The sequence below is a fragment of the Chromobacterium vaccinii genome (genome assembly GCF_000971335.1).
Classification (GTDB): Bacteria; Pseudomonadota; Gammaproteobacteria; order Burkholderiales; family Chromobacteriaceae; genus Chromobacterium; species Chromobacterium vaccinii.
This window is the reverse complement of sequence record NZ_JZJL01000022.1, coordinates 1-56,426: the sequence shown is the minus strand read 5'-3', so window position 1 is coordinate 56,426 and position 56,426 is coordinate 1. Positions and strand designations below refer to the sequence as shown.

Genomic DNA, 56,426 nt, shown 5'->3' with positions numbered 1-56,426 from the left:
GCCGATCCGGACATCGTGCCGCGGCTGGAGGAATATATGGACTCCATCCGCAAGAGCCTGGATTCCATCGGCGCGCGGCTGCGCGTGGTGGCGGACAATGTGCCGGTGGGCTGGGGCGAGCCGGTGTTCGACCGCCTGGATGCCGACATCGCTTACGCGATGATGAGCATCAACGCGGTCAAGGGCGTGGAGATCGGCGCCGGCTTCGGCTGCGTGACCCAGCGCGGCAGCGAGCATGGCGACGAGCTGACGCCGCAAGGCTTCGCCAGCAACCACGCCGGCGGCGTGCTGGGCGGCATCTCCACCGGCCAGCAGATCGATGTATCGATCGCGATCAAACCGACGTCGTCCATCGCCCAGCCGCGCCGCTCGATCAACAAGCAAGGCGAGGCGATAACGATGGAAACCCACGGCCGCCACGATCCCTGCGTCGGCATCCGCGCCACGCCGATCGCCGAGGCGATGCTGGCCTTGGTGCTGATCGACCATGCCTTGCGCCACCGCGCGCAATGCGGCGATGTGCGGGTGGAAACGCCGAGAATTGCGGGTCATATCGGCTAGAATGCACATATACCGGCCGGGCGGCTCGAGGCCAGTTCAACCCTGGGATGACACCATGCTGAAAAATCTGATAGATGGATTGGCCGGACGTCTGAAGAAGAACGCGCATGAGGAAGAGGCCCCGCATCAGGACGCGAGGCCGGAGCCGCCCGATATCATCATCCCCCCGCCGGAGGAGGAGGAGCCGGCCGATCTGCCCGCCACGCTCGGCTTTGTGTCCCACCAGCCGGTGATGGATCGCCAGCAGCGCGTGGTCGCCTATGATTTCTTCGTCCGCCAGGGCAAGCGCAACATCGAGGCCGGCAAACAGCAGGAGTTCGACCGGCTGCTGCTGGCCACGCTGCACAATATGGACATCTTCCGGCTGCTGGCCTACCGCCGCGCCTTCGTCCACATCGCGATGACCTCGCTCGACGACCCGCAGCTGCGCGGCATGCCGGCGGGCAGCGTGATCTTCGTGCTGGAGCCGCTGCCGGGCATGGAGGTGGCGGAGCACATGCTGCGCCAGCTGGACGAGCTGCAGAAGCTTGGCCTGCGCTTCGCGCTGGAGCCCGCCGCCTACGACCAGAACATGCTGAGTCCGGGATTGCAGGCCGATCTGTTCAGCCGGGTAGACTTCATGGTGCTGGATTTCGCCGGTCCGTCCACCCGGGTGCTGGCGCCCATCCTGGATCAGTTGCCCAAACGCTATCCGGGGGCGCGCTGGATGGCGCGCAACGTCGGCACCGCAGAGGACATGGACGTTTGCCTGCGCGGGCCGGGCAACAACCGGTTCGCCTTGTTCCACGGCCCCTTCGTCACCACCGCCCATGCGCTGGAGGGCGGCAAGGTGGACACCAACCAGACCCGCGTGCTGCAGATCATGCGCCTGCTGCGCACCAGCGCCGATCCCAAGGAAGTGGAAGCCCAATTCAAGCTGGATTCGGTGCTGCTGTTCAAGCTGCTGCGCTTCATCAATTCGCCGATACACGGCTTGTCGCGCAAGGTGCAGACAATAGAGGAAACTCTGCTGCTGCTGGGGCGGGAGACGCTGTTCAAATGGCTGTCCATGCTGCTGTTCACCTCGCGCAAGGAGGACGGCACCGCGATCTCGCTGATGGAGAAGTCGTTGATCCGCGCCCGCTTCATGGAGAAGCTGGGCGGCTATCGCGGCAACAAGCTGGAGGCCGAGCACCTGTTCCTGACCGGGATGTTCTCGCTGCTGGACGTGCTGCTCAACCAACCCTTTCCTGATGTGCTGGACCCGCTGGAGCTGCCGCTGACGGTGAGGGAGGCGGTGGTGGAGGGCAAGGGCATCTTCTCGCCGCACCTGTCGCTGGCGATGGCTTGCGAACAGGGCGACAACGCGCAGATCGAGGCGCTGGCCAGGGTGCTGGACTTCGATCTGGACCTGGCCAACCAGTATTACCTGGATTCGGTGGTGTGGGCTCAGGTGGTGCTGCGCGATAGCGAGGTGCACAACAACGTCGAGGCGGTTTAGCGCCGCCGGCCGCGCTTCGAGAGCGTTCGGACCGCTGGGCGCGGCAAGGCCAGGGGCTTCCTTCCTGGCATCGCGCGGCGGCTCTCGTCAGAACAGCATCAGCACGTCGTGCTCCGCCTGTTGGGAGAGATTTCCCCATATTTCCTTGATTTCCAGCAGCTTGGGCAGAGTGGCGTCGAAGACTTCAACCAGCCTGGGCTCGAAATGGACGCCGCTGCCCTGGCGCAGCGTGGCCAGCGCTTTTTCCATCGGCCAGGCATCCTTGTAGGGACGGCGCATCGTCAGCGCGTCGAACACGTCGGCCAGCGAAATGATGCGCGCCGATTCGGGAATGGCCTCTCCGGCCAGTCCGTCAGGATAGCCGCTGCCGTCCCATTTCTCATGGTGGTGCAACGCGATTTCCGCCGCCAGCCTGAATACCGGGGCTTCGCTGCGGATCAGGATGTCGTGGCCGATCCGGGTATGGGTTTTCATGACTTCCCACTCTTCCGGCGTCAACGGCCCGGGCTTGCGCAGAATGGCGTCCGGTATGCCCAGCTTGCCGGTGTCGTGCATGGGCGCTGCCAGTTCCAGCAGATGGCAGGAGGGCGCGTCCCAGCCGCCGGTCGAGGCCAGCATCGCGGAATACGCCGCCATCCGCCAGATGTGGACGCCGGTGTCGGTATCGTTGAAGTGGCCGGCCTGGCCCAGCATGTAGATCGCGTCGCGGTGGCTTTTCTCCAGCTGGGTGGCTTGAACCAGCGATAGATGGGTGCGAACCCGCGCCTGCACGATGGATGGCGAAACCGGCTTGACCAGATAGTCCACCGCGCCGGCGTCGAAACCGGCCGCCTCGTTGCCGATTTCCGCCAGCGAGGTGACGAATATCACCGGGGTGGCGGAGGATTGCGGATCTTTCTTGAGGCGGCGGCAGACCTCGTAGCCGTCCATGTCCGGCATCTGGATATCCAGCAGAACCAGCGAGGGCCGATGCTTGGCTGCGGCGGCCAGCGCTTCGGCGCCGTTGCGGGCGAAAACCAGGGGATATTGCGGCGCCAGCACCTGGCGCATCGCCGCCAGATTCTGCGGTTCGTCGTCGACAACGAGCAAGGGAGGGGAGGGCTGCATGTGTCACCGTTCCTGGGAAAGGCCCAGCGTTTCCGCCAGGGCTTGGGTGGCGGCCTCGCCGCCGCGGAAATCGAAGTTCTCCGCCGCGTCGCGCAGCGGCGCCACCTGCTTGTCCGGCAGCAAGGCGGCCAGCTGGTCCAGCACCGGCTCCACCGCGGCGGGATCGTCGCGGTTGAAGGCCTGCAGCGTTTGGAGAAGCAGCGGCTTCAACTGTTCGGCGTCGGCGGCGGGGGCGCTTGCGGTCTCGCCGGCCTGCGTCGCCGGCGCGTAGCGCGAAATGGAGTCCAGCGCCCGCGCCAGCGCGATGCGCAAGGCGTCCAGCGCCGGGCCGGGGTCGCTGCCGGCCAGCAGCCGGTTTTCCACGTCGGCGGCGCGCGCCGACACCTCGTCCAGCGCCAGGTTGCCGGCGGCGCCTTTCAGTTTGTGGGCCAGCGCCTGCGCGACAACCTTGCCGGCCAGGCGCATGGTTACGGCGCTGTCGCCGTAGTCGCGAGCGAACTTGCGCAGGTATTGCCGGTACACGTCGGCGTCGCGCCAGATCTGCAACCCGCGCGAGATCGCCAGCCCGGGCAGGTCCGATTGCAGCGTCGCCTGGCTGGCTGAGGACTCGCCCGTCGGTGCGGTGGTTTGGCGGCCGACCAGCCGGCGCAACTGGCCGATGGCGATTTCGACATCGAAGGGTTTGGCGATGTAGTCGCTCATGCCCGCTTCGCGCGCGGCGTCCTGCTGCGCCTGGAAGGCGCCGGCGGTCAGCGCCACCACCGGAATATGGGTCAGCGCCGGAGTGGCGCGTATCTGCCGCGTGGCTTCATAGCCGTCCATCACCGGCATCTGCACGTCCATCAGCACGATGTCCACCTCGTCGCCGTGCAGCAGCAGCCAGTCCAGCGCTTCCCGTCCATTGTTGGCCAGCGAGACCGTGGCGCCTTCGTCCTCGAAGATGCGCTGCGCCACTTCGCGGTTGATGTCGCTGTCGTCCACCACCAGCAGCCTCAAGCCATGCAGTCGGCCGGCATGCTGCGCCGGCGGCGGGATTTTCGGCGCGGCCTGCTGCGGCCGCAGCGCGCGGGCGACGGCGTTGTACAACCCTGACGGCGTTACCGGCTTGTTCAGCACCTCGGTCACCGTGTCGGCGGCGGGTTCGGCCTGCAGGATCTCGCGAGAATAGGCGGTGGCCATCAGGATGATGGGCATGTGTTTGCCGCGGCAGGCCAGGCGGATGGCCTGGGCTGCCTCCAGGCCGTCCATGCCCGGCATTTTCCAGTCAAGGATCACCACGTCGACCGCCTGGTTCCTGCCCAGCGCGGCGATCACCTGGTCCACCGCCAGCCGGCCGGAGTCGACGGCGAGCGTTTTCCAGCCGAGTTCATTGGCGGTGACGCCCAGCGTCTCGCGCGCGATGGGGTTGTCGTCGGCGATCAACACATTGAGATTGGCCATTTCCGGCGAGGAGAGCCTGACGCCCTGCTCGCGGGGAAGGCGCAGCGTGAACCAGAAAGTGCTGCCGAGGCCAGGCTCGCTGTCCAGGCCGATCTCGCCGCCCATCAGCGCCACCAGCCGCTGGCTGATGGCCAGCCCCAGGCCGGTGCCGCCGAAGCGGCGGGTGGTGGAGGCGTCGGCCTGGGTGAAGGGCCGGAACAGTTCGCGCTGTTTGGACTGGGCAATGCCGATGCCGGTGTCTTCCACCGCGAAGCGCAACCGTACTTGCTTCGGCCGGACCTCCAGCGGCTGGATGGTGACTTTGACGTGGCCCTGCTCGGTGAACTTGATCGCGTTGCTGGTCAGGTTGATCAGCACTTGCTCCAGCCTGAGCGCGTCGCCGCGAAGATAGTCGATGTCAGACGGAGGCGGCGCGATGATCAGTTCGACATCGCGGTTGCCGACATTGGTGCTCATGATGGTGGACAGGTTGTCCAGCACGTCGGCGAGACGGAACGGGGCCCGCTCGATCTCCAGATTGCCGGCCTCGATCTTGGAGAAGTCCAGGATGTCGTTGATGATGGCCTGCAGCGAGCGGCCGGCGACGCGGATCTTGTGCACCAGATCCAGCGCCTCGGCCGGCAGGCCGTGTTTCTCCAGCAGATAGGCGAGGCCGAGCACGGCATTCATCGGCGTGCGGATCTCGTGGCTCATATTGGACAGGAAGTTGGCTTTGGCCCGGCTGCCGGCCTCGGCGGTTTCCTTGGCCTCGCGCAGCGTGGTTTCGACATTGTGCTGGATGGTGATGTCGCGATTGATGCCGGTGACGCGATACGGCCGATTGTCGTCGTCGAACTCGACCAGCGCGCCGGCCTGGATGTGCCGGATCTGCCCGTCCGGCAACACGATGCGGAAGGCCGGGGCGTATGTGCCGCGGCCGGCGATAGCCTCCCGCAGCTGGTATTCGACGTCGTCGACGTCGTCGGGGTGGAGTCGGCTGCGCCAATGCAGGTAAGTCAGGCCGCCATGCCGCAACTCTGGCGGAAAGCTGTACATGTCGAACATCCGCGGATTCAACTCCAGCGAATCGTCCGCCAGCCACCAGGTCCAGATGCCGAGTTCGGCGACTTCGGCAGCCTTGCCCAACTGGTCGCGGGCGCTCATCAATTCGCGTTGGTACTGCTGCTGGGCGGAGATGTCCGCCGCCATGCCGAGAAAACCCTGCAGCTCGCCGTCGTCGTCGCGCAGCTCCGTCATCGCGATCGACACCGGTATGCGGCGGCCGTCGCTGGCGGTAACGGTCCATTCCTGCTGGCTGGACCGGCCGCCGCGGGAGCCGGATACCAGCGTTTCGAAAGCGCTTGCGGGCAGGGCGTGGCTTTGCTCGGCCTGCTGCCGGGAATGCCGTTCCAGCTCCGATGCGTCCAGCCAGTCGATGAGGCGGCGGCGCCCGACGACTTCGCTGGAGCTTTCGGCCAGCAGCGTCTCCGCCGCCGGATTGAACAGCGTGACCAGGCCGGACTGGTCGGTGGCGACGATGGCGTAACTGGCGTCATTGAAGATGGCCCGCTGCAATGCGGCGTAACGGCGGATTTCCTGCGTCCGCTGCTGCACCTCGGTTTCCAGCGAGGCGTTCATCTCGCGGATCTGCATGTGCAAGCGGTTGCGCTGGCGCTGGTACGCCCAGGCGAGCGCCGCCACCAGCAGGCCACCCAGCCACATCGCCAGCAAGGTGTCGCGGCGCGCGGTGGCAACGGCGTCTGCGATGATGGATTCGGGCAGCGCCTCGGTGATGACCAGATAACGTCCGTCGCGCTTCTGGGGCGCCAGCGCCAGCCGGCGCGTCACTGCGTAGACTTCCCCATGGGATGACTGCAGGTGTTGCAGGCCGTCGTGGCTGTCTGGAACATCAAGGGGCTGGAATTCGTCCTGCCAGCGCCAGCGTTTGCCTCGATCCTGGCCGAAGGTCTTTTCCGGATCCGGATGGTCGAGGAAGTCGCCATTCTGATTGGTGATGTAGACGCGGACATGTCTTTCGCCGCTGCCCACCCGCAGATAGGACATCAGATGGCGGGCGTCGACATTGATGGACAGCACGGCGAATGGCTTGCCGCCGCCGTTGTAGATAGGGGTCGCCAGCCTTAGCACCGGCAGCGGGGGGGCTTTTTCGTTCCGGCTGCGGTCCCGGCTGAGACGGATGTCGGACAGATAGACTTCACCGGCGGACAGGCGGATGGCCTGCTTGAAGTAGTCGGCGTCGTTCTTGTGCTGCATTTCCGACGCCGGCAGGCTGACCGGGCCATCGCGGTGATTGAGCACGTGCACCAGTTCGCGGGCGTTGTCCGCCAGGCCGATCAGTCTCAGCTGCAGCGTTTCCGGGGTGGTCGCGGCATAGGCCCGGAAGATGGCCGCCAGCCGCCGCCGCCACAACTCGCCGGAACTTTGCTCTTCGGCGTCGAAGTCGTGATTCAGGCTGGCGCGGGCCAGGCCCGTCACCGGCGGCGTGTCGGCCAGGAAGCGCACGCTTTGGCTGTAGCGTTCCAGGCTCTGGCTCAGGATTTCCAGCCTCAGTTGGGCGAGCGAGGCCAGCCGGTTGTGCATCGAGGTCAGCGCGCGCTCGCGCTCGTGCTCGCCGGCGATCCAGGTGACGGCCGCGGCCAGCAGGCCCCACAGCAGCAGACCGAGCAGCGCGATCCGCCTGTCGAAACCGAACAGTCTTTTTGACTGTGATTCTGTCATCACGGACTCCATTTCGGGTCCGCCCTCGAGGCGCGGACCGTCTCATCCATTCAAGTTAGTTCATCGCATTGCCTTTTGGCATGAGCGATGGCTCGAATTGAATGGCGTTTGGCCTTCAATCAAGACAAGTGGATGATTTCTAGTAGAAATACGGATGTGGTTTCAGTCCGCCGGTCAAGACTTCAGGACGAAAGGTTTGTCTTTGGACTACATATTCCTTCCGTCATTTCCTCATGGTTTGCGGGCCGGAAGGCGCTGGCCGCGTCCTTCGTCTAGGTACTCCGGGCGAGGGGCGGGCCGTGTCTGGGCCAGGCCTGGGAGCGTCTGGTCCATCCTGGGAAATAAAATGGAAGGCGGTAGCCATGAAATTTTATTTTTAATGACAATGGATATTTTGCGCAGCTTGAGCGGAGGGCTGGGGGAAGGATGGGATCTGCTGCCCAGTCTTTGATGGCGAAGGCGGATTCCGTTTGTTTTTCAAGAGATCCGGCGGATTTTCCGTGGCGCAGACGGCCAGTTCGGTTGCGAAGAAATGCCTCTTAATGGCTGTAAATTCATCAGCACGTTTGGGTCAAATGTAAGGTTTCCCATTATATTTTTTTCGCAATATCAAGATTATTATGGTTTTTTTGAATATTAGATTGTTTGCATGTTGATTTGCGTGATGTTATAGTGTTTGCAAAGTTCTTTGGCGCGCAAGGCGCCACTCAATCTTCGGGCTTGTCCCGTTCCCGCGTTTCACGCACCTCGTATCCGGCTCGGCCGGATGTCTTGAAAATCTACTGGCAGCTCTCTGGTTGTCGCGATCATTACAGGGGATCGCCGACGGTTTTGTCGTCGCTATCCGCCAAGGAGGACGCAGATGCACAAAAGAGCGTTTGGCAAGCGCAGCATGATCTGGCTGATCCTGGCCGCCCTGGCGGCGGCGGGACTGTATTACGGCCTTGGCCCGGCTGTGTGGGCGGAATACCGCGAAGACCTGGTCTATCTGGGCGGGCGGCATCTTTATCTGGTCGGCGCGTCGATGGCGCTGGCGCTGGCGGTGGGCTTGCCCAGCGGCATCCTGCTGAGCCGGCCGCGCTTGCGGCGCAGCGCCGAATCCTGGATGCAGATCTTCAATATCGGCAACACCCTGCCGCCGATGGCGGTGCTGGCGCTGGCCATGGTGGTGGTGGGCATCGGCGACGCGCCGGCCATCGCCGCCTTGTTCCTGGCATCCCTGCTGCCCATCGTGCGCAATGTCTACTCCGGCCTGGCCGGCCTGCCGCCGGCCTTGCTGGAGGCGGCCGACGCGCTGGGGATGACGCCGCGGCAGCGGTTGTGGCGCGTGGAACTGCCCAATGCCTTGCCGGTGATTCTCTCCGGCGTGCGGATCGCGCTGGCGCTGAACGTCGGCACCGCGCCGCTGGCCTTCCTGATCGGCGCCAGCAGCTACGGCGAGCTGATCTTCCCCGGCATCTATCTCAACAACCACACGGCTTTGCTGCTGGGCGCCGGCGGCACCGCGCTGATGGCGTTGGCGCTGGACCAGTCGGTGGCGCTGGTCGGCCGCCTGGCCGCCGCGCGCGGCGTGGCCTGAGCGGACTTGCAGGAAGGATTACCTATGAAAATGATTGCGTGTTTTCGACGCTGGCTGGCTTCTGCCTGTCTGGCGGGAGCGGCGATGGCGCTGTTGCCCGCGGCGGCCGCGGCCGCCGGCCTGACCCTGGGCAGCAAGAATTTCACCGAACAGCACCTGCTGTCCGAGTTGACCGCGCAGTATCTGAGCGGCAAGGGCTATGAGGTGGCCCAGAAGCCGGATCTCGCCACCGTGATCCTGCGCAACGCGATGGAGCATGGCCAGATCGACCTGGCGTGGGATTACACCGGCACCGGCCTGATCATCCACCATGGCATCCAGCAGAAATTGAGCAACGAGGAGGCTTACGCCATGGTCAAGCGCCTGGACGAGCCCAAGGGCCTGATCTGGCTGAACCCATCGGCGCTCAACAACACCTACGCGCTGGCGATGAAGCGCGATCGCGCCGAGGCGGAGGGCGTGCGCACGCTGTCGGACCTGGCGCGGGCGGTGAACCGGAACAATGGCGGCGACAAGCGCTGGCAGCTGGGTTTCGACATGGAATTCGCCGGCCGCCCGGACGGCCTCAAGCCGCTGCAGCAGCTGTACGGCATGGGGTTGAGCCGGCCGCAGATCCGGCAGATGGATTCCGGCTTGGTGTACAACGCCATCCGCGACGGCTTTGTCGATGCCGGCCTGGCCTATACCACCGACGGCAGGATCAAGGGCTTCGAATTGCTGGTGTTGCAGGATGACCTGAATTTCTTCCCGGCCTATGCGGCGACGCCGGTGGTGCGCAAGGAGGTTTTGGACCGCAATCCCGGCCTCGCCGACGAGCTGAACCGTCTGTCCGCCTTGCTGGACAACGATGCGATGTCGACGATGAACGCCGAGGTGGATATCCGGCATCGCCCGGTCCGAGAGGTGGCGGCCGAGTTCCTGCGCAGCCATGGCCTGGCGAAGGAGGGCGCGTGATGGAGACCCTGCTGGAAACCGGCCGCTACATGCTGGCCAACCTGCCCTATATCGGCGCGCTGGCCGGGCAGCATCTGACGCTGGTCGGCATCGCCGTCAGCCTCGCGGTGTTGCTGGGCGTGCCGCTGGGCGTTGCCATCGTGCGCTTCCCCGCCATCGCCAACGTGGTGTTGAGCCTGGCCACCGTGCTGCTGACCATTCCGGCGATCGCGCTGTTCGGCCTGATGATTCCGCTGTTTTCGCTGATCGGCCACGGCATCGGCGCGGTGCCCGCCGTCACCGCCGCTTTTCTTTATTCGCTGCTTCCCATCGTGCGCAACGCCCACGCTGCGCTGACGCAGCTGGAGCCCGGCGTGCGCGAGGCGGGCCGCGGCATCGGCCTGACTTTCTGGCAGCGCCTGCGCTGGGTGGAACTGCCGCTGGCGGTGCCGGTGATCTTCGGCGGCATCCGCACCGCGGTGGTGCTGAACATCGGCGTGATGGCGATCGCCGCCATCGTCGGCGCCGGCGGCCTGGGCACGCTGATCCTGCACGGCATCAGCCAGAGCGATATCCGCAAGCTGATCGCCGGCGCCCTCGCCGTAAGCCTGCTCGCCGTGGCCATGGACTGGCTGCTGCTGCGCGCCCAGCGCGCGCTGACACCGAAAGGAATCCGCTGATGATAGAACTGCAAAATCTCTGCAAGCAATTCACCCAAAAGAACGGCCAGGTGTTCAAGGCTGTGGACGATGTCAGCCTGAAAGTGGCCGAGGGCGAGATCTGCGTGCTGCTCGGCCCGTCCGGTTGCGGCAAGACCACTACGATGAAGATGATCAATCGCCTGATTGAGCCCACTTCCGGCAAAGTGCTGATAGGCGGCGAAGACACCGCCGGCATCGACACCGTGACGCTGCGCCGGCACATCGGCTATGTGATCCAGCAGATCGGACTGTTCCCCAATATGACCATCGAGGAAAACATCACCGTGGTGCCGCGCATGCTGGGCTGGGACAAGAAGCGCTGCCGCGAGCGCGCCCGCGAGCTGATGCATATGGTGGCGCTGGATCCGGCCCGCTTCCTGCAGCGCTATCCGCGCGAGATGTCGGGCGGCCAGCAGCAGCGCATCGGCGTGATCCGCGCGCTGGCGGCCGATGCGCCGGTATTGCTGATGGATGAGCCGTTCGGCGCGGTGGATCCGATCAACCGCGAGCAGATCCAGAACGAATTCCTGCAGATGCAGCGCCAGCTGGGCAAGACGGTGATGCTGGTCAGCCACGACATCGACGAGGCGATCAAGCTGGGCGACCGCATCGCGGTGTTCCGCCAGGGGCGGATGGTGCAGTGCGCCGGTGCGGACGAAGTGCTGGCGCGCCCGGCCGATGATTTCGTCGCCAGCTTCGTCGGCCACGACCGCACGCTGAAGCGGCTGCTGCTGGTGAAGGCCGGCGAGGTGGCCGAGCAGCGGGAGACGCTGACCGCCCGGCTTGATACCCCGCTGTCCGCGGCCTACGGCATGATGGACGACGCCGATCTGCTGCATCTGACCGTGGTGGATGCGTCCGGCGAGCCGCTGGGCTTCGTCAAGCGCCGCGACGCCAAGTCCGGCGGCGATGGCCGCTGCCGCGACAAGATCAATAGAATAGAAGTGACGGCTGGCGTCGGCGAGAACCTGCGCATCGTGCTGTCGCGCTTGTACGAGCACAACCTCACCTGGATGCCGGTGGTGGACGAGGTTGGCCGCTATTGCGGCGAGGTGTCGCAGGACTACATCGCCGATTACCTGCACTCGGGCCGCACTCGAAGAAAGGGCGTCGCGCTGGCGTGACGTTGTCGGGGATTGATCAAAAAAGGCGCGTATTCGCGCCTTTTTTGTTGCGCTGAGTCTGGGGTGGGGGCGTGTGGGTCTGGCGATTTGGGAGGGTAAGGGCATCCGGATGGCGGCAATCTGGAGCGGATCGTCGCGCATTTTTCGAAGGAAACAAAAAAGCCCTTGATTGCGCTCTACTGGCGGAGAGGGAGTCCGCCAGCCTGTTGTCTGATAATGTCGACGGCATGCTGACTGCCTGCTCAAGCAACTGCATGTTTTCTCCGCCGGCCAAAGCCCCTCCGCGGAGGCAATGCAAGCCATTATTCATGGACTTAATGGGGATGACTTGAACAACCTGGCAGTCTATCTGCAAAGCTTGTAGCGAACTGATGGACTATTTCCCCTGCGCCACATCACTATCTGAAGGTACCCACGCCAACACTGATCTTCGCTGGCGAGGAGCACGGCACTGGCTCCAGCCGTGACTGGGCAGCCAAAGGCACTCGACTACTGGGAGTGAAAGCGGTCATTGTCCGCAGCTTCGTGCGCATCCACCGCTCCAAGCTGGTGGGCATGGAGGTGTTGCCGGTCCCGACAGCGCGGCCGGCTTGAAAGGCGATGAAGTGTTCGATTTGAGCGGGCTGGAGCAGGGCATCCAGCTGCGGCAAGCGGTGACGTTGACGGCGCGGAGTCCGGATGGACGGACCCGGCAACTGCCGTTGCTGCTGCGCATCGACACCCCGGTGGAGATGGAGTATTACCGCCATGGTGGCATTCTGCCCAAATGTGTTGCGGCAGCTGCTGGGGGCAGTGAGCGTGTCTGCCTTGTCGCGGCATCGCGCCGCCCGCTGCTCGATGCCGCGCACTCAATGCCGCGACAGCGGCACGGCCAACAAGCGTTGATACTCTTTTCTCACGACGTCGTAGCATTCGCAAGTGCGCTTTTCCAGTCCGCCTCGATACACAATGGTGATATGGCCGCGCGCATAGTGGATCAGCTCAGGCTTCTGCAACTTGAGCGCGGCCTCGGTGACGCCCTCGCGGCGCGCGCCCAGCATATTGGCGATCAGTTCCTGCGTCATGACCAACTCATTGCCTTGCAGCCGATCCAGGCTCCGCCATAGCCAGCGGCATAACTGTTGATCCAGCGAATGATGTCGATTGCATGCCGCTGTTTGCCCCATCTGGGTGATTAATGTCTGGGTGTAGCGCAGCAGCAGCTGAAAGCGAGTCACAGGCGCGAGGGTTGGGGCGGGACGTTATCGCCCCAGTCTATTGCGTTCTGCGCCCAGGAGCGGCGATGTGCTTGAAATGACACAAGGCCTCGATATTCATCCCTATGTATGACAGCGTACAGATGGCACGCGGCAAACGAGCCGATGCTAAAGCATAGCCAGCCCGGCGCTCAAATCCTCGGCAAGGAGTCCCGCCATGAACCCCATCACCTCGTTCATTGTCGCTGTTTTCTTTTTATCTGGCCTGCTTGCCTACGCGTCCAGCTATCTGCTGCTGGCCATTTTGCTTTGGGTATGCGCCGCGATCGTGGCGCAAGCCTTGCGCATGGCCAACACCTGGCAGAAATGCGTGGTGCTGCGCGCTGGCAAGCTGCGCGGCGTCAACGGACCCGGGCTGTTCCTGATCATCCCGGTCGTGGACCGCGTGGTGGCCACCATAGACGAAAGAATCCAGACCACCGCCTTCAATGCCGAGCAGGCGCTGACCCGCGACACGGTGCCAGTGAATGTGGATGCGATCATCTTCTGGCATGTGCATGACGCGAAAAAAGCGGCCTTGGCCATTACCGACTATAGCCAGGCGATTGATCGAGTCGCGCAGACTTCGCTACGCGAAATGATAGGTTCCTCGATGTTGGCGATACTGCTCAGCGACCGTCAAAGCATGGTGCAGGACCTGTGCGGCAAGATCGCTGAGAAAACCGCGGAATGGGGCATTACCGTGCGCTCGGTGGAAATCCGCGATGTCGCCATTCCGGAGGCGCTGCAGGACGCCATGTCTCGCCAGGCGCAGGCCGAGCGCGAAAAACAGGCCCGGATTATTCTGGGTTCCGCCGAAGCGGAAATAGCCAGCAAGTTTGTCGAGGCGGCGAATATCTACGCGGAACATCCGGCAGCGCTGCAATTGCGGGCGATGAACATTATCTATGAAACCACCAAGGAGCGCGGCACGACGATTCTGATCCCCAGCGCGATGGTGGATAGTTTGAATCCGCAGGCCACTGCGTTGAAAAAGCCTGCATCCGGCCGAAGCGTCGCGTCGACTGCGGCCGTCAATCATGCGGGCTCTGCGGAAGCCGACTTGCGCACCGCAAGCGGCGCCGGTTAAGCGACAAGCGGCGGCTCGCTACTTGCCAAGGAGGTTGCATGCAACTGAGCCTACTTGATCTGCCCTGGTGGGGGCTTGTCCTGGCGACGCTGGGGCTCACCCACGTCACCATTGCCTCTGTCACCATCTTTCTTCACCGGCATCAGGCGCACCAGGCCTTGCAGCTGCATCCGCTGGCTAGCCATTTTTTTCGGTTCTGGCTGTGGCTGACCACTGGGATGGTGACCCGTGAATGGATCGCCATTCACCGCAAGCATCATGCAATGACCGATACCCCGGGCGATCCGCACAGTCCGCTGCGTTTCGGGCTCACGACGGTTTTGCTGCAAGGCAGCGAGCTGTACCGCCGCGCGGCCGGTGACCAAGCGATGCTGGAGCATTATGGCGGCAACACCCCGGATGATTGGCTCGAGCGACGGCTTTACACCAACCACTCCGCTCTGGGGGTGGGCTTGATGCTGCTGATCGACCTATTGTTGTTCGGCCCTGTCGGATTGACTGTTTGGGCGGTACAGATGCTGTGGATTCCCATTTTTGCCGCGGGCGTTATCAATGGCATCGGCCATTACTGGGGCTATCGCTTGTTTGCGACCAACGACTCTTCGCGCAACATCGTGCCGTGGGGAGTGCTGATCGGGGGCGAGGAGCTGCATAACAATCACCACGCTTATGTTACCTCTCCCAAACTGTCGGCCCGGTGGTGGGAATTCGATATCGGTTGGGCGTACATCCGCTTGCTCGCCTGCTTGCGTTTGTCCATGGTGCGCCAGCCAGTGCCCCCCCTGCGCCAGAATCCGCTCAAGCTGCATTGCGATGAGAAGACCATTAATGCAGTCATTGCCCATCGTTATCTGGTATTGGAGCGGTTCGATCACGCCCTGCGCCGGGCTGCGTCTGTGGAGTTGCGCCGGCTGGAAGGTCTGTATGTGGCTGCGGGGCTGGAGGCGGTTCGTTGCTGGTTGCGGCATGCCGCGCGGGAACCGCTGCCGGATGGCGAGCTTTTAGAACGGGTGCTGCCGCTCAGTATGGCGCTGAATACCATTTACACGATGAGGCGCGAGCTTGCCTCGCTGTGGGAGCGTTCCGCCTGTTCCACCGCGCTGTTGTCCAGCCAATTGGAGGATTGGTGCCGGCGGGCTGAAAGCAGCGGTATTGACGGTTTGCCGGAATTTTCGCGGCAATTAAGGCAGTACGATTGCTAGAGCGCGCGCTTCAATGTGCCAAGGAGGCAAGGTGGATGATCGTTTTCATGTACCAGCGTGGGGCTCTGTTGCACAAATCCCAGGTAGGACGAGTTTCCCCTTTCCCAAAACCGATTTACGCCATCGCCACCGTGTATGGCCGGCCCAGCATGCTGAAGCGGTTCAAGATGGCAGCACGCACTTGCAGCTCTGCCACTTGACCATCGAAATGCCGGGCCGTCACCCTTTCACCCAGCCGTTTGAAGCAATGCATCTTGGTTTCCACCAGGCTGCGGCGATGGTAGCCGGTCCATCGTTTCCAGATCGCCCTGCCTAATCGCTTGGCGGCCCGCAGAATCTCGTTCCGAGCCAGCACGCCCAGCGAACCTCCCCTCCATGGCCGCGCATTCTTGCGCGTGGGAATGCACGCAATTGCGCCGCACGCAGCTATCGCCTCATGACACGCCTTGGTATCGAAAGCGCCGTCGCCGCTCACGCAGGCTATAGGCTCATCTGGGGAGATTTGCGCCAAGAGCGAAGGCAGTATTTGCGCATCGCCCTTGCGATTGTCCGTGACTTCAATGGCGCGGATTTGCAGGGTTTCCGCATCGATACCCAGATGCACCTTACGCCATTGCCGGCGATATTCCGCGCCATGCTTCTTGGTTTTCCACTCGCCTTCGCCCAGCATCTTGATGCCTGTGCTATCCACCAGCAGATGCAGTGCGCCTGAGCTTTTCTGGTAGGGAATCCTGACCTGCAGGGTCTGCTGCCGTCTGGATAACGTACTGTAGTCGGGGACGCTCCAGTCCAGGCCTGCCATCTTGAACAGGCTTTGAATAAAACCGATGGTCTGCCGCAACGCTAGTCCAAATAGGTTCTTGATGGTCAGGCAGAATTGAATGGCGGGGTCACTATAGGTCTGCATCCGGCCGCGTTTGCCCCTTGGCGTCGCCCGCCATGACATGCTCGTGTCCAGCCAGACGGACAGAGAACCGCGTTGGATCAGGGCTTGGTTGTAGGCGTTCCAGTTGGTCGTTCGGTAGCGCTTTGGAGCAGGCTTGGTCATGCCACTATCTTACCAAGCTGCGGTGGGGTAGGATTTGTGCAACAGCGCCATGATAAATTGTATTGACTAAGTATAAATAGCTCTGTGCGTTAACGCACAGAGCTTGCCCAGAAAATGATTTAGAGTGGCTAACAAAAATCAGTTTTACGGTTGAGGCAAGGCGCGCCGACGCAGACAGCACAAGCAGTACGGCAAGTCGGTGCAACGCAGCATCAGGGGTTTTGTTAGCCGCTCTTAACCTGCTGCTATAAACTGTCCTGGCGAGTCCAAAAACTTACCAGACAATATCTGGAAGTCTATGATTTTCGATCTGGCGAATTTTTGAGAACGACTTGATCAGACCATACCTAATGGTATGATTTATGTCTCAGTTTTATGTAAAAAGTGATTAATGCAGCAGTTCTTATTCAATTTTTAAGTGTGATGGCTGTTTTTGATATTGGATTAGGTGGTGGAAGTTATTTGTCATTTTTGTAATAAGGAAATCTTGGCAAAATTCCATTGTCTTTTGTGGCGCAAGTGGTAATAGTCAGTCTCAACTGTGCTATACCATCTACAAACTTGTATGCCTGCTGAAAAGAGAAGGAGTTTTTTATGTCAAGATACCACATTGAAATAGAACGTAACTCCGCTGGCGATTTTGTCGGCTGGTCAATACACAATGCAAGGGATCTTCTGCCTTCTCATATTTACCCCCTTTATGAAATGGCAGAGTACAAGGCTAGGCTCTTGGCTCAGGAGAATAACTGGTCTGAAGAGCCTGCTCCCGAGTATGCTCCGATTGCTGAAGCTTTATTGCGGAATAAGCATGAATGAGAGAAATGCTATGTCGAATTTACAGTTATCATCCTCCGTGGTTAAATCTAGTAATGGGCTGTCTCGACAACAAATAGTGGTCTTGAAAACTGTGCTTATGCGGTATCGATATATATCACTCCAAACTCTACACGAAACCCAAGATCATCTGCAGGCGTTCCTCGAAATTTCTGACTCGGAGGAGCGATTCCTGCAGAGAGAGGAATACCGAGTTGACTTAACAGTTTGACCTCCTCCCGCAAAAATTGACCTCCACCCGACTAACCGAGCAGTCTAGTCTAGAGATTTCCGGCTTCAAGGTGAGCAAGTCTGAACTCGCTCGGGGTCTGGTCGCCCAGCGAACTGTGCGGCCTGAATTCGTTGTAATCCTGCCGCCAACGCTCGATCTTTTCACGTGCGTCATCCAGCGATAAAAACCAATGCACATTCAGGCACTCATCCCGCAGACTGCCGTTAAATGACTCGATAAAGGCATTATCCGTGGGTTTCCCTGGTCGTGAGAAGTCCAGCGTGACGCCTTGCTCATAGGCCCACTGGTCCAGCGCCAGGGAAATAAACTCGCTGCCGTTGTCGACCTGAATTCGTTGCGGCGTCCCGCGCAAGGCTTGCACATGCTGCATCGTAGCAACCACGTCTGCGGCTTTCAGCGCGAAATCCACCGTGATCGCCAGGCTCTCCCGACTAAAATTATCCACCACAGTCAAGACCCGGATTTTCTGGCCGTTGAACAACTGATCGGCGACGAAATCCATGCTCCAGCAGGCATTCAAACTGGAGACCGCCGGCCGAGCTTGCCGGTGCGCGGCCGCCACTCGCCGCTTGGGCCGTTTGCGCCGGAGGTTCAAACCCTCCTCGCAGTAGATCCGGTAGGTCTTCTTGTGATTGATCTGCCAGCCCTCACGCCGCAGCAGGACGTGGATGCGGCGCGCGCCATAACGAATGCGGGTGGCGGCGATCTCGCGGATTCGCTGCCGCTCCGCACGATCGTCTCGAGGGTGAGGGCGATAAAAATAGGTAGCTTGCCGCAGTTGAATGACCGCGGTGGCGCGATGGATGCTGACGCGGTAGGCGTCGATCAGGAAGTTGGCCAACTCGCGTTTGCGGGCTGGCCTCACAGCTTTTTTTGGATGACTTCCTGCAGCATCTGCTTGTCCAGGCTCAGGTCGGCAACCATGCGCTTGAGGCGGGCGTTCTCTTCTTCCAGTTGCTTCAGGCGGCGCAATTCGCAGACACCCAGGCCGCCGTATTGCTTCTTCCAGTTGTAGAAGGTGGCTTCGGAGACACCCATCTTGCGGCAGACCTCGGCGACGGTGGTGCCGGACTCCACCTGGCGCAAGGCGAAGGCAATCTGTTCTTCGGTGAACTTCGATTTTTTCATGACAAATCTCCTGCCCGGATGGGCTTAAATTTGCCAGAAATCTCTACTTTTCGCCGCTACGTTTTTGCGGGAGGAGGTCAGGGTTTGAAGAGTTAACATAGACGCAGAGACGTATAAAATAAAACGCCCCATGCTCAATGAGCAGGGGGCTAATCATCATCTCTAATCCACGAGCGCAGCACAATTTTTTGTGGGCTTTTATGTGGAATAAAATCAATTAAAGCTATTGATTTTAAAGTGTCGCTGGCGGAGAGGGAGGGATTCGAACCCTCGGTACGCTCGCACGTACGCCTGATTTCGAGTCAGGTACATTCGACCACTCTGCCACCTCTCCGGCGTCAGTCGAGGAGCGCATTATGTCCGTGCGAGCGTGAACTGTCAATAGTTTCTTGCAGCTTTCCGTCCATGAAAAACGCCACCGCGAAGGGTGGCGTTGACGCGGGGGCGACAGCGGCTCAGTGCCGCTTCAGTTCGCCTTCCCACTTGGCGACCACGGCGGTGGCGACGGAGTTACCCACCACATTGGTGGCGGAGCGGCCCATGTCCAGGAAGTGGTCGATGCCCAAGAGCAGCAGCAGGCCGGCTTCCGGAATGTTGAACTGCGCCAGGGTGGCGGCGATCACCACCAGCGACGCGCGCGGCACGCCGGCCATGCCCTTGGAGGTCAGCATCAGGATCAACAGCATGGAGATTTCCTGGGCCAGCGTCAGATCGATGCCGTAAGCCTGGGCGATGAAGATCACCGCGAAGGTGCAGTACATCATCGAGCCGTCCAGGTTGAACGAATAGCCCATCGGCAGCACGAAGCTGGCGATCTTGTTGGATACGCCGAAGCGTTCCAGCTGTTCCAGGGTCTTCGGATAGGCGGCTTCCGAGCTGGCGGTGGTGAACGACAGCAGCAGCGGCTCCTTGATCATGCCCATCAGGTGCAACAGGCGCGGGCCGACGATCAGCACGCCGACGGCGATCAGCAGCAGCCACAGGATGCCGATGGACAGATAGAACTGGGCCATGAATTTGCCGTAGGTGCCGAGAATGGACAGGCCTTCCTTGGCCACGGTGGCGGCGATGGCGCCGAACACCGCCAGCGGGGCGAAGTTCATCACGTAGCTGGTGACCTTCAGCATCACGTGGGCGACGACGTCGATCACGTCGATCAGCGCCTTGGAGCGCTCGCCCAGAGCCGCCATCGCGCTGCCGAAGAACACCGAGAAGATCACGATCTGCAGAATTTCGTTGTTGGCCATCGCCTCGAACACGCTCTTGGGAATGGCGTGGGTGACGAAGTCCTTCAGCGAAATGGCGCCGGCCTTGATGCCGGAGTCGGCGTGCATGTCGGGCAGCGGCAGGTTCAGCGCCACGCCCGGCTTCAGGATGTTGACCATGATCAGGCCAAGGGTCAGCGACGCCAGCGAGGCGCAGATGAACCAGCCCATGGTCTTGCCGCCGATGCGGCCCACCGATTTGGCGTCGCCCATCTTGGCGATGCCTACCACCAGCGTGGAGATCACCAGCGGGGCGATGATCATCTTGATCAGCCGCAGGAAGATGTCGGTGAGGATGGACATGCCTTCGACGAAGGATTTGATCGCGGCGGCGTCATCGCCGGCGTGTTGGCGGAAGAGGTAGCCTACGAGGATGCCCAGCAGCATCCCGACCAGAATCAAGGCCGTGAGTTTTTTAGACTTCATTCAGTTGTTCCTGCCTGTTCTTGAGACGTTTTCAAACGAGCGTCGCATTTTCATGACATGACATGCGGCTTAATGGAGGGAGTCATGTGTGCGTGCCGTGTGTCCGGCATGTTTCGCCATGTAGCGGCCGGGCTACTTTGTTGTTTTTAGCCCGTTTTCAGGGACTTGTACCTGTTGTTGTCCGACAGGAGCAGCCGGCTGAAGGTTAGCGATTATAGAGTGTTAGTACGAGGTTGTCTTGACGGGATTTCGACAATTGCTGTTCGAATTCGAATATTTCGCAATGATCTTAAAGACTTAAGAATTCCATGATGCGCTAAAGAAGCGCATCGCATGGCGAGGGCTGCCGCGTTGATGCCGTTCGTGTAGCGCTGCGACAACGCGGCGGGCGGGGATCAGTGGTGGATGTCTAGGGTGACGTCGCCGCGCTCTTCGGCGACGGTTTGCAGAATTTCCAGCACGGTGGCGTAAACGTCGGCGCCCAGCCCGCGGCGGGCTTCCTCGGTATCGCGCCAAAGCAACTCGAACGGGCCGGCCACATCGTTGGCCAGGCTGTCGTACAGCGCGTCCAGGTTGCGGCCGAAATGGGCGGGCAGCGACAGCTGGCGCTCCAGCTCGTCGTAGAACTGCTCCAGGCTGCGGATATGGCGCAGCTCGCATATTTTTACTTGCATGGCGCGACCTCGATGAAGCTGTTGTAGTGGTCCACAGTGACAAAGCGCTGGCCCTGGCGGCTGAACAGCAGGCGCTTGGCGCCGCGCTTGCCGCCGGTGTAGCCCAGGTCGGCCTCTTGCCACTGGCCGGCTGGCAGGCGTTTTTCGTAATTGCCGAAGCGGTCGCCACCCATGGACTTGCCTTGCAGGCCGGGCGCGGTCCACAGGCTGCGTCCCGGCTTCCAGCCGGCGGCCTGGGCCTGGCGCTTGGTGACGAACTTGTCCGGCAGCCGGCCGTCGCGGCTGAGGCTTTGCAGCATGTCGCCCAGCTCGGCCACGTCCAGCTGGCGGGAAGCCTGCAGATTGACCTTGGCGGCGACGTCGCGACAGGAGGGCGCGGCCAGCGCGGGGAGGCTCAGCGCCGACAGCAGCAGTAACAGCAATCTTGTTTTCATGATGAAACCTGAGGCAAAGGGTTGCCGCGCCATTCTAGCGTCGCTGCGGCGGCGGGAGAAGCGCTCAATCCAGCGCTTGCGACTCCACCGGGTAGGGATGGCCGATGAGCTGCGGCAGCCGCAGCGCCATTTCGCCGGCGTCGGCCGAGGTGGTGATGAAGCGGTAGTAGCGGTCGCCCTGGCTATCGCAGCCGTGCTGGCGCAGCAGGTCGCCGACGCGGCGGGCGATGGCCTCGGCCGGGTCGTACAGCTGGATCCCGTTGCCGGTGACCTCGCGGATCAGCGGCTCGAGAAACGGGTAGTGGGTGCAGCCCAGCGCGATGTGGTCGATGTTTTCGTTCATCAGCGGCTCCACCACGCTGCGCACCAGCGCGCGGGTGCGTTCGCTGGACAGCTCGCCCGCTTCCACTTGCTCCACCCAGCCGTGGCCGGCGCGGCGCAGCACGTCCACGCCATCGGCGTGGTCGTCCAGCAGCGTTTTCACGCGCGCGCTGGCCAGCGTGTATTCGGTGGCGAGCACGGCGATGCGGCCGGTGCGGCTCATCGCGGCGGCGGGCTTGATCGCCGGCTCGATGCCGACGATGGGGAGAGACAGTTCGGCGCGCAGCGCGGCGATGGCGGCGGTGGTGGCGGTATTGCAGGCCACCACCAGGATGGTCGCGCCCTGGCTGACCAGATAATGCCCCACCTTCAGCGCCCGGGCGATGATCTCGTCGCGGCCGCGCGGGCCGTACGGGCAATAGGCTTGGTCGGCCAGATAGGTGATCGGCCAGTCGGGCAGGGCGGCGCGCACCGCGCGCCACACCGACAACCCGCCCAGGCCGGAATCGTACATTGCGATCATGCTGCGGCTCAGTTGTTCTGGATCACGATCTTGGGGAACTTGCCGGAGAAGTCCTGAGCCTTTTCGCCCACCTTCACCGCCACGCGGCGGGCGATGGCGCGGTACAGCTCGGCCGGCTTGCCGGACGGATCGGCCGCCACGCTGGGCTTGCCTTCGTCCACCGCCAGGCGGATGGCCAGATCCAGCGGCAGCGATCCCAGCAGGTCCACGCCGAAGTCCTGCGCCATCTTGGCGGCGCCGCCTTCGCCGAAGATGTGTTCGGCGTGGCCGCAGTTGGAGCAGATGTGGATCGCCATGTTTTCCACCAGGCCCAGGATGGGCACGCCCACCTTCTGGAACATGGTGACGCCCTTGCGCGCGTCCAGCAGGGCGATGTCCTGCGGGGTGGTGACGATCAGCGCGCCGGTGACCGGCACCTTTTGCGACAGCGTCAGCTGCACGTCGCCGGTGCCCGGCGGCATGTCGATCACCAGATAGTCCAGATCGTCCCAGCGGGTGTCGTTCAACAGTTGCTGCAAGGCCTGGCTGACCATCGGGCCGCGCCATACCATCGCCTGATCGGCGTCCACCAGGTAGCCGATGGACATGGTCTGCACGCCGTGATTGGACAGCGGCGTCAGCTTGCCCTCGACCGATTCCGGACGCTGGCCCTGCAAGCCCATCATCAGCGGTTGCGACGGGCCGTAGATGTCCGCGTCCAGAAGGCCGACTCGCGCGCCTTCGTCCGCCAGCGCCAGCGCCAGGTTGGCGGCGGTGGTGGACTTGCCGACGCCGCCCTTGCCGGAGGCGACGGCGATGACGTTCTTCACGCCTGGCAGCAAGGGCACGCCGCGCTGGGCGGAGTGGCTGGCGATCTGGCTGCTCACCGCCACCTTGACGGCGAGGCCTTCCGCCAATGGCGCCAGCGCCGCCTCGAACTGCTGGCGGACGGCGTCGAACTGGCTCTTGGCCGGGTAGGCCAGCACCACGTCCAGGCTGATCTCGGCGTCGCCGCACTTGAGATTCTTGACGTTTTTGGCCGCTATGTAGCTTTTGCCGGTATTGGCGTCGATCAGCGGCTTCAGGATTTCGAGGATCTGGTTTTCGAGCTGTGCCATGGTTTCGTTCTGGGTGGCCCGGTCGGCTTGGCCGCCGAACAGGCGGGTGAGTTTGGAGAACATGCGAGGTTCCGGATGGATATTTCCGACAATTTTAATCGGATTTTGTCTCGGGCGCATCGCGCTTGGCGATGTCCGCATCTTACTCCTGCGGGCTTCCGTCGGTCAGGGAATTTATTGTGTATCAGGGCTTGGTTTATAAGTTTTTTTTGATAAAAGTCTTTGAAAAGCGTAGTATTACCGGTTCTTTACGCAATGCGCGACGCTTGCGTTCCAAGGCTCGGCCCCGTCAGGCCGCGGGCCCTGCTCTTTGATCGAAAGGCTTTCTCCGCTTTATGCAGTCCAAACACGCCAAGCTTACCTGGGCCAATCTGCTGTTCCCGCTGGCCCTGGTCCTGTTCGAATTCGCCGTCTACATCTGCAACGACATGGTGCAGCCCGCCATGCTGGCGGTGACCCGCGAGTTTCTGGTCGACGCCTCCTGGGCGCCGACGTCGATGACCGCCTTCCTGATCGGCGGCGCGCTGCTGCCGTGGCTGACCGGCCCGCTGTCCGACCGCATCGGCCGCCGTCCGGTGCTGCTGTTCGGCGTCGCTTACTTCACCATCGCCTGCCTGGCCACCTATCTGGTGAGCTCGATCGAAGCCTTTATCGCGCTGCGCCTGCTGCAGGGCGTGGGCCTGTGCTTCATCAACGCGGTCGGCTACGCCTCGCTGCAGGAATCGTTTGAAGAAAGCGCCGCCGTGCGCGTGACCGCGCTGATGGCCAATGTGGCGCTGATCGCGCCGCTGGTCGGCCCGCTCGCCGGCGCGGCGCTGCTGGAGCTGGCGCCGTGGCGCAGCGGCTTCCTGTTCATCGCCGGCCTGTCTTTCCTGGCTCTGATCGGCCTGTACCTGCGGATGCCGGAAACCGTCGAGCCCAGCCATGAGAAGCTGCCGCTGTCCAGCATGGGCCGAGACTACCTGAAGGTGTTCGGCCATAGCCGCTTCGTGCTGGCCGCGCTGTGCATCCCGCTGCTGGCGCTGCCGCTGATGGGCTGGATCGCGCTATCGCCGGTGCTGCTGGTGCGCGACCTGCACATGAGCACTGTCGAGTACGGCCTGATGCAGCTCCCGGTGTTCGGCGGCCTGATCGCCGGCAACCTGGCGCTGGCCGTGATCGCCGACCGCTGGCCGCTGGGCCGCTCCGCGCTGGTGGGCATGTGGCCTATCGTCGGCGGCCTGGCCGTGATGGTGGGCGGCGTGCTGTTCTCGTCCGTGCCGCAATATTGGATGGTGGCCGGCATGAGCCTGATGGCTTTCGGCGAAGGCCTGGCTTTCGGCGTGCTGTACCGATTCGCGCTGATGTCCTGCGACCTGGCCGGCCGCGGCACCATTTCCGCCAGCATGAGCATGATCTCGATGGCCGGCTACGCGGCGGGCATCGAGCTGTTCCGCCAGGTGTACCAGACCAGCGGGCTTGTCGGCTTCGCGGTGCTGTCGCTGTGCTTCTCGCTGGCCTATGTGCTGCTGGGCCGCAAGATGGTGGGCATCGCGATGGCCGAGCGCGCCGCGCCGGCGGAACAACAGGGCGAATTGGCTGGCCAGAGCGCCTGATCCGTCCGTTTAGACCATCACAAGCCCGGCCGCCGCGCGTCCCGGGCTTGTGTTTTTTGTGCGCGGCAATATCGGCGGCGCGGCGCGATGGCCGCCCGTCCGTTCTGTCTCTATAATCGATCGCTTGAGATTGCCTGACTGGGAAATGATCCGAATGACCAAACGCAAGATTCTGGTGACCAGCGCGCTGCCTTACGCCAACGCGGGGCTGCACCTGGGCCACATGCTGGAACAGATCCAGACCGATATCTGGGTGCGCTTCCAGAAGATGCGCGGCCACGAATGCTATTACGTGTGCGCCGACGACACCCACGGCGCGCCCATCATGCTGGCCGCCGAGAAGCGCGGCATCACGCCCGAGCAGCTGGTGAATGAAGTGCGCGAGCTGCACGTCGCCGATTCGCAGGGTTTCCTGATCGGCCACGACAACTACTACAGCACCAACAGCCCGGAAAACAAGGCGCTGGCGGAGCAGGTTTACCTGGCCCTGAAGGCCGACGACAAGATCGCCTGCCGCACCATCGAGCAGCTGTTCGACCCGGAAAAGCAGATGTTCCTGCCGGACCGCTTCGTCAAGGGTGAATGCCCGAAGTGTTCCTCCAAGGACCAGTACGGCGACAACTGCGAAGTCTGCGGCGCTACCTACGCGCCGACCGAGTTGAAGAACCCGTATTCGGCGGTGTCCGGCGCCAAGCCGGTGCTGAAAACCTCCGAGCACTACTTCTTCCGCCTGGGCGAATGCGCGGACTTCCTGAAGGCCTGGACTAGCGGCTCCAGCCGCCGCGCCGACGGCGCCGTGCAGCAGCATCTGCAGCCGGAATCGCTGAACAAGATGAACGAGTGGATCGGCGGCGGCCTGCAGGATTGGGACATCAGCCGCGACGCGCCGTACTTCGGCTTCGAGATTCCGGGCGCGCCGGGCAAGTACTTCTATGTGTGGCTGGACGCGCCGATCGGCTACATGGCCAGCTTCAAGAATCTGTGCGAGCGCCTGAGCCTGAACTTCGACGAGTGGTTCGCCAAGGACAGCCAGACCGAGATGTACCACTTCATCGGCAAGGACATTCTGTATTTCCACGCGCTGTTCTGGCCGGCGATGCTGAATTACTCCGGCCTGCGCTCGCCGACCGGCGTGTTCGCCCACGGCTTCCTGACCGTGGACGGGCAGAAGATGTCCAAGTCGCGCGGCACCTTTATCCAGGCCAAGAGCTATCTGGATTGCGGCCTGAATCCGGAGTGGATGCGCTACTACATCGCCGCCAAACTGAACGGCCGCATCGAGGACATCGATCTCAACCTGAACGACTTCGTCGCGCGGGTGAACTCCGACCTGGTCGGCAAGTTCGTCAACATCGCCAGCCGCTCCGCCGGCTTCATCTCCAAGCGCTTCGACGGCATGCTGGCCGCCCAGGTATCCGACGGCGAGATCCTGGCCAAGCTGCAGGCCGCGGCTGAAGAGCTAGCCGCAGCCTACGAGGCGCGCGAATACGCGAAGGCGCTGCGCGACGTGATGGCGCTGGCCGATGTGGTCAACGGTTATGTGGATGCCAACAAGCCGTGGGAGCTGGCCAAGCAGGAAGGCCAGGACGCGCGCCTGCAGGACGTGTGCACCGTGCTGGTCAACGCCTTCCGCCTGCTGGCCATCTACCTGAAGCCGGTGCTGCCGAAGCTGGCCGAGGGCGTGGAAGCCTTTCTGGATGTGTCGCCGCTGTCCTGGAGCGACGCGGAAACTCTGCTGCTGGGCAAAAAGATCAATGCCTACCAGCACCTGATGCAGCGCATCGACCCGGCGCTGATCGACAAATTGATAGAAGCGAACAAACAGAATATGCAAGCTACCCAAGACGCGCCGGCCGCCGCCACGCACGAGCCGCTGGCCGAAACCATCAAGATCGACGACTTCGCCAAGGTGGACCTGCGCGTAGGCAAGGTGCTGGAGTGCAACTTCGTCGAAGGCTCGGACAAGCTGCTGCAGTTCAAGGTGGACCTGGGCTTCGAGACCCGCAACATCTTCTCCGGCATCCGCAAGGCCTATCAGGAGCCGGAAAAGCTGGTCGGCCGCCACGTGATCGTGGTCGCCAACCTGGCTGAGCGCAAGATGCGCTTCGGCGTGTCGCAGGGCATGATCGTCTGCGCGTCCGGTGTGGACGACAGCGAAGGCCTGTTCCTGCTGGACGTGGACGCAGGCGTCAAGCCGGGCATGCGCGTCGGCTGATTTCCGCCGTCCGCCATTGACCTAGGTCATGGCGGATAAGTAGTATCACCAGGTATTTTGATGATGCTTGGTTATCCTGGCCCCGGTTGCCATATTGGTAGCTGGGGTCTTGTTTTACCCTTATGGAAAGTTGCTAGGCGGCGGGGACTGTTTTCTTGTCCGACCGCCGCCACGGTCTTTTGTCATCGCCGTGTGGCGAACACTGACAAAAGTCCAGCTGCGGCGAACCGTCGGCTTGCTATAGCATGGTGGATTGCGCGGTAATGGGCGCTTGCGGATGATGGACTTCGTCACGGGCTTGTCATCCACGCCTGCTAGATTGCAGGCAGGCAACAGATTGACTGTGCGCCTGGTTGGAACTTTTTCCGGCGAACACTGACAAACAACGAATATCTATCTGTTTTTTATCGAAAAAAAGAATAAGGATTGAATTATGAAAATCTCGCAACTGAAGCCGGGCTACAAAGTTTTCGAACATAAGGAGTGCGGCGACGTGGTTCACTATGAAGTGATCAGCGTGCGCCAGGTCGGCAAGATGTTTGAAGTGACTTTCAAGTCCGCGCTAGGATTGGCCAGCGCGATGTATCCGGCCAATGGATTCATTCAGGCCGCGGCCTGAGTCTTCCCAATTCCGAATCGTCGGCCGGCGCGCCGGCGCGCCAAGCCCCGCCTAGAGCGGGGCTTGGTTTTTTGCGCGGCGACGAGGATGGCTCCGCATTGACAATTGCATGATGGGTCTGCACTGTAACGATTTTATTTTGGAGTCCGCGCCATGCCGCGACGCGCCTTGCTGCTGCTCGAACTGGTCGTCAATTTTCTGCTGCCCTGGCTTTGTTACCATTGGGCCAAGCCGCATTGGGGCGAAATGGGCGGCTTGCTGCTGTCGGCTGTGCCGCCGATAGTCTGGAGCTTGTGGGAGCTGTGGCGGACGCGACGGGTGGATGCGCTCGGCATGATGGTGCTGCTGGGGATCGCGCTGTCGCTGCTGGCGATGTTGCTGGGCGGCGGAGAGAAAATGCTGCTGTTGCGCGAATCCCTGCTGACGGGTTTGTTCGGCGCGGCATTCCTGTTGTCCTTGTTGTTGCCGCGTCCGTTGGTCTTCTATCTGGCGAGGGCGACGATAGAGCGCAAGGAAGAGGGAGGTCGGGAGCGCTGCGAGCGGCTGTGGCAGCAGGCGGCTTTCCGTGGTGGTATGCGGACGATGACTGTGATGTGGGGTGTGGGCTTGGTGGCGGAAATGGCGCTGCGCAGCTGGCTGGCCTGGCATTGGCCGGTAGAGCGTTCGGTGCTGCTGTTGCCTTGGATCAGTTATGGCGTGATGGGTGCGCTGACCGCGGCGACCTTGCTGATGCGCAAGCGAATGGGGGCAGGGCTGCCGCGAGCGATTGCCAGCAGCTGAGAAACTGGTATTTTATTGGCATTTTGTATCTATTTGGTATACAATCAGCTGGTTGGACAAAAAAAGAGGGCCGCGCGAGGCGGCCCGAAGTTCCGTGATGAACACTTAGGAGAACAGGCATCGCCTGGGCTGTACGCGCTGGCAGTCGCATGCAGCTTGCAACACCTGTCAAAATGCACAAGAGGCCGGTTGGCTCTCCATCAGGTTGGCAGACCCGGATGGCAAGCTGGTCGTCTTTGCTTTCGCATCAACGCCGACCACGATGTCAATGTAGCGGCTTTTTGTTGACCGCTTATGTTTTTGCCGCCGGCATCTGTTAAAGATTATGAAGTCGAAGTGCGATGGGTTTTAAAGAAAGTTTCATGTAGCTGTTGACAGTAAATCCACTGTTCGGTATAGTTCACTTCTCTGCACGAAACGCAGAACAGAATTCAGACGCGGGGTGGAGCAGTCTGGTAGCTCGTCGGGCTCATAACCCGAAGGTCGTAGGTTCGAATCCTGCCCCCGCAACCAAATAAAGCAAGCACTTAGGCCAACTTTTCAAAGTTGGCCTTTTTGCTTTTCCGGATCCGGTAACCGCTGTGTAAGCGGATTCGATCCATCTCGGCCGCTGTGAGTCCGCGCGGCCAGAAGGCGGCATCTGCGTGATGCGCTTCCAAGCATCCCCCTCGCCAGGCTACCTGTTGTTTTCTGCCTCCAGCCGGTCATCGCGGACCAGACGAATCTGCTGGTGCAGATGCTGTCTTGAGGCCGTTCGCGTGGGTGTTCAAGGCCGCGGCTTTGCCATGGCGGCGGGCGAGGTGCGCAAGCTGGCAGAACGCACGGCTCAGGCCATGGCCGAAATCACCGCAAACTCAGGGCATGCCGCAGCAGGCGCGGAGCGCCGTGGATCAGGGCGTGGGCCTGGCTCGGAGCTCGGCAAGCGAGATCGAGGGCATCGATGGGCTAATGCCGCGGGCAGTGGAGGCTTTCGCGCAAATTATCTACATCACCTGGGGGCAATCCACTGCAGTCGGCAACGTCGTCGACACCACCGAGCGCATCGAGGGCATGACTCGTTCCGCGTCGGAGGTCTCGCAGAGTGCTAGCTCGACCTTGGATGAATTAAACCACCAAGCTACTAAGCTCAGGGGCGTGGTAGAGAGGTTCCATATTTAGCCAAGCTGGGCGCGCCCGGCAGGAGTAATGCAGCGCAAGCCAGATCGGTTCGGGCTCCGGTTGCGCTGCGCCTGTCGCGGTGCCGGTCTGAGCCCTTTTCTTAAAAATATTGTTGACAACTGAAAAGTAATCTGTGCAAAATTAAAGGAGCAGGATCTTCAAGCGTCATATCTATCGACACCTCGTTGCCCACCCCGTTGGTCTTCTTTGTTTCCTTATCTATTCCTTGATTATCATGCTTTTGGCGATTTTATTGCCGCTAACCGACACAAGGAGTACATTATGGAAACGGGTACCGTTAAGTTTTTCAACGACGCAAAAGGTTTTGGTTTTATCACCCCGGACAATGGCGGTGATGATCTGTTCGCTCATTTTTCTGAAATTCGTGCCGATGGGTTCAAGTCCCTGCATGAAGGCCAAAAGGTAAGCTACACCCGAGCTATGGGCCAAAAGGGCCCGGCAGCATCCGGCATTCAGCCTCTCTAATTATTGCTGCTATGAAAAAAAGCCCCTAGTGGGCTTTTTTTGTCTAGGTCTTTCAAGTGAAAAACCGAGGCTTAGCCTCGGTTTTTTGCATTCCGGTGTTCGATCATGCCGCAAAGGCTTTCAAGGCCTCGCCAGCGAAGCGGTAGTAAATCTTGTCAGCCACGATGCCGGCGCCGATGCTTCGATAGAACGCCATCGCGTCCGCATTGCCTCGCTCCGCCGTCCAATCCAGCCGTTTGCAGCCGTGTTCCATGGCATGGCGGGCCAGCGCCTTCATCAAGGCCTTGCCTATGCCGCCGCCGCGCGCTTCAGGGACGGCGAACAAATCCTTCATGAACAATTGGCCGCCATATTCCGGCGCGGGGTATAGCAGCGAGAAGCTTGCGAGGCCGATGGCGGTGTTTTCGCGCTCCGCCAGCATGACTTGCACGCCGCAATGCGCTTGGAACAAGTTGCCGGCCACGTAGCGGGCGGAGGCCTCGCGGCTTGCCCGATCGGGACCGAAGTAGTGCAAGTCGATCCGGTAGAACAATTCGGCCAGAGCCGAGGAGTCGGCCGGCGCCGCAAGGCGGGTGGCGATCATGCCTCGTCCTGTCAGGTAAAGGCATAATATTAATGACGATGGTCTGTGCCGGCCAGCTTATTCGCGGTTGCGGCGGAATACCCAGCTCAGTTCGTTCGAAGCCGCCGCGTCGAAGGCGTAGCCCTCGCTGTCGAAGCCGCGCAGGTGTTCCGGATCGACGACGCCGCGCTCGGCGGCCCAGCGCGCCATCAGGCCGCGCGCGCGCTTGGCGTAGAAGCTAATGATCTTGTACTGGCCGTTCTTTTTGTCCTGGAACACCGGCGTGACGATGGCCGCGTTGAGCGCCCGGGGCTTCACCGATTTGAAATACTCGTCTGACGCCAGGTTCACCAGCGTGCGCTGGCCCAGCGCTTCCAATTGCGCGTTGAGCCTCGCGGTAACCGTTTCTCCCCAGAACTCGTACAGATTCTTGCCGCGTCCGTTGGCCAGGCGGGTGCCCATTTCCAGCCGGTACGCCTGCATCAGGTCGAGCGGGCGCAGCACGCCGTACAGGCCGGACAGGATGCGCAGATGGTTCTGCAGGTAGCCGACGGTGGGTTGAGCCAGCGTGGCGGCGTCTAGGCCTTCATAGACATCGCCCATGAAGGCGTAGATTGCCTGCTTGGCGTTGCCGGGAGTGAACGGGCGCTGCCAGTCGGCGTAGCGGCCGACATTGAGATTGGCCAAGGCATCGCTGATGCTCATCAGTTTGGCGACGTCCAGCGGGCTTTTTTGGCGCAGGACGCCGATCAGCTCGGCGCTGTGGTCCAGCAGGTCGGGCTGGCTGTATTGGTCGACGGCGGGCGGGTTTTGGTAATCCAGCGTCTTGGCCGGCGAGATGACCATCAACATGCGGCGTTTCCTTTTCTTGAGTTGGCGCTATTGTACCGAAGCGCGGCGGCTCGCGTCCGCCGCGAAGGAATGGGTAGAATGAAACGAGAGCCACGACGAGGAATGTTCGAATGCGGGTGCTGGTGCAAAGGGTAAGTCAGGCGGCGGTGACAGTGGAGGAGCGAACGGTGGGTGAGATAGGCGCAGGCGCCTTGCTGCTGGTCGGCGTGGAGGAGGCGGATGGATCGGAGGACATCGTCTGGCTGGCGCGCAAGATCAGCCAGCTGCGCATTTTCAACGACGAGGCCGGGGTGATGAACCGCAGCCTGCTCGATTGCGGCGGCGACGCGCTGGCGGTCAGCCAGTTCACGCTCCATGCCAGCGTGAAGAAGGGCAATCGGCCCTCGTACTCGCGCGCGGCGCGCGGCGAGATCTCGCAACCGCTGTTCGACCGTTTCGTCGCCGAGCTGGCCGCCGCGCTGGGCAAGCCGGTGCCAACCGGCGTATTCGGCGCGGACATGCAAGTCAGTCTGATCAATGACGGCCCGATCACGATCTGGCTGGACAGCCGGAATCCGGAGTAGGGCCATGGGCGGGAGATGGCAGCATCCGTGGCGGGTTCTGGTGGTGCCTTACTACCTTAACCGCTACGCGCGTCAGGCGCATGTGTTGCGGGTGGCGCTGGCTTTTGTGGCCGGTCTGGCGCTGGTGTTGGGAACCGGCATCCCCCATGGCGGCTGGATGCTGGTTACGATCCTGATCGTGTTGGGCGGGGTACCGCACTGGGGCGGCGTCAGGCGCAAGGCGCTGGAACGGATGGGCGGTTCGTTGCTTGGGGCGCTGGCTGGCCTGGCCGCCATCCTGCTGCACGGCGCATCGCCGTATCTCTGCTACGCCTGGATGCTGGTGGTGGTAGCGCTCAGTTGCTGGCACGCGCAGGGCAAAGGAGGCTATCTGGCGCTGCTGACCGGCATCACGCTGGTGATTGTCGGCGGGCTGGGCGACGAGCCGATCAACGAGGCGCTGTGGCGCAGCTGCAATGTGCTGATCGGTTCGCTGATCGGCATGGCCGCCGCCGCCACGCTGCCGCTGCGGGCGCTGGACAGCTGGCGTTTCCTGCTGGCGGACAATCTGCGCGAGGCCGCGCTGCTGTACAACCGCATCGCGCGCCGGCTGCCGGTGGAGGGCGACGCTGCGCTGGACCAGTTCAACAGCCGGCTGATCCGCTTGCGCGGCCTGCTGTCCGCGGTGACGCAGGAGTCGGCGCTGTCGCACCGCCAGCTGGATCAGGTCCAGCGTTGCCAACGCAGCATCTGGACCTTGCTGGACCGGATGGGCGAAGTGTCGGCATCGACTCCGGCCTTGGCGGAAGAGCGTTCGCCGCGGCGGGCCATCGTCCGCACCTTGCTGCGGGCGGCGCACGCCCTGCGCTTCAACCAGCCGCAGCTGCTGGCTGACCTCTTGCCTGCGGCCGACAATCCCGCGCGGATGCGCGAGCCCACGCATTGCCATTGGCTGGTGGCCGAGTTGTCGTTGACGGTGGAGGAGCTGCGCGGACAATTGCAGGATATCCTGCCGCAATTGATCGCCGCGCCGCCGCCGGCGCGAAGTTTGGTGAGGAGAATGCGCGGCGCGCCCGGAAAGTCCTGATGATCTAATGAAAATCGGCCTGGTATTTCCGGGCCGACTTCATGCGGGCATCGTCGTTTTCCGATTGATTACAGGCCGACGATCTTGACCTTCTGGCCCGGTTGCAGATGGTTGGGGTGCCGACTGCCGTTGATGCGCTGGATGTCGTTGTGGGTGACGCCGAAGCGGCGGGCTATGCTGAACAGCGTGTCGCCGCGCTGAACCACGTATTCCTTGCTGCGGTGGGCATGGCTTGTGTTGGCGGCCGGGCGGCGCTCGGCTACCTTGACCAAGGCCGGATCCGCGCCGTCGTCGTCGCGGTTGGCGACGAGATTATCGGTTGCGCTGTCGGCTTTCAGCTTCAGTTTCTGGCCAACCTGAACCAGATTGCCGTCGAGTTGATTCAGTGTTTTCAGGTCGTCGATGTCGAGGTTGCTGCGGCGGGCGATGCTGTACAGCGTGTCGCCGCTGGCGACGGTGTAGCTGCCGAGATCGCGGGTGGCGAACGAGCGGGCGGCAGCGCTGTCTTCGGCGGTATTGGCCGAACTGGCCAGCAGCACGGCTTGGCGCGCGGCGAGGCCGGTGTCTGTTGCTGGCTGCGGCGCGATTTGCGGCTGGGTGGAGGCGACGGCAACGGCTGCCGGCGCCCCGGCTTGCGGCGTTGCTGCCAGCGCAACCTGCGTCACCGCAGGCTGGGTCGCGGGTGCCGGTTCGGCTTGCGCGATCAGCGTCGCGCCGGCACTGACCGGCGCATCGCCGATCGGGGTATCCACCGATTCGAACGACTGGCCGTCGTTCAGCGGCTTGTTCATCGCCACCAGCACCGGTTGGCCGGCTTTCAGCGTGCCGCCGCTGATGCGGTTGGCCGCGATCAACTGGCCGCTGCTCATGCCGTGGTCGCCGGCGACGGCGTTGATGTTCTCGTCGCTCTTGGGAACGTAGACTTCCCAGGTCAGAAGCGGCTTGCTCCACTTGTCCAGATTGGCCTGGAACTTGTCGACCTTGGCGGCGGGCAGCAGCATCTGGCGGCCGGCCTTGTAGGCGAACACCGGCAGGTTGAACGCCGGGTTCAGCTCCTTGAACTCCGCCACCGAGATGCCGGCCAGTTTGGCGGCGATGTCGATGTTCATGTGCTTGCCGGTGGAGACGGCGACGAAGTAGGGCTTGTTGGGGAACTTGTCCAGGTGGACGCCGTACTTTTCCGGGCTGAGCAGAATGTTACGCACCGCCAGCAGCTTGGGCACGTAGTTGCGCGTCTCGTTCGGCAGGCGGATGTTTTCGTAGGTGGGGTCTATGCCGCTGGCCTGGGCCTTGGCGATCGCGCGGGCCAGATTGCCTTCGCCCCAGTTGTACGCAGCCAGCGCCAGGTTCCAGTCGCCGAACTGGGCGTACAGGTTCTGCAGGTAGTCGAGCGCGGCGCGGGTGGCATCGGTCACATCGCGGCGGCCGTCATACCACCAGGTCTGCTCCAGCCCGTAATGGCGCCCGGTGGCCGGCATGAACTGCCACAAGCCGGCGGCGCCGACTCGGGAATTGGCGGTGGGCACGAAAGCGCTTTCCACCATCGGCAGCAGCGCGATTTCGGTCGGCATGCCGCGGCGCTCCACCTCGTTCATGATGTGGAACAGGTATTTGCGGCTGCGGTCCAGCGTGCGTTTGAAGTATTCGGGACGGCTGGCGTAGAAACGCTCCTGGCGGCGGACGGTGTCGGCATTGACCTCGTCCAGCTGAAAGCCTTCGCGCACGCGCTTCCAGACGTCGTCGCCGTTGCGCAGCAGGCTGGAGTTCAGCAGCATCATGTCGAGGCCGGCGGCCATCGCCTCGTCCACGCCGGAAGACGGCGCAGGGCCGGCCAGGGCCAGCGATGCGAATGGCAATGCGAGCGACACGGCGAGTGCCAATGGAGTGAAGCGTTTCATTCAGACGAGCCCGTATTTCTGATTCCGGCCGATGCTAAACATGCGCCAGGGGGGTGTCAATTGAAAAAGGCAAATCATTTCATGCGCTTTCATTGCTTATAGCCCATTTCGCGAGCAAGTGAAGGGCTTCGCGGATGGACTGCGAAAAGTTACGTATCCGGCATGCCTGTCAGCGAAAATCGTTCTTCCATTCCCGCAGCATGGCGAAGCAGGTTTCCTCGCTGTCGCCGGGATGTCCGCCGCGCTGCCGCAGCGTTTCGCGCAGCGCCGGTTCGCCGCTGCGGAGGAAGGGGTTGCTGGCGGTTTCCAGCGCGATGGTGCTGGGCAGGGTGGGCAATCCGCGTTCGCGCAGCGCGCTGTCGCGGCTGCGGCGCATCGCGAGTATCGGATTATGCTGATCGGCAGCCAGCGCGAAGCGCAGATTGGACAGCGTGTATTCGTGGGCGGGGTAAACCTTGGTTTGCGGCGGCAATCGGGCCAGTTTTTTCAGCGAAGCCAGCATCTGTTCCGGCGTGCCTTCGAATACCCTGCCGCAGCCTGCGGCGAACAGGGTGTCGCCGCAAAACAGAGCGTCTTCCAGCAGGTATGCCAGGTGGTCCAGGGTGTGGCCGGGCACTTCCAGCACCTTGGCCTGTCCCATGTCCAGCTCAACGGCGTCGCCCTCCCTCACCGGATGGCTGACGCCGGGAATGCCGGCCGGGCCGTAGACAGGAATGCCCGGACAGGCGCGGAGCAGCTCCGGCAGGCCGCCGCAGTGGTCGGCATGGTGGTGGGTGATCAGCACGGCTTGCAACCGCAGCTTTTCCTGCTCCAGGTAGCGCAGCAGCGGCGCGGCTTCGCCCGGGTCTACGGCGACGGCGCGCGCGCCCTCGCGCAAAACCCAGATATAATTGTCAGTGAATGCCCCTACCGGGGCGATGCTAAACGTGGCTGCCATAAGGCTTTCCCCCATGAAAAATTCGTTTGGCGCCTGGTTGACCGGCACCGAGCTCGGGCGTTACCTGCTGCAGCGCGAGCAGGAATATTTCGAGCGGGCGGTGGCCGACGCCTTCGGCTACCATGCGGTGCAGGTCGGGTTGCCGGAAATGGACTGCTTGAGCGGCAACCGCATTCCCTGGCAGTGCCGGGTGGCCGATTATGGCGACGTAGACGTGCGCTGCGATCCCGCCTTCCTGCCGTTCGAAACCCGCAGCCTGGATCTGCTGGTGATGCCCCATGTGCTGGATTTTACCACCCAGCCGCACCAGGTACTGCGCGAAGCGGACCGCGTATTGATGCCGGAGGGGCGGCTGATCCTGACCGGCTTCAATCCCTTGTCGCTGTGGGGCGTGCGCAGGCTGATCCAGGGCAGGGAATCGGCGCCCTGGAACGGCAATTTTTTCACCCAGCCCCGGATCAAGGACTGGCTGGCGCTGCTGGAACTGGAGTTGGAGGAAGGCGCCTTCATGGCGTACGCGCCGCCGTTTTCGCGCCAGGACTGGCTGGGCCGCTGCGGCTTCATGGAAGACGCGGGCGAGCGCTGGTGGCCTTTGGCGGCCGGGGTATATGGAATCGAGGCGGTCAAGCGCCAGCGCGGCATGCGGCTGATCACGCCCAACTGGAAGCAGCAGGCAAAGAAGAAGGGCGCGCTGGGCGTGGTGGCGGGCAACGAGCGCCAGCACACGCACAAGCGGCCGGAAACAACCGAGCGGGACGGCGTATCGTCCTGCCAATGAACGAGACAGCATGACGACAGAAGACAGAGTCGAGATTTACACCGACGGCGCCTGCAAGGGCAATCCCGGCCCCGGCGGCTGGGGCGCGTTGATGCGTTACAAGGGCAAGGAAAAGGAATTGTTCGGCGGCGAGCGCGGCACCACCAACAATAGAATGGAAATCATGGCCGTGATCCGGGCCCTGGCGGCGTTGAACCGGCCGTGCAAGGTGGTGGTCTATACCGACTCCCAGTATGTGCAGAAGGGCATTTCCGAATGGATACACGGCTGGAAGGCGCGAGGCTGGAAAACCGCGGCCAAGGAGCCGGTGAAGAACGCCGACCTGTGGCAGGAACTGGACGCCGAGCGCAACCGCCATCTGGATGTGGAATGGCGCTGGGTGAAGGGCCACTCCGGCCACGAGTTCAACGAGAGAGCCGATCAACTCGCCAACAAGGGCGTGGAGTCGGTCTGACCAGTAGACACGCCGCGGCGCCGTCGATACGGCTTCGCAGGCAGGACGCAGCATGAGACAGATTATTCTCGATACCGAAACCACCGGTCTCGATCCGCAGCAAGGCCACCGCATCATTGAGTTCGCCGGCCTGGAAATGGTCGGCCGCAAGCTGACCGGCAAGCATCTGCATCTTTACATCCATCCGCAGCGGGAGATCGATCCCGATGCCCAGCGCGTGCACGGCATCTCGCTGGAGTTCCTGGACGGCAAGCCGGTGTTCTCCAAGGTTGGGCAGGAAATCGCCGATTTTCTGCGCGGCGCAGAGCTGATCATCCACAACGCGCCCTTCGACATCGGCTTCCTCAACGCCGAGTTCGCCAAGATCGGCATCGAGCCGATCGACAAGCTTTGCGCCAGCGTGATCGACACGCTGCGCGAAGCGCGGGACATGTTCCCCGGCAAGCGCAACAGCCTGGACGCCTTGTGCGACCGCTTCGAGATCGACCGCTCCAACCGGACCCTGCACGGCGCGCTGGTGGACTGCGAGCTGTTGTCCGAAGTCTATCTATGGATGACGCGCGGCCAGGAAAGCCTGGCGATGGACATCGAGGTGGAACTGCCGGGGGACGCCGGCGCCATCCAGTTCGAGCGCAAGCCGCTGAAAGTGCTGGCCGCCAGCGAGGCCGAAGAGGCCGAGCATCAGGCTTATCTGGATGTGTTGGACAAGACGGTGAAGGGAGCCTGCGTCTGGCGCGGCCTGGAGCAGCCGGCGCAGGCGGGGGATTGAGGCGATGGCCAGAATGATCGCGCTGGTGCCGGCGGCGGGCTCCGGCAGCCGCTTCGGCGCGCCCAGCCCCAAGCAATATCTGCAATTGAACGGCAAGCCATTGATGTGGCACACCCTGGCCACGCTGGCGGCGGTGCCGGGAGTGGACGAAGTGGCGGTGGTGGTGTCGCCGCAGGACGAATGGTTCGACGGTTTCGACTGGGATCTGCCCAAGCTGTCGGTGCGCCGAGTCGGCGGCGCCAGCCGCGCCGAAAGCGTGGCCAATGGATTGGCCGCGCTCGCCTGCGCCGGGGACGACTGGGTGCTGGTGCACGACGCGGCGCGCTGCTGCCTGTCGGTGGCTGCCGTGGAGCGCCTGATCGCCGCCTTGTCCGGCCATGCGGTGGGCGGCCTGCTGGCGCTGCCGGTGCCCGACACCGTCAAACGCGCCGACGCCGACGGCCATGTCGCCGCCACCGTGCCGCGCAAAGGCCTGTGGCTGGCGCAGACGCCGCAGATGTTCCGCGCCGGCGTGCTGGAGAACGCGCTGCGCGGCGTGGCGGCCGAGGACATCACCGACGAGGCGGCCGCCGTCGAGCGCCTGGGATTGAAGCCGCTGCTGGTGGAGGGCGACGCGCAGAACTTCAAGGTCACCTATCCGCGCGATCTGGCGCTGGCCCGCGCCATCCTGGCCGCGCGCGAAGACTACTGAACAGCAAGGAAGAACATGTTTCGCATCGGACAAGGCTACGACGTGCACCAATTGGTGGAAGGCCGCCCGCTGATCCTGGGCGGAGTGGACGTCCCGCACGACAAGGGCCTGCTCGGCCACTCGGACGCCGACGCGCTGCTGCACGCGATCACCGACGCGCTGCTGGGCGCCGCCGCGCTTGGCGACATCGGCCGCCATTTCCCGGACACCGCCGCCGAGTTCAAGGGCGCGGACAGCCGCGCGCTGCTGCGCGAAGCGGCGGCGCGGGTGCGGGCCGCCGGCTGGCGGCCGGTCAATGTGGACAGCACGCTGATCGCGCAAAAACCGAAGCTCGCGCCGCACATCGACGCGATGCGCGCCAATATCGCGGCGGATCTGGGGCTGGATGTCGGCGCGGTCAATGTCAAGGGCAAGACCAACGAGAAGCTGGGTTATCTGGGCCGCTGCGAGGCGATAGAGGCGCAGGCGGTCTGCCTGCTGATGCCGGCCTAAGCGCCGCGGCCAAAACCGCTGATCCAGAGCCGAGCCTCTGCGCCGCGTGGCTTGAATGGCCCGCCTTGGCGAGCCTCGGGCAACTTGCTCCGCAAGATTTTGAACAAGCGGCCAGGCGTCATGCCGGCGCAGTCCGCTTATGGGATAATCGCGCATCATCGCTCATGCCGGGCATGGGCGGCACAACACCAACCAGGAGGCCCCATCATGCTGACCCAGGATCAACTGAAACTCGCCGTCGCCAAAAAGGCGCTGGAATTCGTGCCGGAAGACGCCATCATCGGCGTGGGCACCGGCAGCACCGTCAATCTGTTCATCGAGGAATTGGCCGGCATCAAGGGGCGCATCAAGGGAGCGGTATCCAGCTCCGAGGCCTCCACCGCGCGGCTGAAGGCGCACCACATCCCGGTGTTCGACCTGAACGAAGTGGAAAAGCTGCCGGTGTATATCGACGGCGCCGACGAGATCAACCACCACCTGCACATGATCAAGGGCGGCGGCGCGGCGCTGACGCGCGAGAAGATCGTCGCCGGCGTGGCCGACGAGTTCATCTGCATCGCCGACGAGCAGAAGTACGTGGCGATGCTGGGCGCCTTCCCGCTGCCGATCGAGGTGATTCCGATGGCGCGCAGCTACGTCGCGCGCGAGCTGGTGCGTCTGGGCGGCCACCCGGAACTGCGCCAGGGCGTGACCACCGACAACGGCAACGTGATCCTGGACGTGCACGGCCTGCAGATCATGAAGCCGGTGGAGCTGGAGGAAATCATCAACCACATCGCCGGCGTCGTCACCTGCGGCCTGTTCGCCCGCCGCCGCGCCGACGTGCTGGTGCTGGGCAAGCAGAGCGGCGTGGAAGTGCTGCGCTGAGGCGAATCCTGTCCGTCCCGGCCGGCTGGACGCGGCCGGGCGAAGATGGCATGTCACGCGGCTGTCATCTGCTTGTCTTACAATTTACCATTTTCGCGAGATTTCCGAGGCAAACATGGCAGAACACATTTCCAAGCAGTTCGATCTGGAGCTGGAAACCATCCGTACCCGTGTGCTGCAGATGGGCGGCCTGGTGGAGCAGCAGATCCTGTCCGCCGTCGATGCCCTGATGGCCGGCGACGTGCCGCGCCTGGACAAGGTGATGGCCGAGGACGCGCTGGTCAACGCGATGGAAGTCGGCATCGACGACGACTGCCTGCACATCATCGCGCGCCGCCAGCCGGCCGCCAGCGATCTGCGCATCGTCTTCACCGTGATCAAGATCATCACCGATCTGGAGCGCATCGGCGACGAGGCGGCCAAGATCGCGCGGATGGGCAAGACCATCCACCAGTCCGAGCGTTTCCAGATGCCGCGCTTCCGCGAAATCGAGAAGATGGCCGACGTGGCGCTGGCGATGCTGCGCCGCGCGCTGGACGCCTTCGCCCGGCTGGACACCAGCGCCGCGCTGGAGCTGGCCGAGGAAGATCAGCGGCTGGACGAGAATTTCGCGTCCGAGCTGCGCCAGCTGATCACCTTCATGATGGAAGATCCGCGCACCATCAGCATGTCGATCGACACGCTGTTCATCTCCAAGGCCATCGAGCGCATCGGCGACCACGCCAAGAACATCTCCGAATACGTGGTCTATCTGGTCAAGGGCAAGGACATCCGCCACACCACGCTGGAAGACATCAAGCGCGAAACCATGGGGCGCTGAGCGGCGCGGTCCGGACATGACGCTGAGCGCAAAATGGCGGTAACATCTCGCGGTTACCGCCATTTTGCTTGCCGGGCGCGCAGGGCATTGTTCGCTCCGCTGCGGCCCCGCGGGCGCAACCGAACAAGAAAAGGGGTGTCCTTGACACACGCCACGCCCCCGCACACCGTGCTGGCCACCATCGATCTGGGTTCCAACAGCTTCCGGCTGCAAGTGTCCCGCGTGGTGGACGACCAGCTGTACGCCCTGGACGTGATGAAAGAAACCGTGCGCCTGGGCGCCGGCCTCACCGCAGACAAACACCTGAACGACGACACCCAGGAGCGCGCGCTGGCCTGCCTGGCCCGTTTCGGCGAGCGGCTGCGCGGCTTTGTGCCGGCCCAGGTCCGCGTGGTCGGCACCAACACGCTGCGCGTGGCCAGGAACGCGCCGGCCTTCATCTCCGAGGCCGAGGAGCGGCTGGGCTTCCCGATCGAAGTGATCGCCGGGCGCGAAGAGGCGCGGCTGATCTACCTGGGCGCCGCCCACTCGCTGCCGGACACCAAGGAGCGCCGGATGGTGGTGGACATCGGCGGCGGCTCCACCGAATTCATCATCGGCAGCCATTACAAGGCGCTGGTCACCGAAAGCCTGCCGCTGGGCTGCGTCAGCTACACGATGCGCTTTTTCCCGGACGGCAAGCTGACCCGCGGCAATTTCCGCGACGCCACGCTGGCCGCCCGCAACGAGATCCAGCGCATCCGCCACGAATACCGCCCCAGCGAGTGGCAGCTCGCCGTCGGCACCTCCGGCACCGCGCGCTCGCTGCGCGACGTGCTGGAGATCAACGACTGGAGCCGCGCCGACATCACCCTGGCCGGCATGGAGCAGCTGCGAGAAGTCCTGATCAAGCAGGGCAGCATAGACGCGGTCAAGGTAAACGGCCTGAAGGCCGACCGCGCGCCGGTGCTGGCCGGCGGCCTCGCCATCATGATCGCGGTGTTCGAGGAGCTGGAAGTCGAGAAGATGATCGTCACCGAGGGCGCGCTGCGCGACGGCGTGCTCTACGATCTGCTGGGCCGCCAGCGCGAGAAGGACATGCGCGACAGCACGGTGGCGCTGTTCAAGCGCCGCTACCACGCCGACACCCAGCAGGCCGAGCGCGTCAACCAGCTGGCCGAGCGCCTGTACCGGATGCTGGCCGGCGAGGACGTCGACCAGGACATGCTCAAGCGCCTGTCGTGGGCGGCCAAGCTGCACGAGATCGGCCTGACCATCGCCCACACCGCCTACCACAAGCATTCGGCCTATATCCTGCAGAACGCCGACATGCCGGGCTTCTCCAAGCGCGAGCAGGCCACGCTGGCCGCCATCGTGCTGGGCCACCGCGGCGACATGGGCAAGATGGCGCAATACATCAGCCAGCCGGCCTTGTGGCAGGCGGTGGTGGCGCTGCGCGTGGCGGTGCTGTTCTACCGCAGCCGCATCAACGCCGCGCTGCCGGCCGAGCTGGACCTGAGCCAGCACGCGCGCGGCTTCACGCTGTCGCTGAGCGGAGACTGGCTGGAGGCCAACCCGCTGTCGGCCAGCAGCTTCCAGCAGGAAGTGGGCCAATGGAAGAATGTCGGCTTCCAGCTCGACATCGTGCAGAAATAGGCCGTCCATGCGCCATCCGGAACTGAAGGAGAGGCTGCCGACGCTGGGCGAGCAGGCGGGAACGCTGCTGCCGGTGGGCGAGGCCAAGCACGCGGGCACCAAGCTGTCCTTGTTCGACTTCTGCGGCGACGAGGCGATCGAGCTGGCCGACTTGCCGCTGTCCAATCTGGCCAGCTACCGCCGCCGCGGCGAGGTGCTGTGGCTCAACGTCTATGGCCTGAGCGACGCCGCCGCCATCCAGGCGATAGGCGAGCGTTTCGGCTTGCACCCGCTGGTGCAGGAGGACATCCTCAACGCCCGCCAGCGGCCCAAGCTGGAGGACTACGAAGACTATCTGTTCCTGGCCTGCCGCGTGTTCGATTACCAGCAGGGCGGACGGCTGCAATCCGACCAGATGTACCTGGTGCTGGGCGACGGCTTCGTGCTGTCGTTCCAGGAGAAGCCCACCGGCGTGTTCGAGCAGGTGCGCGAGCGGCTGCGCAAGGGCCGAGGCGCGTTGCGCAGGCGCGGCGCCGACTACCTGGCCTATTCGCTGCTGGACGCCATCATCGACGACTACTTCGGCGTGCTCGGCCAGTTCAACGATAAGGTGGAGCGCACCGACGGCCAGCTGCTGGCAGGGCGCGACAACGGCGTGCTGCGCCAGATCCAGCGCCTGAAGCGCGATTGCCTGAAGCTCAGGCGCGCGCTGCTGCCGCTGCGCGAGGTGCTGCTGTCGCTGAACCGCGGCGACGAGGAGCGCTTCGGCGAGGATACCCGCGTCTATCTGCGCGACGCCTACGACCACGTGGTCCACGTGCTGGAATCGCTGGAAATGAACCGCGAGATGGTCGGCGACATGATGGACCTCTACCTGTCCACTCAGTCTCACCGGCTCAATCTGCAGATGCGGGTTCTGACGGTGATCACGATGATCTTCATGCCGCTGACGCTGATCGCCGGCATCTACGGGATGAACTTCGAGAACATGCCGGAGCTGAAGTGGCGTTACGGCTACTACGTGGTGCTGCTGGCGATGGGCGGGATTTCCGCCGGCATGGGCTGGTGGTTCTGGAAGCGGCGGTGGATTTGACCCGCTGGCGGGAAAAGCGAAACGGGGAGAGCGATTCTCCCCGTTTTTATTGTGGCGTCACACCTCGTCGGATCGCAGCCGCTTGACGCCGGCCTGGCGCATTTCCATCCAGGCTTCGGCCAGCGAACCGTCCATGTCTATCGCCCGGCAGGCATCCTCCACCACGAAAGTCTCGAAACCCGCGGCGCGGGCGTCGATGGCGCTCCAGGCGACGCAGAAATCGGTGGCGAGGCCGGCCAGCCATACCCTTTTGACGCCCAGGGCGTTCAAGTAAGCGGCCAGGCCGGTGGTGGCGGCGCGGTCGGCTTCGACGAAGGCGGAATAGCTGTCCACCTGGGCGTGGACGCCCTTGCGCACGATCAGCCGGGCGTGCTCGGTTTCCAGTTCGGGGTGGAAATCGGCGCCATGGCTGCCGGCGACGCAATGGTCCGGCCATAGCGTCTGCGGGCCGTAGGGCAGGTCCAAGCTTTGGAAGGGCTGCATGCCGGGATGGCGGGAGGCGAACGACACGTGCCCGGCCGGATGCCAGTCCTGGGTCAGCACCACGTTTTCGAACAGCAGCGACAGGTGGTTGATCAAGGGCACCACTTCGTCTCCGCCCGGCACGGCCAGTTCGCCGCCGGGACAGAAACTGTTCTGCACATCCACCACCAGCAATGCGCAGTCGGCACCATAACGTTTCAGGGGCATGGGACTACCTTGTTGTTGTCGTCTTCCATCTTGTTAACACGGGCAGGCCCGCCGGTAAAGGGGAGACGGGGCTTTTCGCGCTTGCGTTTAATACCCCGTGGGGGTATAAAGAGGGCAGGAGGATGCGATGACACAATCCCTGTTGACGCTGCCGGTCGCCGGCATGAGCTGCGCCGCCTGCGCGGCCCGCATCGAGAAGCAGCTGAACCGCATGGACGGCGTGGAAGCGGCGGTCAGCTTCGCCAACGAAAGCGCCCAGCTGCGCTACGACCCGGACCAAACCAACCCGCGGCAACTGGTGGACGCCATCGTCCGCTGCGGTTTCGACGTGCCGCGCCAGACGCTGGAGCTGGGCATCGGCGGCATGAGTTGCGCCGCCTGCGCGGCCCGGCTGGAAAAGGCGCTGGGCCGGCTGCCCGGCGTGGAGGCCAGCGTCAATTTCGCCGCCGAGTCGGCGCGGATCGATTACCTGCCGGGACTGACGGAGCGAGACCGGGTGCTGGAGGCGGTGCGCAAGGCCGGCTTCGAGCCCTCGCCGCGCGAGGACGGCGGCGGCGAGGCCGAGGCGGCCGCCCGCTACCGCCGCGAGCTGGCGTGGTTCGCCGCATCCGCGCTGCTGACGCTGCCTTTTCTGATTGAAATGGCGGCGATGTTCGCCGGCGGTCATCACGGCTGGCTGCCCAGGATGTGGCAGCTGGCGCTGGCGACCCCGGTGCAGTTCATTGTCGGCTGGCGCTTTTACCGCGGCGCCTGGCAGGCGCTGCGCGGCGGCGTCGCCAATATGGACGTGCTGGTGGCGCTGGGCACCAGCATGGCCTGGCTGTTGTCGGCCGCGGTGACCTTGCTGGGGCTGGAGGACCAGCACGTGTATTTCGAGGCCAGCGCGGCGGTGATCACGCTGGTGTTGCTGGGCAAGCTGCTGGAGGCGAGGGCCAAGGGCAAGACCTCGGCGGCGATCGCCGCGTTGGTGAAGCTGGCGCCCCGCACCGCCCGCGTCGAGCGCGGCGGCGAGCTGGTCGAGGTGGCGGTGGACAAGCTGCAGCGCGGCGACGTGGTGGTGGTGCGCCACGGCGACAGCCTGCCGGTGGACGGCGAGGTGGTGGACGGCCAGGCCTGGCTGGACGAGAGCATGCTGACCGGCGAGAGCCGGCCGGTGGCCAAGCAGGCCGGCGACAAGGTCTACGCCGCCACCCGCAACCAGGACGGCATGCTCAAGGTGCGCGCCACCGGCGTCGGCGGCGATACCCAATTGGCCGAGATCGTGCGCATGGTGGCGGCGGCCCAGGGCAGCAAGGCGCCGATCCAGCGTCTGGCCGACAGCATCTCGGCGGTATTCGTGCCGGCGGTCAGCGCGGTGGCGTTGCTGACCTTTGCATTGACCGGCTGGCTGGAAGGCGATTGGGCGCAGGCCCTGATCCACGCGGTGGCGGTGCTGGTGATCGCCTGCCCCTGCGCGTTGGGCCTGGCCACGCCGACCGCGGTGATGGTGGGAGTGGGCAATGGCGCGCGCCGCGGCATATTGTTCCGCAATGCCGCGGCGCTGGAGCAGGCCGGCAAGGTGGACGTGCTGCTGGTGGACAAGACCGGCACGCTGACCGAGGGCCGGCCGACGCTGCGCCACGCGCTGGCGTTCGACGGCGACGAAAACCGGCTGATCCAGCTGGCCGCCAGCGCCGAAGCCGGCTCCGAGCATCCGCTGGCCCACGCCTTGCTGCAGCGGGTGAAAGAGCTGGAGCTGCCCTTGCTGGCCTGCGAGCGTTTCCGCGCCGACGTCGGCAACGGCGTCGAGGCCGCGCTGCCGGGCGTGGGCGCGGTCAAGGCGGGCGTGCCGTCCTGGATCGGCCTGGACCTGCCGGCCGAAGCGTCCGCCTGGCCGCTGGAAGGATGCACGGTGGTGGCGGTCAGCCTGGACGACAAGCCGCTGGGCCTGCTGGCGCTGGCCGATCCGCTGCGGGGCAGTTCCAAGGCGGCGGTGGAAGCGCTGCGCAGGCTGGGCGTCAAGGTGGTGATGCTGACCGGCGACCACGAAAGCACCGCGCGCAGCATCGCCGCCGAAGCCGGCATCACAGAGTGGCGCGCCGGCATGAAGCCGCAGGACAAGGCCGGCGTGGTCAAGGATTGGCAACAGCAGGGCTGCAAGGTGGCGATGCTGGGCGACGGCGTCAACGATGCGCCGGCGCTGGCCGCGGCCGACGTCAGCCTGGCGATGGGCGCGGGCTCCGACGTGGCCATCGCCGCCGCGGACATCACGCTGATGCATGGCGATCTGGCGCACGCGGTGGACGCCATCCGCCTGTCGCGCGCCAGCCTGGCCAAGATCCGCCAGAACCTGGCCTTCGCCTTCGTTTACAACGTGCTGGGCATTCCGCTGGCGGCCGCCGGCATGCTGAATCCGGTGATCGCAGGCGCGGCGATGGCGGCGAGTTCGGTGTCGGTGGTGTCCAACTCTTTGCTGCTGCGCCGCTGGCGCTGAGGCTTGCAATCAACCCTTACCACGATGGAGATGAACATGGCAGAACTGATTTTGAACATAGACGGCATGACCTGCGGCGGCTGCGTGAAGAGCGTGACCGGTTTGCTGAGCGGCATGGCCGGCGTCAGCGACGCCCAGGTAAGTCTGGAGGACAAGCAGGCGCGCGTGGCTTACGACGCCGCGACGGTGTCGCCGGAGGAGTTGGCGGCGGCGGTGGCCGATGCCGGCTTCGATGTGACGTTCTGATTTTCCGCGTCGAGACCGCTCCGCCAGGCCTGGGGGGCGGTCTTCGCCATTCTCGGCCGCCCTGAGCCGAATGTCGGCCTTACTTCTCTCCCAGCATGCCGTATTCCACCGGCGTCTTCACGTAGAACACCTTGACGCCCTCGCCGCGCAGCCGGTCCAGCAATTGCTCGGCCTCCTGCGCGCTGAGCGCCATCGTCACTTCCTCAGGCTGGTCGGCCAATTCGAAGAAGCGGGCGGCGTGGATGCGGCGGTCGCCGCCGAAACCCTCGCTGGCGGCGAACAGCGTGGCGCCGCCTATGCCCAGCCTGCGGGCTTCCTGCAAGATCCATTCCGCTAGCGGCACGCCGTGATGGCGGTGTCCCTGCTGGGTGAAGAACGACAGTTGGTAGCCTTGCATCGCGGGGCCTCCTGGAGACGGATCACGGTTGAGTCGCGCCGTCGGCGGGCATGCCGTTCGCCGACACCTGCATTGTAGACCCGGCCGCCGTGGCGGGCGGCCGGAGCGTGCTCAGCGGATGATGCCCACCGGGTAGAGGTAGCGGTTGCTGTCGGCGAACGGCGTGCGCTCGTAGAACCAGTTGAGCCGGGCGTTGCGGTCCTTGGCGAATTTGGGGTCGGCCTTGAGCCTGGCGGCGAAGGCTTGGCGCAGCGCGGGGCTTTCGGCCAGCATGCGGCGCGCCATCGGCTCCATCACATAGGCTTCCGGCGCTTCCGCCGAGGTCAGGTTGGCGTTGAAGAAGCCCCAGCTGAGGAAGGAGTCCGGACTGGATGGCTCCAGCAGCACCATGGCCAGCGCGCCCAGCGGCTGATCGGGATCGATGACGACAGAGCCGGCCGGATAAGTGACCTTGCGCGGCATCGCCACCGGCTTGCCGCTGATCAGCAGCCGGCCTTCGTAGCCGGGGATCTTGTCGGCCGACTCGCGGTCCGGTTCGAACGGCGTGCCCAGCTTGACCTCGTCCAGCCGGTAGGCGGTGACGTCGAGCGTGGTCGGCTGCTCCAGCGTGCTCATCGCGATGCCATGCGTCTTCAGCCGCTCTATCACTTCCCGCCATTGCGCCGGCACCACGTAGGCCTTGGGCCGCGCGACGACCAGGTCGGGCTCGGACTGCGGCGTGATCGGGATCTTGTAGTTCTGCGGCTGGTTGCTCCAGCGCACGATCTTGTCGCCGGTGACCGGCGATTGCGCCTTGTCGAATTTCACGCCCTTGAAGTCCACCATCTGCGGCTGACCATCGGCCGCTTTCCAGGTCAGCGTCACGTTCTTGGGGCGCGCCGCGCGGTCCTGGGCGATGGCGGCGCGCAGGCTGTCCTTGTTGGCGGCCACGCTTTCCAGGATGGCTTTGTACAGCGCGTAATTGCCCAGCACCTGCTGCCGGTACGGCTTGAGCGCGTGCAGTTCCACCAGGATGGCGGGGATGCCGCGCACGTCGGCGTACTGGTTGGAGAAGCGCGCCAGATCGCTGTAGTAGGGGTAGTAGCCCTTGCTGATGTCCTCGTTGTCGTTCATCGAGATGCAAACATTGGGCTCGTGGCCGTAGGCGCGCAGCTCGCGGTAGACATAGGGCGTCATCACCTGGTCCATCCAGCGGCTGGATGCCGGCGACCAGCCCTGGCCGTTGTTGCAGTAAGTGACGTCGTACCGGTAGTTGACGCCGTCGGTGCTGTGGGTGTCGATGAAGAAGTCCGGCTGGTATTGGCCGAGCGCGCGCGCCACGTTGCGGATTTCCGGGCTGTCCAGCTTGGCGAAGTCGCGGTTCAGGTTGAGGTTGCGGCTGTTGACGCGCCAGCCGGTCTCGTCGGGGCCGTTCTGGTTGATGCGGCCGTATTTGCCGTAGCGCACGTCGCCGTCGATGTTGACGGTGGGAACGAACAGGATGTTCACCTTGTCCAGCAAGGCGCGCTGGGCGCCGCCCACGGTCAGGTCGCGCAGCAGCATCAGGCCGGCATCCTTGCCGTTGGCCTCGCCTGGGTGGATGCCGGCCTCGATGTAGACAGTCGGCTTGCCGGAAGCCTTGAGCCCGGCGGCCGACTTGTCGGCGCTGCTGGAGACCACCGCCATCATGAATGGCCGGCCTTCGCCGGTTTTTTCCTCCAGCGCGGTCAACTGGATCAGGTCCGGTTTCGCCGCCGCCAGCCTTTGCAGATAGGCCAGCGTCTCCGGGTAGGGCGGCGTGTGGGCGAAGCCGGACGCTTCCAGCGGCGTGGACCACGGATCGTCCTTGGCGACGGCGAACCGCTGGCTCTTGCCGCTCCAGGGGATGTCCGGCGGCAGCACGCGCTGGCCGGCGGACTGGAGAAACTGGCCGGGATCGACGTAGTCCGGCGCGGCGGGCGAGGCGGCTGCGGGCAGGCTGGCCAGCGCGGCGGCGAGAAATGTCAGCGAAGGGAGGAGGCGGCTCATCGTATGCTCCGGGAGTGAGGATCGCGCCAGCTTACGCCTTGTGCCGCTGCTTTCTGATTGCCTGATTCATCCTGCTTGATGGCTGTCAAACACGGGGTTTTTCCTGCTTTTTATCTGTGGTTTTTGTTGTGAAAGTTTTAGTTAATATAAATTCAATTCGCATATTGATGCCGAGATGGCCTGGCGGTAACATCATTTTCCGCGCGCATGCCGCGCTTGGCACCGGGCCGCAGCGCTGGCCGGATTCCACGTCCTCACCAAGAAAGAAACCGCGTTGAAAACGAAAACTCTGACTGTGCTGCTGGCGTCGCTATTGTCCGGCTCCGCGCTGGCGGCGGACATCCCGCTGCGCGACTTTTTCCGCAATCCCGAGCAAAGCAACTTCACGGTATCGCCGGACGGCAAGAGCGTGGCCTTCCTGTCGCCGTGGGAGTCGCGCCGCAACATCGTGGTGCGTCGGCCAGGCCAGCCTGACAAGCGCGTCACCGCGATCAAGGACCGCGACCTGTCCGGCTATTTCTGGAAGGGCAACGACAGGCTGGTCTACGTCAAGGACAATGCCGGCGACGAGAATTTCCACCTGTACAGCGTGGACCTGAAAAGCGGCAAGACCCGCGATCTGACGCCGTTTCCCGGCGTGCGCGCCGAGATCGTCGACGGCCTGGTCGACAACGACAGGCAGCTGCTGATCAGCTTGAACAAGCGCAACCCGGAAATCTTCGACGTCTATCGCATCGATCTGCAAACCGGCAAGCTGACGCTGGAGGCGGAAAACCCGGGCAAGGTCACCAGTTGGGAAAGCGATCACAAGGGCAATATCCGCATCGCCATCGAGACCGACGGCGTCAACAATACCGTGCTGTACCGCGACCAGCCGGGCGGCAAGTTCCGCAAGCTGCTTTCCACCACCTTCCGCGAGAGCTTCTCGCCGCTGTTCTTCACCTTCGACAACCAGCGTTTCTACGCCGCCAGCAACCTGGGCCGCGACAAGACCGCCATCGTCGAGTACGACCCGAAGACCAATAAGGAGATCAAGGAAATCTACGCTCGCAATGATGTGGACGTGGACGGCCTCAACTACTCGCACAAGCGCAAGGTCATCACCTGCGCCGGTTTCGAAACCGACAAGCCGGGCCGCGAGTGCTTCGATCCGCAATCGCGCGAGCTGTACGCCAAGCTGCAGTCCCACTTCCCGGGCTATCAGGTGGACATCACCTCCGGCAACCGCAACGAAGACCGCTTCGTGGTGGCGGCCTGGAACGACAAGACCCAGGGCAAGCGCTATCTGTACGACAAGAAGAGCGACAGGCTGACGTTGCTGGCCGAGATCACGCCATGGCTGCCGGCCGACAAGATGGCCGCCATGAAACCCATCCAGTACCAGAGCCGAGACGGCCTGACCATCAACGGCTATCTGACGCTGCCAAAGGGCAAGGAAGACGCCAAGGGCCTGCCGGTGATCGTCAATCCGCATGGCGGCCCATGGGCTCGAGACAGCTGGCGCTTCAATCCGGAAGTGCAGTTCTTTGCCAACCGCGGCTGGGCGGTGCTGCAGATGAACTTCCGCGGCTCCACCGGCTATGGCCGCCAGTTCTGGGAAGCCTCGTTCAAGGAGTGGGGCGGCAAGATGCAGGACGACGTCACCGACGGCGTAGACTGGCTGGTCAAGCAAGGCGTGGCCGATCCGAAGAAGGTGTGCATCTACGGCGGCAGCTACGGCGGCTACGCCACCTTGTCCGGCATCACCAAGACGCCGGAACTGTACCGCTGCGCGGTGGATTACGTCGGCGTGTCCAACCTGTTCACCTTCATGACCACCATTCCGCCGTACTGGAAGCCGTTCCTGGATTCGATGTACGATATGGTGGGCAATCCGGAGAAGGACAAGGAACTGCTGCGGGAGCGCTCGCCGGTGTTCCACGTCGACCGCATCCAGTCGCCGCTCTTGGTGCTGCAGGGCGCCAAAGACCCGCGCGTCAACATCAACGAGTCCAACCAGATCGTCGACGCGTTGAAGAAGCGCGGCGTGGACGTCGAGTACATCGTCAAGGACAACGAAGGCCACGGCTTCCACAACGAGGAAAACCGCTTCGCCGCCTATGGCGCGATGGAGCAGTTCTTCAAGAAATATCTGGACTGATCGGCTACCACGCCAGTCATCTCAGCCCGCCTTCAGGCGGGCTTTTCCATTTAGACCCGCTAACAAAACTTCTGATCCTGAGCTGCGCCTCCTTGTCGTATGACCGACACTGCCTGTGTTCAGGTTCTCTGCGAAGTTTGGTTCGCGGCGCTTACAGCATCAGCCATCCGGTCGCCGCGCACAGGCCCACCACCAGCCAGGGAGGAAGCTTCCATGCGGCCAGCGCCAGCAGAGCCAGCAGAGCGGCGGCGAAATCGGCCGGCGCGCGCACCGCGCTGCTCCAGGCCGGGTGGTACAGCGCGGCCAGCAGCAGGCCCACCACCGCCGCGTTGACGCCGGCCAGCGCAGATTGGGCGGCGGGCGCGGCGCGCAGCCGGCGCCAGAACGGCAGAGCGCCCGCCAGCAGCAGGAAGCCGGGCAGGAAGATGGCGACCAGCGCCAGCGCGCCGCTTTGCCAACTGCCGTCGCCGGCCGCGCCCAGAAACGCGGCGAAGGCGAACAAGGGGCCCGGCAGCGCCTGCGCCGCGCCGTAGCCGGCCAGGAAGGCGTCCCTGGGCACCCAGCCGCTGGCGACGGCCGCGGTTTCCAGCAGCGGCAACACCACGTGGCCGCCGCCGAACACCAGCGCGCCGCTGCGGTAGAAAGCGTCGAACAGCTCCAGCCGGTAGCCGGGCCAGGCCGCGGCCAGCAGCGGCAGGCCTGCCAGCAGCGCGAAGAACAGCGCCAGCCAGATCGCGCCGCGGCGGCGGCTGGGCGTCGTAGCGTCGTCGGCAATGGAAACGCCCGGAGCGGTAGCGGCCAGCCACAGGCGTCCGGCCGCGCCGGCCAGCGCGATGACGGCCAGCGGCAGCCAGGGCGCGGCGATCAGCAAGGCCAGGCAGCAGGCGATGGCCATCAGCGTCAGCCGCGGCGGGTCCGGGCACAATTGGCGAGCCATGCTCCATACCGCCTGCGCCACCACCGCCACCGCGGCCAGCTTCAGTCCATGCAAGACGCCGGGCGGAACGGCCTGCGCGTGATGCGACAGGCCCAGCGCCAGCAGCAGCATCAGCAGCGCCGACGGCAGCGTGAAGCCCAGCCAGGCGGCCAGCGCGCCGGCCAGGCCGCCGCGCGACAGGCCCAGCGCCATGCCGACCTGGCTGCTGGCAGGTCCCGGCAGAAACTGGCACAGCGCCACCAGGTCGGCGTAGTCGCGCTCCGGCAGCCAGCGGCGGCGCTCGACGAATTCGGCGCGGAAATAACCGAGATGGGCGACCGGGCCGCCGAACGAAGTCAGGCCCAGCTTCAGGAAAACCAGCAGGATGCGCCAGAAGCCGCGGTCATTCGCCGCATGTGGTGGATGCATGGCATGAAAGGGGTGGGGAAACAGCGCCACCTTAGCGGAAAACGCCGCCGCCTTGAAGCGCTACGGCTGCGCCAGCGGCTGCCGCCAGCGCCGCGCGCCCCAATGCCCCAGCAACTGCAGCAGGCCGCACAACAGCAGGTAACCGACGGCGATGGCGCTGAATATCTCCAGCGGATAAACCTGCTCGCGGTTGTTGACCTGGGTGGCGACGAAGGTGAACTCGGCGACGCCGACGATGTAGGCCAGCGAGCTGTCCTTCAGCAGCGACACCCACTGGTTGACGAAGGAGGGCAGCATGATGCGCAGCGCCTGCGGCAGGATCAGCCAGCGCAGCGTCTGCCAGCGGGAGAAGCCTAGCGCCAGTCCGGCGTGCCATTGGCCGCGGCCCACCGCCGTCAGGCCGGCCAGCACCGCCTGGCCCAGATAGGCCGAGTGGATCAGCGCCAGCGCCAGGATCACCGTCAGCAGGCCGGGAACGTCTATGCCGAACAGCAGCGGCAGCAGGAAATAGCACCAGAAGATCAGCATCAGCACCGGGATCGCGCGCAGCACCGCGGTGGCGGCGGCCAGCGCGCGCCGCAGCGCCGGCCCGCCCATCAGCTGCGCGATGCCCAGCATCAGCCCCAGCCCGCTGGCCAGCAATGCCGCGGCCAGGCTCAGCGCCGCAGTCAGCAGCAGGCCGCCCGGTTCGCCGCCGGACAGGTTGCCCCACAGCAGGTAGTCGAGATTGTCCTGTATCACCGGCGGGATCATCGCAGTGTTCTCCATTCAGGCTCCGGCCGCTGGGCCAGCAATTGGGTGATCAGCACCAGGATCAGATACAGCGCGGTGGCGGCGGCGAAGGACTGGAAGGCCAGCAGGGTTTCGGTCTCCACCTGGCGCGAGGCGTAAGAGAGCTCGGCCAGGCCGATGGCCATCGTCAGCGAGGTGTTCTTGACGATGGCGGTGTACTGGCCGACCAAGGGCCGCTTCACCAGCTGCCAGGCTTGCGGCAGCACCACCAGGCCCAGCGCCTGCCAGCCGCTCATGCCCAGCGCGCGCGCCGCCAGCCGCTGGCCCTTGGGCACCGCGTTGAGCCCGGCCTGCAATTCGCCGCTGATGAAGGCGGCGCTGTACAGCGTCAGCGCGGTGAAGGCGGCCAGGAATTCGAACGACGGCCACGGCAGGGCCAGACCGAAGGGCAGCGCCAACGCGCGCGGCGTGTTCAGCCAGATTTTCGCCTCGTCCGGCAGCAGGCCGGACACGCCGAAATACCACAGCAGCAGCTGCACCATCAGCGGCGTGTTGCGATGCAGCTCCAGGAACAGCCGCGTCGCCAGCCGCAGCGGCCGCGGGCCGCCGTCCTGCAGCGCGGTCAGCGCGACGCCGAGCAGGCTGGCGGCGGCGATGACCAGCAGCGACAGCCAGCCGGTCAGCAGCGCGCCCTTGCCCAGCCAGACGAGATAGTGCGGCTCCAGCCAGTTGTGGCCGAGCCAGGCGGGTGGGGTCATGCGTGTGTCTTTCTACCGAACGTCGAAACGGCAAAACCGCCGGCGGGAACCGGCGGTTGCGAGGCGGGACGAGCCTGGGATCAGGCCGCGTCGCCGATCTTGAAGTCGCGCGGCAGCGGCGCCTTGGTCTTGGGGCCGAACCAATGGTCGTAGATCTTGGCCGCGTCGCCGCTCTTTTCCAGTTCGCGCAGCGTCTCGTTGACCACCTTGGTCAGCCGCGCCTCGCCCTTGGGCAGGCCGATGGCCTGGAATTCGCGGGTCAGCGTGAACGGCGCCAGTTCGTACTTGGCCTTGTCCGGCGCGTTGGCCAACAGCGCGGCCAGCTTGGAGCCGTCCTGGGTGATGGCCTGGACGTTGCCGTTGCGCAGCGCGGTGAAGGCCAGCGGGGTGTCGTCATAGGCGACGACGGTGGTCTTCGGGTACTTGTCGCGCAGGTACACTTCCTGGGTGGTGCCCTTGTCCACGCCTACGCGCAGGCCGGCCAGCTGCTCCGGCTTCTGCAGCGCGCCCTTGCGGACGATGAACTGCTGGCCGGAGGCGAAGTAGGGCAGGCTGAAGTCCACTTGCTTCTTGCGCTCGTCGGTGACGGTGAAGTTGGCGGCGACGATGTCGGCCTTGCCGGACACCAGCAACGGCACGCGGTTGGCCGGGTTGGTCGGGATCAGTTGCAGCTTCACGCCCAGTTTCTTGGCGATATGCTGGGCCACGTCGACGTCCAGGCCGGAAATCTGGCGGGTCTTGGCGTCCAGGAAGCCGAACGGCGGGTTGCTGTCGAAGGCGGCGACGCGCAGCACGCCGGCTTTCTTGATGTCATCCAGGCGGTCGGCCAGGGCGGCGGTGGAAGTCAGGGCAACGGCGAGTGCGAGGGCAATGGTCTTTTTCATGGCGAGCCTTGTAGGGTTGTTTGCCGATGTGAAGCTGATTGCCGCCATCTTACCCGAATGAATTAATATCCAGAAATTATAAAAAATTAGTTATATATTCCGGAATTTGTTATAAAGCTGGCGTGTCGCGTTTGCCGGGAGCAAAAAAGGCCGGGATGTCCCGGCCCTTCGCATCAAAACGCTCAGCCCTGTTTGCGCCGGCCGAAGAATACCAGCAGCCCGATGCCGATCACGATCATCGGCAGGCTCAGCCACTGGCCCATGCTGATCACGTCGGACTTGCCGAAGATGCCGGCGTCCGGATTGCGGAAGTATTCGCTGATGAAGCGGGCCAGGCCGTAGCCGATCAGGAACAGCGCCGACACCTTGCCGGTGGCGCGCGGCTTGGCGCTGTAGATCCACAGCGCGCCGAACAGCACGATGCCCTCCAGCGCGAATTCGTACAGCTGCGACGGGTGTCGCAGCAGGCCGCCGTACTGCATCAGCATGTTCATCAGGTCGGCCGATTGCTGGGCCTCGGCGATGTCCTCCATCCGAGCCTGCGGGAACAGCATCGCCCACGGCAGGTCCGGGCTGGCCACGCGGCCCCACAGCTCGCCGTTGATGAAGTTGCCGACGCGGCCGGCGGCCAGGCCCAGCGGCACCAGCGGCGCGACGAAGTCGGTCAGCTGCCAGAAGCCGCGGCCCACCTTGCGGCCGTAGATCGCCACCGCGATCAGCACGCCGAGGAAGCCGCCGTGGAAGGACATGCCGCCTTTCCACACCATGAAGATTTCCAGCGGATGGCTGAAGTAGTAGCCAGGCTGGTAGAACAGCACCTCGCCCAGGCGGCCGCCCACCACCACGCCGACCGCGCCGTACATCAGCATGTCGTCCAGCTGCGGCACGGTGAGCACGTCGTTGCCGTTTTTCAGGCGGTATTTGCCCATGGTGAGGAACAGGGCGAAGCCCAGCAGGTACATCAGGCCGTACCAATGAACGGCCAGCGGGCCCAGGTGGATGGCCACCGGATCGAACTGAGGATGAATCAGCATTTGTCAGTGATGTGCGTTTGCGGTAAAAGAAATGTGACGAGATTATACGGAAAGCGTTCCCCGCCGTCGCGCCGCTTACCCGCGGCGTCGCGGCACCCTGGTCGGTCCACACGGCACCCGCGGACCGACCGCCGCCAGCTTACCCTGCTGGCGTGACGGAACGGCGACCGGTTTTGTTTACAGATCAAGGAAGCATCATGCCTCAATACCGCTCCCGCACTTCCACCGCCGGCCGCAACATGGCGGGTGCCCGCGCGCT

Annotated in this window: 52 protein-coding genes and 2 tRNA genes (1 of these 54 running past the window's edge); 31 read left to right on the top strand and 23 right to left on the bottom strand. The window is 63.6% G+C overall.

Annotated elements, in window-relative coordinates:
* A protein-coding gene (gene aroC, locus VL52_RS12405; RefSeq protein ID WP_046157321.1) for a chorismate synthase crosses the window boundary here: on the top strand, positions 1-561 show its 3' portion. Its footprint begins 540 nt before the window's first position; 561 of the gene's 1,101 nt are visible here — the last part of the coding sequence; the start codon falls outside the window, past its left edge; it ends in the stop codon at positions 559-561.
* 55 nt (positions 562-616) lie between these two features.
* Positions 617-2,041 carry an EAL and HDOD domain-containing protein gene (locus VL52_RS12400; RefSeq protein ID WP_046157343.1) on the top strand — a complete coding sequence of 475 codons (1,425 nt, stop codon included), beginning with the start codon at positions 617-619 and terminating at the stop codon, positions 2,039-2,041.
* Between the two features lie 87 nt (positions 2,042-2,128).
* Here the strand turns inward: VL52_RS12400 and VL52_RS12395 are convergent, their stop codons facing one another.
* A complete protein-coding gene (locus tag VL52_RS12395; protein WP_046157320.1) occupies positions 2,129-3,148 on the bottom strand; it encodes an HD domain-containing phosphohydrolase in 1,020 nt (339 codons plus the stop codon).
* Between the two features lie 3 nt (positions 3,149-3,151).
* On the bottom strand, positions 3,152-7,306 hold the full coding sequence (locus VL52_RS12390; RefSeq protein WP_160298941.1) for a response regulator: 4,155 nt from the start codon (positions 7,304-7,306) through the stop codon (positions 3,152-3,154).
* Positions 7,307-8,168: 862 nt separating this feature from the next.
* Here VL52_RS12390 and VL52_RS12385 point away from each other — a divergent pair.
* The 5 genes from VL52_RS12385 (at position 8,169) to VL52_RS25380 (ending at position 12,237) form a co-directional block, all read left to right on the top strand.
* On the top strand, positions 8,169-8,885 hold the full coding sequence (locus VL52_RS12385) for an ABC transporter permease (RefSeq protein WP_046157319.1): 717 nt from the start codon (positions 8,169-8,171) through the stop codon (positions 8,883-8,885).
* A 24-nt stretch (positions 8,886-8,909) separates the two neighbouring features.
* Positions 8,910-9,839, top strand: a complete 930-nt coding sequence (locus VL52_RS12380; protein WP_082113733.1) for a glycine betaine ABC transporter substrate-binding protein — start codon at positions 8,910-8,912, stop codon at positions 9,837-9,839.
* An 11-nt stretch (positions 9,840-9,850) separates the two neighbouring features.
* Positions 9,851-10,498, top strand: a complete 648-nt coding sequence (locus VL52_RS12375; protein WP_046157341.1) for an ABC transporter permease — start codon at positions 9,851-9,853, stop codon at positions 10,496-10,498.
* Positions 10,498-11,643, top strand: coding sequence for an osmoprotectant ABC transporter ATP-binding protein OsmV (locus VL52_RS12370; RefSeq protein WP_046157317.1), 1,146 nt, complete (start codon positions 10,498-10,500; stop codon positions 11,641-11,643). The genes VL52_RS12375 and VL52_RS12370 overlap by 1 nt, the downstream gene beginning before the upstream one ends.
* Before the next feature lie 378 nt (positions 11,644-12,021).
* Complete coding sequence (locus tag VL52_RS25380) at positions 12,022-12,237, top strand: hypothetical protein (protein ID WP_326980822.1); 216 nt, start codon at positions 12,022-12,024, stop codon at positions 12,235-12,237.
* A 254-nt stretch (positions 12,238-12,491) separates the two neighbouring features.
* On the opposite strand, the gene VL52_RS12360 is transcribed toward VL52_RS25380, so the two are convergent.
* Complete coding sequence (locus VL52_RS12360; protein ID WP_200896008.1) at positions 12,492-12,809, bottom strand: Crp/Fnr family transcriptional regulator; 318 nt, start codon at positions 12,807-12,809, stop codon at positions 12,492-12,494.
* A gap of 247 nt (positions 12,810-13,056) precedes the next feature.
* On the opposite strand from VL52_RS12360, the gene VL52_RS12355 reads away from it, so the two are divergent.
* Both VL52_RS12355 and VL52_RS12350 read left to right on the top strand, forming a co-directional pair.
* Entirely contained in the window at positions 13,057-13,968 is a 912-nt protein-coding gene (locus tag VL52_RS12355) for a slipin family protein (protein WP_046157315.1), read from the top strand.
* A gap of 38 nt (positions 13,969-14,006) precedes the next feature.
* The gene (locus VL52_RS12350; RefSeq protein ID WP_046157314.1) at positions 14,007-15,170 is read left to right on the top strand and encodes a DesA family fatty acid desaturase; all 1,164 of its coding nucleotides are present in this window, start codon (positions 14,007-14,009) and stop codon (positions 15,168-15,170) included.
* A 115-nt stretch (positions 15,171-15,285) separates the two neighbouring features.
* Here VL52_RS12350 and VL52_RS12345 read toward each other — a convergent pair whose 3' ends face one another.
* Complete coding sequence (locus VL52_RS12345) at positions 15,286-16,218, bottom strand: IS5 family transposase (RefSeq protein ID WP_046157313.1); 933 nt, start codon at positions 16,216-16,218, stop codon at positions 15,286-15,288.
* Between the two features lie 594 nt (positions 16,219-16,812).
* On the opposite strand from VL52_RS12345, the gene VL52_RS24530 reads away from it, so the two are divergent.
* On the top strand, positions 16,813-17,034 hold the full coding sequence (locus VL52_RS24530; protein WP_144408787.1) for a hypothetical protein: 222 nt from the start codon (positions 16,813-16,815) through the stop codon (positions 17,032-17,034).
* Between the two features lie 278 nt (positions 17,035-17,312).
* Here the strand turns inward: VL52_RS24530 and VL52_RS12340 are convergent.
* From VL52_RS12340 to apbC, 7 genes are all read right to left on the bottom strand, one after another.
* Positions 17,313-18,412 (bottom strand): IS3 family transposase gene (locus tag VL52_RS12340; RefSeq protein ID WP_144410233.1). Its coding sequence is split into 2 segments (ribosomal slippage): positions 17,313-18,151 and positions 18,151-18,412, totalling 1,101 coding nucleotides; the frame shifts between segments, so codons are not numbered across the junction.
* Between the two features lie 244 nt (positions 18,413-18,656).
* Positions 18,657-18,746: transfer RNA gene (locus VL52_RS12330), tRNA-Ser, on the bottom strand.
* A gap of 121 nt (positions 18,747-18,867) precedes the next feature.
* Positions 18,868-20,103, bottom strand: coding sequence for a dicarboxylate/amino acid:cation symporter (locus VL52_RS12325; protein WP_046157310.1), 1,236 nt, complete (start codon positions 20,101-20,103; stop codon positions 18,868-18,870).
* Between the two features lie 395 nt (positions 20,104-20,498).
* On the bottom strand, positions 20,499-20,777 hold the full coding sequence (locus tag VL52_RS12320) for a barstar family protein (RefSeq protein WP_046157309.1): 279 nt from the start codon (positions 20,775-20,777) through the stop codon (positions 20,499-20,501).
* Complete coding sequence (locus tag VL52_RS12315) at positions 20,768-21,211, bottom strand: ribonuclease domain-containing protein (protein ID WP_052729277.1); 444 nt, start codon at positions 21,209-21,211, stop codon at positions 20,768-20,770. Before VL52_RS12315 ends, VL52_RS12320 begins: the two co-directional genes overlap by 10 nt.
* 64 nt (positions 21,212-21,275) lie before the next feature.
* Positions 21,276-22,055 carry a glutamate racemase gene (murI, locus tag VL52_RS12310; protein ID WP_046157308.1) on the bottom strand — a complete coding sequence of 260 codons (780 nt, stop codon included), beginning with the start codon at positions 22,053-22,055 and terminating at the stop codon, positions 21,276-21,278.
* An 8-nt stretch (positions 22,056-22,063) separates the two neighbouring features.
* The gene (gene apbC, locus VL52_RS12305; protein WP_082107149.1) at positions 22,064-23,215 is read right to left on the bottom strand and encodes an iron-sulfur cluster carrier protein ApbC; all 1,152 of its coding nucleotides are present in this window, start codon (positions 23,213-23,215) and stop codon (positions 22,064-22,066) included.
* Between the two features lie 272 nt (positions 23,216-23,487).
* On the opposite strand from apbC, the gene VL52_RS12300 reads away from it, so the two are divergent.
* The 7 genes from VL52_RS12300 (at position 23,488) to VL52_RS12270 (ending at position 30,005) form a co-directional block, all read left to right on the top strand.
* Positions 23,488-24,747 carry an MFS transporter gene (locus VL52_RS12300; RefSeq protein WP_046157307.1) on the top strand — a complete coding sequence of 420 codons (1,260 nt, stop codon included), beginning with the start codon at positions 23,488-23,490 and terminating at the stop codon, positions 24,745-24,747.
* Positions 24,748-24,892: 145 nt separating this feature from the next.
* The gene (metG, locus tag VL52_RS12295; RefSeq protein WP_438939062.1) at positions 24,893-26,962 is read left to right on the top strand and encodes a methionine--tRNA ligase; all 2,070 of its coding nucleotides are present in this window, start codon (positions 24,893-24,895) and stop codon (positions 26,960-26,962) included.
* Positions 26,963-27,395: 433 nt separating this feature from the next.
* Positions 27,396-27,581 carry a hypothetical protein gene (locus tag VL52_RS12290; protein ID WP_021476952.1) on the top strand — a complete coding sequence of 62 codons (186 nt, stop codon included), beginning with the start codon at positions 27,396-27,398 and terminating at the stop codon, positions 27,579-27,581.
* 153 nt (positions 27,582-27,734) lie between these two features.
* Positions 27,735-28,361, top strand: coding sequence for a VC0807 family protein (locus VL52_RS12285; RefSeq protein WP_046157305.1), 627 nt, complete (start codon positions 27,735-27,737; stop codon positions 28,359-28,361).
* A gap of 436 nt (positions 28,362-28,797) precedes the next feature.
* Positions 28,798-28,874: transfer RNA gene (locus VL52_RS12280), tRNA-Met, on the top strand.
* Between the two features lie 134 nt (positions 28,875-29,008).
* Entirely contained in the window at positions 29,009-29,449 is a 441-nt protein-coding gene (locus VL52_RS25680; RefSeq protein WP_144410235.1) for a methyl-accepting chemotaxis protein, read from the top strand.
* Between the two features lie 352 nt (positions 29,450-29,801).
* Positions 29,802-30,005, top strand: a complete 204-nt coding sequence (locus tag VL52_RS12270) for a cold-shock protein (RefSeq protein ID WP_021476955.1) — start codon at positions 29,802-29,804, stop codon at positions 30,003-30,005.
* 103 nt (positions 30,006-30,108) lie between these two features.
* Here the strand turns inward: VL52_RS12270 and VL52_RS12265 are convergent, their stop codons facing one another.
* Positions 30,109-30,588, bottom strand: coding sequence for a GNAT family N-acetyltransferase (locus tag VL52_RS12265; protein WP_046157303.1), 480 nt, complete (start codon positions 30,586-30,588; stop codon positions 30,109-30,111).
* A gap of 57 nt (positions 30,589-30,645) precedes the next feature.
* Entirely contained in the window at positions 30,646-31,419 is a 774-nt protein-coding gene (gene yaaA, locus VL52_RS12260) for a peroxide stress protein YaaA (protein ID WP_046157302.1), read from the bottom strand.
* Between the two features lie 110 nt (positions 31,420-31,529).
* On the opposite strand from yaaA, the gene dtd reads away from it, so the two are divergent.
* Both dtd and VL52_RS12250 read left to right on the top strand, forming a co-directional pair.
* Positions 31,530-31,982, top strand: a complete 453-nt coding sequence (dtd, locus tag VL52_RS12255; protein ID WP_046157301.1) for a D-aminoacyl-tRNA deacylase — start codon at positions 31,530-31,532, stop codon at positions 31,980-31,982.
* Positions 31,983-31,986: 4 nt separating this feature from the next.
* Complete coding sequence (locus tag VL52_RS12250) at positions 31,987-33,048, top strand: FUSC family protein (protein ID WP_052729276.1); 1,062 nt, start codon at positions 31,987-31,989, stop codon at positions 33,046-33,048.
* A gap of 68 nt (positions 33,049-33,116) precedes the next feature.
* On the opposite strand, the gene VL52_RS12245 is transcribed toward VL52_RS12250, so the two are convergent.
* Entirely contained in the window at positions 33,117-34,946 is a 1,830-nt protein-coding gene (locus VL52_RS12245; protein WP_046157300.1) for a lytic transglycosylase, read from the bottom strand.
* Between the two features lie 169 nt (positions 34,947-35,115).
* Positions 35,116-35,883 carry a hydroxyacylglutathione hydrolase gene (gloB, locus tag VL52_RS12240; protein ID WP_046157299.1) on the bottom strand — a complete coding sequence of 256 codons (768 nt, stop codon included), beginning with the start codon at positions 35,881-35,883 and terminating at the stop codon, positions 35,116-35,118.
* A 13-nt stretch (positions 35,884-35,896) separates the two neighbouring features.
* Between gloB and VL52_RS12235 the strand changes: the two genes are divergently transcribed.
* The 9 genes from VL52_RS12235 (at position 35,897) to corA (ending at position 43,461) form a co-directional block, all read left to right on the top strand.
* Positions 35,897-36,661: a class I SAM-dependent methyltransferase gene (locus VL52_RS12235; RefSeq protein ID WP_021476962.1), complete on the top strand. Its 765-nt coding sequence runs from the start codon at positions 35,897-35,899 to the stop codon at positions 36,659-36,661.
* Between the two features lie 10 nt (positions 36,662-36,671).
* On the top strand, positions 36,672-37,115 hold the full coding sequence (gene rnhA / locus VL52_RS12230; protein WP_046157298.1) for a ribonuclease HI: 444 nt from the start codon (positions 36,672-36,674) through the stop codon (positions 37,113-37,115).
* Positions 37,116-37,167: 52 nt separating this feature from the next.
* Positions 37,168-37,884, top strand: coding sequence for a DNA polymerase III subunit epsilon (dnaQ, locus tag VL52_RS12225; RefSeq protein WP_021476964.1), 717 nt, complete (start codon positions 37,168-37,170; stop codon positions 37,882-37,884).
* A gap of 4 nt (positions 37,885-37,888) precedes the next feature.
* Positions 37,889-38,575, top strand: a complete 687-nt coding sequence (ispD, locus tag VL52_RS12220) for a 2-C-methyl-D-erythritol 4-phosphate cytidylyltransferase (protein WP_046157297.1) — start codon at positions 37,889-37,891, stop codon at positions 38,573-38,575.
* Positions 38,576-38,590: 15 nt separating this feature from the next.
* Positions 38,591-39,067 (top strand): 2-C-methyl-D-erythritol 2,4-cyclodiphosphate synthase, encoded by a 477-nt coding sequence (gene ispF, locus VL52_RS12215; RefSeq protein ID WP_046157296.1) that lies wholly within the window; start codon positions 38,591-38,593, stop codon positions 39,065-39,067.
* Positions 39,068-39,274: 207 nt separating this feature from the next.
* Positions 39,275-39,934: a ribose-5-phosphate isomerase RpiA gene (gene rpiA, locus VL52_RS12210; RefSeq protein ID WP_021476967.1), complete on the top strand. Its 660-nt coding sequence runs from the start codon at positions 39,275-39,277 to the stop codon at positions 39,932-39,934.
* A 115-nt stretch (positions 39,935-40,049) separates the two neighbouring features.
* Positions 40,050-40,754, top strand: coding sequence for a phosphate signaling complex protein PhoU (phoU, locus tag VL52_RS12205; RefSeq protein ID WP_021476968.1), 705 nt, complete (start codon positions 40,050-40,052; stop codon positions 40,752-40,754).
* Between the two features lie 141 nt (positions 40,755-40,895).
* Positions 40,896-42,389: an exopolyphosphatase gene (gene ppx, locus VL52_RS12200; RefSeq protein ID WP_235429287.1), complete on the top strand. Its 1,494-nt coding sequence runs from the start codon at positions 40,896-40,898 to the stop codon at positions 42,387-42,389.
* Between the two features lie 7 nt (positions 42,390-42,396).
* Complete coding sequence (gene corA / locus VL52_RS12195; RefSeq protein ID WP_046157295.1) at positions 42,397-43,461, top strand: magnesium/cobalt transporter CorA; 1,065 nt, start codon at positions 42,397-42,399, stop codon at positions 43,459-43,461.
* Between the two features lie 57 nt (positions 43,462-43,518).
* On the opposite strand, the gene pncA is transcribed toward corA, so the two are convergent.
* Positions 43,519-44,151 carry a bifunctional nicotinamidase/pyrazinamidase gene (gene pncA, locus VL52_RS12190; protein WP_046157294.1) on the bottom strand — a complete coding sequence of 211 codons (633 nt, stop codon included), beginning with the start codon at positions 44,149-44,151 and terminating at the stop codon, positions 43,519-43,521.
* 127 nt (positions 44,152-44,278) lie between these two features.
* Between pncA and VL52_RS12185 the strand changes: the two genes are divergently transcribed.
* Both VL52_RS12185 and VL52_RS12180 read left to right on the top strand, forming a co-directional pair.
* Entirely contained in the window at positions 44,279-46,624 is a 2,346-nt protein-coding gene (locus VL52_RS12185) for a heavy metal translocating P-type ATPase (protein ID WP_046157293.1), read from the top strand.
* A 36-nt stretch (positions 46,625-46,660) separates the two neighbouring features.
* Positions 46,661-46,870, top strand: coding sequence for a heavy-metal-associated domain-containing protein (locus VL52_RS12180; protein ID WP_046157292.1), 210 nt, complete (start codon positions 46,661-46,663; stop codon positions 46,868-46,870).
* A gap of 79 nt (positions 46,871-46,949) precedes the next feature.
* Here VL52_RS12180 and VL52_RS12175 read toward each other — a convergent pair whose 3' ends face one another.
* Together VL52_RS12175 and VL52_RS12170 are read right to left on the bottom strand one after the other, a co-directional pair.
* Positions 46,950-47,267, bottom strand: coding sequence for a DUF190 domain-containing protein (locus VL52_RS12175; RefSeq protein WP_046157291.1), 318 nt, complete (start codon positions 47,265-47,267; stop codon positions 46,950-46,952).
* A gap of 111 nt (positions 47,268-47,378) precedes the next feature.
* Positions 47,379-49,274: a M14 family metallopeptidase gene (locus VL52_RS12170; RefSeq protein WP_046157290.1), complete on the bottom strand. Its 1,896-nt coding sequence runs from the start codon at positions 49,272-49,274 to the stop codon at positions 47,379-47,381.
* A 274-nt stretch (positions 49,275-49,548) separates the two neighbouring features.
* Between VL52_RS12170 and VL52_RS12165 the strand changes: the two genes are divergently transcribed.
* Positions 49,549-51,414, top strand: a complete 1,866-nt coding sequence (locus VL52_RS12165; RefSeq protein WP_046157289.1) for a S9 family peptidase — start codon at positions 49,549-49,551, stop codon at positions 51,412-51,414.
* Positions 51,415-51,565: 151 nt separating this feature from the next.
* Here VL52_RS12165 and chrA read toward each other — a convergent pair whose 3' ends face one another.
* The 5 genes from chrA to lgt form a co-directional block, all read right to left on the bottom strand.
* A complete protein-coding gene (gene chrA / locus VL52_RS12160; protein ID WP_046157288.1) occupies positions 51,566-52,759 on the bottom strand; it encodes a chromate efflux transporter in 1,194 nt (397 codons plus the stop codon).
* Positions 52,760-52,819: 60 nt separating this feature from the next.
* Positions 52,820-53,527, bottom strand: coding sequence for an amino acid ABC transporter permease (locus tag VL52_RS12155; protein ID WP_235429285.1), 708 nt, complete (start codon positions 53,525-53,527; stop codon positions 52,820-52,822).
* Positions 53,509-54,249: an amino acid ABC transporter permease gene (locus VL52_RS12150; protein WP_046157286.1), complete on the bottom strand. Its 741-nt coding sequence runs from the start codon at positions 54,247-54,249 to the stop codon at positions 53,509-53,511. The genes VL52_RS12155 and VL52_RS12150 overlap by 19 nt, the downstream gene beginning before the upstream one ends.
* 80 nt (positions 54,250-54,329) lie before the next feature.
* Entirely contained in the window at positions 54,330-55,133 is an 804-nt protein-coding gene (locus tag VL52_RS12145; protein WP_046157285.1) for an ABC transporter substrate-binding protein, read from the bottom strand.
* A 182-nt stretch (positions 55,134-55,315) separates the two neighbouring features.
* A complete protein-coding gene (gene lgt, locus VL52_RS12140; protein ID WP_046157284.1) occupies positions 55,316-56,167 on the bottom strand; it encodes a prolipoprotein diacylglyceryl transferase in 852 nt (283 codons plus the stop codon).
* Between the last annotated feature and the right edge of the window lie 259 nt (positions 56,168-56,426).

Coding starts and splice junctions, on each gene's coding strand:
- VL52_RS12345 (WP_046157313.1), bottom strand. CDS start 16,218: ATGACCAAGCCTGCTCCAAAGCGCTACCGAACGACCAACTGGAACGCC.
- VL52_RS12155 (WP_235429285.1), bottom strand. CDS start 53,527: ATGGAGAACACTGCGATGATCCCGCCGGTGATACAGGACAATCTCGAC.
- VL52_RS12385 (WP_046157319.1), top strand. CDS start 8,169: ATGCACAAAAGAGCGTTTGGCAAGCGCAGCATGATCTGGCTGATCCTG.
- dtd (WP_046157301.1), top strand. CDS start 31,530: ATGCGGGTGCTGGTGCAAAGGGTAAGTCAGGCGGCGGTGACAGTGGAG.
- corA (WP_046157295.1), top strand. CDS start 42,397: ATGCGCCATCCGGAACTGAAGGAGAGGCTGCCGACGCTGGGCGAGCAG.
- VL52_RS12370 (WP_046157317.1), top strand. CDS start 10,498: ATGATAGAACTGCAAAATCTCTGCAAGCAATTCACCCAAAAGAACGGC.
- phoU (WP_021476968.1), top strand. CDS start 40,050: ATGGCAGAACACATTTCCAAGCAGTTCGATCTGGAGCTGGAAACCATC.
- VL52_RS12175 (WP_046157291.1), bottom strand. CDS start 47,267: ATGCAAGGCTACCAACTGTCGTTCTTCACCCAGCAGGGACACCGCCAT.
- dnaQ (WP_021476964.1), top strand. CDS start 37,168: ATGAGACAGATTATTCTCGATACCGAAACCACCGGTCTCGATCCGCAG.
- VL52_RS12145 (WP_046157285.1), bottom strand. CDS start 55,133: ATGAAAAAGACCATTGCCCTCGCACTCGCCGTTGCCCTGACTTCCACC.
- VL52_RS12300 (WP_046157307.1), top strand. CDS start 23,488: ATGCAGTCCAAACACGCCAAGCTTACCTGGGCCAATCTGCTGTTCCCG.
- VL52_RS12320 (WP_046157309.1), bottom strand. CDS start 20,777: ATGCAAGTAAAAATATGCGAGCTGCGCCATATCCGCAGCCTGGAGCAG.
- yaaA (WP_046157302.1), bottom strand. CDS start 31,419: ATGTTGATGGTCATCTCGCCGGCCAAGACGCTGGATTACCAAAACCCG.
- VL52_RS12250 (WP_052729276.1), top strand. CDS start 31,987: ATGGGCGGGAGATGGCAGCATCCGTGGCGGGTTCTGGTGGTGCCTTAC.
- VL52_RS12170 (WP_046157290.1), bottom strand. CDS start 49,274: ATGAGCCGCCTCCTCCCTTCGCTGACATTTCTCGCCGCCGCGCTGGCC.
- ispD (WP_046157297.1), top strand. CDS start 37,889: ATGGCCAGAATGATCGCGCTGGTGCCGGCGGCGGGCTCCGGCAGCCGC.
- VL52_RS12380 (WP_082113733.1), top strand. CDS start 8,910: ATGAAAATGATTGCGTGTTTTCGACGCTGGCTGGCTTCTGCCTGTCTG.
- chrA (WP_046157288.1), bottom strand. CDS start 52,759: ATGCATCCACCACATGCGGCGAATGACCGCGGCTTCTGGCGCATCCTG.
- ispF (WP_046157296.1), top strand. CDS start 38,591: ATGTTTCGCATCGGACAAGGCTACGACGTGCACCAATTGGTGGAAGGC.
- apbC (WP_082107149.1), bottom strand. CDS start 23,215: ATGTTCTCCAAACTCACCCGCCTGTTCGGCGGCCAAGCCGACCGGGCC.
- VL52_RS12290 (WP_021476952.1), top strand. CDS start 27,396: ATGAAAATCTCGCAACTGAAGCCGGGCTACAAAGTTTTCGAACATAAG.
- VL52_RS24530 (WP_144408787.1), top strand. CDS start 16,813: ATGTCAAGATACCACATTGAAATAGAACGTAACTCCGCTGGCGATTTT.
- VL52_RS12325 (WP_046157310.1), bottom strand. CDS start 20,103: ATGAAGTCTAAAAAACTCACGGCCTTGATTCTGGTCGGGATGCTGCTG.
- VL52_RS12395 (WP_046157320.1), bottom strand. CDS start 3,148: ATGCAGCCCTCCCCTCCCTTGCTCGTTGTCGACGACGAACCGCAGAAT.
- murI (WP_046157308.1), bottom strand. CDS start 22,055: ATGATCGCAATGTACGATTCCGGCCTGGGCGGGTTGTCGGTGTGGCGC.
- VL52_RS12270 (WP_021476955.1), top strand. CDS start 29,802: ATGGAAACGGGTACCGTTAAGTTTTTCAACGACGCAAAAGGTTTTGGT.
- VL52_RS12390 (WP_160298941.1), bottom strand. CDS start 7,306: ATGACAGAATCACAGTCAAAAAGACTGTTCGGTTTCGACAGGCGGATC.
- VL52_RS12185 (WP_046157293.1), top strand. CDS start 44,279: ATGACACAATCCCTGTTGACGCTGCCGGTCGCCGGCATGAGCTGCGCC.
- lgt (WP_046157284.1), bottom strand. CDS start 56,167: ATGCTGATTCATCCTCAGTTCGATCCGGTGGCCATCCACCTGGGCCCG.
- VL52_RS12315 (WP_052729277.1), bottom strand. CDS start 21,211: ATGAAAACAAGATTGCTGTTACTGCTGCTGTCGGCGCTGAGCCTCCCC.
- VL52_RS12400 (WP_046157343.1), top strand. CDS start 617: ATGCTGAAAAATCTGATAGATGGATTGGCCGGACGTCTGAAGAAGAAC.
- VL52_RS12150 (WP_046157286.1), bottom strand. CDS start 54,249: ATGACCCCACCCGCCTGGCTCGGCCACAACTGGCTGGAGCCGCACTAT.
- VL52_RS12265 (WP_046157303.1), bottom strand. CDS start 30,588: ATGATCGCCACCCGCCTTGCGGCGCCGGCCGACTCCTCGGCTCTGGCC.
- rpiA (WP_021476967.1), top strand. CDS start 39,275: ATGCTGACCCAGGATCAACTGAAACTCGCCGTCGCCAAAAAGGCGCTG.
- gloB (WP_046157299.1), bottom strand. CDS start 35,883: ATGGCAGCCACGTTTAGCATCGCCCCGGTAGGGGCATTCACTGACAAT.
- VL52_RS25680 (WP_144410235.1), top strand. CDS start 29,009: ATGCGCTTCCAAGCATCCCCCTCGCCAGGCTACCTGTTGTTTTCTGCC.
- VL52_RS12180 (WP_046157292.1), top strand. CDS start 46,661: ATGGCAGAACTGATTTTGAACATAGACGGCATGACCTGCGGCGGCTGC.
- VL52_RS12235 (WP_021476962.1), top strand. CDS start 35,897: ATGAAAAATTCGTTTGGCGCCTGGTTGACCGGCACCGAGCTCGGGCGT.
- VL52_RS12360 (WP_200896008.1), bottom strand. CDS start 12,809: ATGGGGCAAACAGCGGCATGCAATCGACATCATTCGCTGGATCAACAG.
- rnhA (WP_046157298.1), top strand. CDS start 36,672: ATGACGACAGAAGACAGAGTCGAGATTTACACCGACGGCGCCTGCAAG.
- VL52_RS12285 (WP_046157305.1), top strand. CDS start 27,735: ATGCCGCGACGCGCCTTGCTGCTGCTCGAACTGGTCGTCAATTTTCTG.
- pncA (WP_046157294.1), bottom strand. CDS start 44,151: ATGCCCCTGAAACGTTATGGTGCCGACTGCGCATTGCTGGTGGTGGAT.
- VL52_RS12350 (WP_046157314.1), top strand. CDS start 14,007: ATGCAACTGAGCCTACTTGATCTGCCCTGGTGGGGGCTTGTCCTGGCG.
- metG (WP_438939062.1), top strand. CDS start 24,893: ATGATCCGAATGACCAAACGCAAGATTCTGGTGACCAGCGCGCTGCCT.
- VL52_RS12355 (WP_046157315.1), top strand. CDS start 13,057: ATGAACCCCATCACCTCGTTCATTGTCGCTGTTTTCTTTTTATCTGGC.
- VL52_RS12245 (WP_046157300.1), bottom strand. CDS start 34,946: ATGAAACGCTTCACTCCATTGGCACTCGCCGTGTCGCTCGCATTGCCA.